We start from the raw sequence: 57,671 nt of genomic DNA on the forward strand, positions 1-57,671 counted from the left end.
TCCCATCCGGCCACCAGCCGGCGCGGCAATCTCTACGGCATGATCGGCATGGGCATTGCCATCGCAACCACGCTGGTGCTGGCGACGCCGTCCTTCGGCGGCCTGGTGCTGATCATTCTCGGCCTTGCCATCGGCGGCGGGGCGGGCGCCTATATCGCCCGCGTCATTCCGATGACGTCGATGCCGCAGCTCGTTGCAGGTTTCCATTCGCTGGTCGGTCTGGCAGCCGTCCTCGTGGCCGCTTCGGCGCTCTATACGCCATCTTCCTTCGGTATCGGCGAGATCGGCCGCATCCACACGGAAGCGCGCATCGAAATGGCGATCGGTGTCGCGATCGGCGCGCTGACTTTCACCGGCTCGATCATCGCCTTCCTGAAGCTTGACGGGCGCATGTCCGGCAAGCCGATCCTGCTGCCGAACCGGCATGTCATCAATGCTGCCCTGCTTGTGCTGATCGTGTTCTTCATTATCAGCCTTGCGGCAAGCGAGAGCCATTTCGCTTTCTGGGCCGTTGTGCTGTTGTCGCTGGCGCTCGGCGTGCTGCTGATCGTGCCGATCGGCGGCGCCGACATGCCCGTCGTCGTGTCGATGCTGAATTCCTATTCCGGCTGGGCAGCCGCCGGTATCGGCTTCACGCTCGGCAATCTGGCGCTTATCATCACCGGCGCGCTTGTCGGATCTTCGGGTGCGATCCTGTCCTACATCATGTGCAAGGGCATGAACCGCTCCTTCATCTCCGTCATTCTCGGCGGTTTCGGTGGCGAAACGGCATCGGGCGGTGCCGATAATTCCGACAAGACCGTCAAGCTTGGTTCGGCGGAAGATGCCGCCTATCTGATGGCGAACGCCTCCAAGGTCATCATCGTTCCGGGTTACGGCATGGCTGTGGCGCAGGCCCAGCACGCGCTGCGTGAGATGGCGGACAGGCTGAAGGCCCATGGCGTCGAGGTGAAATATGCCATCCATCCCGTCGCCGGCCGCATGCCCGGTCATATGAACGTGCTGCTGGCGGAAGCCAATGTGCCCTATGACGAGGTCTTCGAACTCGAGGACATCAATTCGGAATTTGCCCAGGCCGATGTCGCCTATGTCATCGGCGCGAACGACGTCACCAATCCGGCAGCGCGCGACGACAAGACCTCGTCGATCTACGGCATGCCGATCCTCGATGTCGACAAGGCCAAGACCTGCCTCTTCGTCAAGCGTTCGCTCGGCTCCGGCTATGCAGGCATCGACAACACGCTGTTCTACAAGGACGGCACGATGATGCTCTTGGGCGACGCCAAGAAGGTCACGGAGGAGATCGTCAAGGCGATGAACGAGTAGGCTTTGGAAAACGGCATACGGGAAAGACTGATGATCGCGGGAGGTGCTTCAGCTCCGCTCGCGTTCCATCGTGCTGCGCAGGGCGGTCAATCTCCAGACGAGGCCGGTTGGGCGAAAATCGATCTCGACGCTGCCGCTGAAGGATGCAGCGGCGTGCGTTTTCGTCACCGTGGTGCCGAAGCCGGTGTCCTTTGGCGGCTTGACCGGAGGGCCATCCCTTTCCGTCCACACGAAGCGGATCATCGGCCCGTTTTCGCCGGCCTCCGTCGTCCATTCGATGGTGATCTTGCCTTCGGGAGCCGAAAGCGCCCCGTATTTCACTGAATTGGTCGCGAGCTCATGCAGGACGAGGCCGAGATTCTGCACGGCCTCGGGCTTCAGCAGGAAATCGTTGCCGAGAACATCGAGCTGCTGCGGCCCCTGCAGGAAGGTCGCAAGATGAATGTCGATCACGCGGCGCAGCGAAACGCCGGACCATTGTTCGCTGGTCAGGACCTCGATCGAACGCGCCAATCCTTCCAGCCGGTCGGCGACGGCGCGCTGGAAGCTGTCGACGCTGTCCGTCTGCCGTGCGAGCTGCCTTGTCATCGCCTGAGCGAGCGCCAGCAGATTCTTGGTACGGTGGACGAGTTCGTGCATGACGAAATGCAGCCGGTCTTCCGTGACGCTGCGATCGAAGGATGCGTTGGAAAGCGCTATGGCCACCTGGTTCGCCTCGATGACACTGGTGTCGATCGGCGATACGATCTCGCCACGGCCCATGCGGTCGGCCATGTCGGCAATGCTCTGAATGGTGATGCGCACCTGCCGCGCCAGGGCATAGACAGCAATCAAGGCGATCAACAGCAGCGTGACGCCGCCGTAGATCAGAAAGCGCCAGGTGCTCATCAGCGACGCCTGCGCCGATGCGATCGGTCCCCAGACGACCGCCTTCCAGGACCAGCCGGAAATTTGCGCATAGCCGAGCACTGCGTTCGGCAGGACCTTCTCATCCTGATAAACACCGCTGGATGCGATCAGCTTCGGCAGGATGTTCTTATTGAATGCGTCGCCCGGGGCGAGGGTCGTCGGGCCACCGGCGGCAACGACATGTCCGGATTTGTCCAGAACGGCGGCAGACCAGCCGGGTGGCAGGGCTTCCGTGGTCACGAGCTTGGCGAGTTCGTCCGCATCCTGGGTTACCGCGAGGGCAGCTCCGGCCGGGGAGTGCTCGAGAGGCAGGGTGACGTTGTAGACCCAGCGGCGGGCGTTCGTGCCGATGAAGACATCGGACGCCTCGATTCGTCCGGATTTCAGTGCCGATTGCAGCGCGGCTATATTGCCGGTCTTGCCGAGCGGCTTGCCGAGTGGCCAGCGCGTATTCAACCTCAGCTGGCCATCCTTTTCCATGAGCAGGACGAAGAGGGAATCTGTGCGCAGGACCGTTTCCGTGCGGGCAAAGAAAGTGGCGATATCGTTGCGCTCGAGTTCAGGCGAAGAGGACAGCAGCCGCAACGTCGTCGCCATGTCCTGCAGCTGGCGGTCGATGACTCGCGCCAAAGCCTGAGCGTCCTGAACCGTATCGCCTTTCAGCGCATCGCGTTCATTGTTTTCCAGCTGGACGAGAAGGAGAGCGACGAAGGCCAGAATAGGCAAGGCAATCGCCAAGGCTATGGCGATCAGATAGGCTCCAATCGACGCTTTCGGGAAATGCGATTTCCTCATGAGGCGATCAACCGATCGTGCCTCCACGACGGTCCAAAGCGCCGGCAAACGCGAAAAGAATGGTTTTGGTCATCATGCCCAGCGCCCCCATGCCCTGTCCCGAGCTACATGCTCTCGAAGCGTCCATGTTAGGGCTCGGTAAATTGCCTTGCAACATATGAAAAGTCATTGCTTCGAAATCATAAACGATCTCGGGTATTTACGACTGCGGCAATGCATCCCCTGAGTTGCGGTGCCCCTGCCTTTTACGAGGGTCAGGCAAAGCGCGAGAGGCGGAAAGAGGCAAGCTGATCGTCGTTCTTGCCGTCGACGATTGCCTCGGCCGCAAGCAGGCCGACCAGCGGCGCCAGCGTGACACCCGAATGCAGCACAGCGACATAGAGGCCGGGCGCGTCATCGACGCCTCCCAGAATGGGTAGGCCATCCTTTGGGGTCGGGCGATGACCGACGGTGTGGAAATCGAGCTGCAGCGCCTCTCCGCCCTTCAAGGTTGCCTTGGCCTTGGCGAAGAGCTCGCGGGCGGCCGCCTGTGGATCATCGCCGGGATCGGTGCCGCCGAAGTCGCCGCCGGCAATGATCCGCCCTTCAGCCGTCTGGCGCAAATGCAGTTCCGGCGCCATCACCAGGCCATTCAGCAGCTTTTGTGCGGGCTGGGAATGAACGATAAGCCCTGGCGGCGTTTCCAGCGGCACTTGGATATCGACAGATGCCGCAAGCGGTGCGGTGCCCGCACCGGCGGCAAGAACGACATGGTCGGCGCGCATCTCGCCTTCGCTCGTCTCAATACCGGTGATTCGCCCGCCTTGCATCAGCAGACGTTCGACTTCGACGCCGGACAAAAAGATCGCGCCGCGGCGTGTGGCATCTTGCAAGAGCTGCTCTGCCGCGGCAACGGGTTCGACGGCGCCCTCTTCGGCGACATGCAGCGCATAGTCCGGCGGATTGGCGAGATTGGGTTCGATCATCGCGCTGGTAGCTCGATCGACCGGCTGTATGCCGTAGCCCCAACCGTGATGCCGGGCTGCATAGGCGTCCAGCTCCGCCTCCGGGAGATCCCAGCACAGGCCGCCGCACCAGGATAGCGGCAGGCCGGGAAGCTCGGCGGCAAGCCTCGACCATTCGCGCATCGAGCGGTGGCGGAAATGGAAGTAGAATTCCGGATTGCCCCAGCTCGCATTGATCCAGGCGAAGGAATTCGGTGTCGCCACGCCGCCGGCCCGCTCCGCGATCACCGTGACGGACGCACCCTTGCGGCTCAGATGCCAGGCGATGGACGCGCCGATGATGCCGGCGCCGATAACGATGATCTTCTGGGGGGAGGGCATGTCTCTGTCTCGTTCGGATGGGAATGGACCGAGACTAGGCGTTCGCCGAGGCAAAGAAAAGCCGCCGGGCAAAGGATCGCCGGCGGCTTGGATGTCCTATCGCGATGCAACCTTCGTATCAGGCGCCGGCGCCGACACGCGCCAGGCCGTCCCTGGCCGGCTGGTAGTTCGGATCGAGATTGACCGCGTGCTGATAGGAGCGGCGCGCTTTCGCCTTGTCGCCCCGGCGCTCATAGACGAAGGCCTGGTTTGCCCAGGATTCGGCAACCTTGTTGTTGAGCTCGATGGCGTGGTTGAAATCGGCGAAGGCGTTGTCGTCGTCGTTCTGCGCGAGATAGGAGATGCCGCGACTGTTGTATGGCTCCGGCGAGTTCGGAGACAATGAGATCGCCTTCGAGAAATCGTCGATCGCCTTGTCCTGCTGATTGCGCTTCTGAAAGATCACGCCGCGGCCGTTATAGGCGCGACCGTCGGTGGTGCCGAGGCTGATTGCCTTCGAATAGTCATTGAAGGCGTCGTTATCGCGGCCGGCCTGGCGGTAGAGGTTACCACGGCCGATATAGGCGACGTCGTAGTTCGAATTGATCTGCAGCGCTGCGTTATAGTCCGCGATGGCTTCCGGCAGCTTGCCCATGTTGCGATAGATGAGCGCGCGGTTGGCGTAGGCCTGATAGAACTTCGGATTGAGCTGGATCGCCTGATTGAAGTCGCCGAGGGCGCGGTTGAAATCGCCGCCGCGGCCATAGGCCGTGCCCCGAACGTTATAGCCCTCAGGATCCTGCGGGTTGGCATTGATGACCGACGTCAGCGACGCGATATTTTCCGAGGAGCCTTGCGCCTTGTCGATCTGAATCACGTTATCGGTGGAGGCGGTTTGGCAGCCGGAAAGGCTGATTGCGGCAAGTATCGCCAAAGCAGGCAGCACCGCGGCGCGCTTCGAAACGGGTAAGGAGAGGTTCGAAGTGCGGAACTTTACGGAAGTCGTCATTGCCATTATCGGGTCGCTTTCCCCATGCGTCATATCAGGCTGTTCTGATTTAATCCGATTTGCCCAGAGAATAAATCAAAAAGGCGGCGGCGAACGACTCGCCCCCGCCACACATGCATCTGAAAACGTCGAAAAACGGCGATTACTTGGCAACCAGGCCTTCGCGCTGAGCGCGCTTGCGAGCAAGCTTGCGAACGCGACGAACAGCTTCAGCCTTCTCGCGAGCACGCTTCTGCGACGGCTTTTCATAGTAGTCGCGCATCTTCATTTCGCGGAAAATACCTTCGCGCTGCATCTTCTTCTTGAGAGCGCGGAGAGCCTGGTCGACATTGTTATCGCGGACAAGTACCTGCACGAGAATCACGTTCCTTTGGTTTGGTTGATGCCAGCGGCGACTGCAGCGCCAGGAGGCAAAAATATAACGTTCGCGCAGCCGCAGCCTTGCGATTGGTAGGCGAGATAGCAGATCGGTTTGTCAAAGTCTAGCCAGATCGTGAGTTTGCAGAGGAAAAAGCGGTTTGTCGAGTACCGAATTCAGCCAGAAATGCCTGTGGCACTTCGCGGAAGCTGTTGAATAAGCGATCGGCGATCCCCCGGTCTTTGCGACATTGACATGCTTGTGTGAGTATCTCGGATCACGCTCCATTTAGGCCATCGCCGGATGTCAGAGAGAATCGCCTTATGAAATCGCGTCGCTTTGTTGCCGTTGGAAGATTGCTTGCAGCGCCAGCGCTTGTCCTCGTCGTTCTCGCTGCGGCGCTTGCGCCTGCCGCGGCCGGCGAGGTGCGGCTCGGCAAGAATGTCCGCGTCGGCGGCCACGACTTTTCCAATCAGACCTTCGACAGTAAGCACCGTGCGAGGATCTATCTTTACAATGGGAAGCCGCAGAGGGAGGGATGCGCCTGGCGTAAGGACGGTCGTGGCGGGCGGGTGAAGGTCTGCCATCTGCAGCGCAAATAAAGTTGCTAAGAGGTCTTAAGCGCGGCAGCCGGGAACGCGGCAATTTTAACCGTGTCGAAAGACGGTCCCTAATGCGTCGCAAAAGAGCCGTTGTGTCGGTTTTCGATTTGCGATTTGTATGACCCACAAGAAGGGCGTCTTGCCTGAAGGAGTTGAGGGCGAATGCGTAAATACTCGGTTTTTGCCGTGGCACGGGAAGCGATGCGGGCTCACAAGGGTTGGGAGGCTCAGTGGACCTCGCCGGAGCCGCGCAAGGAGTATGACGTCATCATCGTCGGCGCCGGCGGTCATGGCCTTGGTGCCGCCTACTATCTCGCCAAGGAGCACGGCATCACCAATGTCGCGGTCATCGAGAAGGGCTGGCTCGGCGGCGGCAATACCGGCCGCAACACGACCATCATCCGCTCGAACTATCTCTATGAAGAGAGCATGCACATCTACGAGCATTCGATGAAGCTCTGGGAGGGGCTGTCTCAGGATCTCAATTATAATGTCATGTATTCGCCGCGCGGCGTGATGATGCTGTCGCACAATGTGCACGACCAGCAGTCCTTCAAGCGCCATATCCACGCCAACCGTCTCTATGGCATCGACAATGAATGGCTGACGCCGGAACAGGCCAAGGCTTACTGTCCGCCACTCGATATTTCGAAGACGGCGCGCTATCCGATCAACGGCGCCGCCCTGCAGCGCCGTGGCGGCACGGCGCGTCACGATGCCGTTGCCTGGGGCTTTGCCCGCGCCGCTTCCGATCGCGGCGTGCACATCATCCAGAATTGCGAAGTCACCGGCATTCGCCGTGGGCCGGATGGCCGCGTGACGGGCGTCGAAACGAGCAAGGGCTTTATCGGCGCCAAGAAGGTCGGCGTTTCGGCCGCCGGCCACACCACGGTCGTCATGCAGATGGCCGGGGTGCGGGTGCCGCTGCAATCGAGCCCGCTGCAGGCGCTGGTCTCCGAGCCGCTGAAGCCGATCTTCCCCTGCGTCGTCATGTCGAACACGGTGCATGCCTATATCTCGCAGTCCGACAAGGGCGAACTCGTCATCGGCGCCGGCACGGACCAGTACAACTCCTATAGCCAGACCGGCGGTTTGCAGATCATCACCCATACGCTGGATGCGATCTGCGAGCTGTTCCCGATGTTCCGCCGCGTGAAGATGATGCGCTCCTGGGGCGGCATCGTCGACAATACGCCCGACCGTTCGGCGATCCAGTCGAAGACGCCGGTGCCCGGTCTCTACGTCAATTGCGGCTGGGGCACGGGCGGCTTCAAGGCGACGCCGGGTTCGGCCAATCTCTTTGCCCATCTGATTGCCCGCGACGAGCCGCATAAGTTCAATGCCGGCCTGACGCTGGATCGCTTCCGCACCGGCCGCCTGATCGATGAGGCGGCCGCCGCCGCCGTAGCGCACTGATGCCGGCGGCGGTCGGGATCGTTCTTGCGGCGGGGCTTTCCTTGCCGGCCGGAACGATCGCGGCCGAAGTCAGCAATCTTATTCCGGGGGCCGGGGATTTTCGCATGCAGGTGATTCACAAGGCGAAGGATGAGGCCGAATGGCCCTTCGTGGCCGAAAGCGGCGTGCTTGCCTGCGCCAGGGTGCTGAACAAGCCGGCCGTTTACTTCGTGCCGGAGCAGAAACCCGAGGCAAAGCGCGCTTTCGCGCTCGATACGGATCTGCTTGGCATGAGCCTGGTCAATCTGGGGATGACCGACGTGCTGAAACCCTATGGATCGCTGGAAGCGCTGCTGAAGCGCATAACACCTTTCGTCATCATGGGACGGCGGCTTTGCGCCCAGCCTCCCGGCACAAGCCTTACGGGCTCCGAGCTTTAACACAGGTAGAAAACGATGCTGCTGATTTACTGCCCCTATTGCGAGGAAGAGCGTTCGGAACTCGAATTCCGCAACGCCGGCGATGCGCATATCGTGCGGCCGGCCAATATTGCCGGAATCTCGGATGAGGAGTTCGAGGAATATTTCTTCCTGCGCGACAATCCGAAGGGCCTGATCTTCGAGCGCTGGCGGCATATCCATGGCTGCGGCCGCTTCTTCAATGCCGCGCGTGACACGGTAAGCGATCATTTCTATCGCACGTATAAGGCCGGCGAGCCGAAGCCGGATGCCGCGACGCTGCTGCCAGGCGCGTCCGAGCCGGTTGCGCAGCATAAGAACGAACAAGAACAGACGGCACAAGCAGAGGGATTTGTTGAATGAGCGGCGCCAATCGTATCGCGGGCAAGGGACGTCTGACGCCGGCCAGAACCGCTCGCTTCACTTTTGACGGCAAGAGCTATACCGCGCTCGAAGGCGACACCGTCGCCTCGGCGCTGCTTGCCAACGGCGTCCATCTTGTCGGCCGGTCCTTCAAATATCACCGTCCGCGCGGCATTCTTTCGGCCGGAGCCGAAGAGCCGAACGCGCTGCTCGATATCTCGCGCGATGCGGCGCGGCGTCAGCCGAACGTACGCGCCAGCGTGCAGGAAGTCTTCGACGGCATGAAGGCACAGTCGCAGAACCGCTGGCCCTCGCTCGCTTTCGATGTCGGCGGCGTCAACAATCTGATGTCACCCTTCTTTGCCGCCGGCTTCTACTACAAGACCTTCATGTGGCCGAAGGCGGCCTGGAAGCATCTCTACGAACCCTTCATCCGCCGTGCAGCCGGCCTCGGCGTCGCGCCGACGGAAGAAGATCCGGATCATTATGCCAGCCGCTATGCGCATTGCGATGTGCTTGTCGTCGGTGCCGGTATTGCCGGCCTTTCCGCAGCACTCGCCGCCGCCGAAACCGGCGCCAAAGTCATCCTCTGTGACGAGCAGCCTGATGTCGGCGGCGCGCTCCGCTTCGATACCGGCATCAAGATCGACGGCGTCGAGGGCTATGACTGGGCGCAGGCTACCGTCGCCAAGCTCAAGGCGATGCCGAATGTCCAGGTCCTGACACGGACGACCGCCTTCGGCTACTACAACCATAATTTCTTCGGTCTTGCCGAACGGGTGACCGACCATCTTGCAAGGCCAGGCCGCGACCTGCCGCGCGAACGCCTGTGGCAAGTGCGCGCCAAGCGCGCCATCCTGGCGACCGGCGCCATCGAACGCCACATGGTATTCCCAAACAACGACCGGCCGGGCATCATGCTGGCGTCTGCCGCGCGTGCCTATCTCAACCACTATGGCGTCGCCGTCGGCGCGAAGATCGGCGTCTATACGGCGCATGATTCGGCCTATGAAGCCGCCTTCGATCTCAAGCGCGCAGGCGTTTCCGTCGTCGCGATCGTTGACAGCCGCGCGCGGCCCGGCGAGGCAGTTCTGGCCGAGGCAAAGCGGCTGGGCATCGAGGTGATGACCGACTATGCCGTCATCGACACGGCCGGCAAGCTGCGCGTTTCCTCGATGACGGTCGCGCGCAACGGCAGCTCCGCTACCCGCAAGATCGCCATCGACGCCGTGCTGGTTTCGGCTGGCTGGACGCCTTCCGTTCATCTCTTCTCGCAGTCGCGCGGCAAGCTGAAATTCGATACCGAGAAGCAGCGTTTCCTGCCAGGCACCTATGTTCAGGATTGCCTTTCTGTCGGCGCCTGCAACGGCACGGATGGCCTGCAGGCGGCTATCGAGGAATCGCTGGCCGCCGGCGAGCTGATGGCGCGCGCCACGGGCAGCACCAATGGCGGTGAAAAGATCCAGCTCCACGCCGAGCAGGCCTTCGAATGGACCGGCGGCATGATCGGCGCGGCCGAAGGCGCCGGGCCGGACACGAATGCAAAGGCTTTCGTCGATTTCCAGCACGACGTCTGCGCCAAGGATATCCGCCTTGCCGTGCGCGAAGGCATGCATTCCATCGAGCACATCAAGCGCTTCACCACCAACGGCATGGCCTCCGACCAGGGCAAGCTTTCCAACATGCACGGGCTGGCGATCGCCGCCGAAATGCTCGGCAAGGATATTCCGCAGGTCGGTCTCACCACCTTCCGCGCGCCCTATACGCCCGTCACCTACGGCACGCTGATCAGCCATTCGCGTGGGGCCCTCTTCGATCCCGCCCGCAAGACGCCGATGCATGCCTGGGAAGAGGCGCATGGCGCCATCTTCGAAGATGTCGGCAACTGGAAGCGCGCCTGGTTCTATCCGCGCGCCGGCGAGACCATGCACCAGGCCGTCAATCGCGAGTGCCGCACGGCGCGCGAAGTGGCCGGTGTGTTCGATGCCTCGACGCTCGGTAAGATCGAAGTGGTCGGGCCGGATGCGGCGGAATTCCTGAACCTGATCTACACCAATGCCTGGGACACGCTGAAGCCCGGCCGCTGCCGCTACGGCATCATGACCCGCGAGGATGGCTTCGTCTACGACGATGGCGTCGTCGGGCGTCTGGCCGAGGATCGCTTCCACGTGACCACCACGACCGGCGGTGCGCCGCGCGTGCTGCATCACATGGAAGACTATCTGCAGACCGAGTTCCCGCATCTGAAAGTGTGGCTGACGTCCACCACAGAGCAGTGGGCCGTCATCGCGGTGCAGGGGCCGAAGGCGCGCGAGATCATCGAGCCGCTCGTCGAGGGCCAGGATCTGTCCAACGAGGCCTTCCCGCATATGAGCGTGGCCGAGTGCAAGGTCTGCGGCGTACCGGCGCGGCTGTTCCGTGTCTCCTTCACCGGTGAAACCGGCTATGAAATCAATGTACCGGCCGATTACGGCCAATCCGTATGGGAAGCCGTCTGGGCTCGCGCCGAACCGCTGGGCGCCTGCGCCTACGGCACCGAGACCATGCACGTGCTGCGCGCCGAAAAGGGCTACATCATCGTCGGCCAGGATACCGATGGTACGGTGACGCCTGACGATGCCGGCCTTGCCTGGGCTGTTTCCAAGAAGAAGACCGATTTCGTCGGCATTCGCGGCCTGAAGCGGCCGGATCTCGTCAAGGAAGGGCGCAAGCAGCTCGTCGGTCTCGTCACCCGCGATCCGAAGGTGGTGCTGGAGGAGGGCGCACAGATCGTTGCAGATCCGAATGAGCCGAAACCGATGACCATGCTCGGCCATGTCACTTCTTCCTACTGGTCCGAGAATCTCGGCCGCTCCATCGCCTTCGCGCTGGTGGCGGGCGGGCGCGAGCGCATGGGCAAGACGCTCTATGTGCCGATGCCCGACAAGACCATATCAGTCGAGGTGACGGATCTGGTGTTCTTTGACAAGGAAGGAGGCCGGATCAATGGCTGATCTCGCTACCCGCAAACTGCCGCTCGCCGGCCGCCACGGCGGCTCCTCCACCGTTCGGTTGACGCCAGCCGCTCCCGCAAGCCGCATTTCGCTGCGCGCGCCTGCCGATTCCGTCGGCGCTCTTTCGCAGGCGCTTGGCCTGCAGCTGCCGACCCGGCCGAAGACTTCAGTCAGCGGCAATGGGCGTCATGCTCTATGGCTCGGCCCGGACGAATGGCTCGTTATCGACGAAAACGGTGCCGAGCTGGTCGGGGTGGCTGCATCGGCTGGCGTGCTGCATTCGGCGACCGATGTCTCGCATCGCAATACAGCCATTGTCGTGTCCGGCCCCGGCGCGGAAGCGACGCTTGCCGCCGGCTGCCCGCAGGATGTTTCGTTGAGCGCATTCCCCGTCGGCGCCTGCTCGCGCACGCTGCTTGGTAAGGCGGAAGTCGTGATCCTGCGGCTCGATGATGAGACATTCCGCGTCGAAGTCTGGCGCTCCTTCTCCGACTATGCCTTCGGTCTTCTGGCCGAGGGTGCGGAGGATGCGGGCCTTTAACCCTCTTCCGGACGATCCTTCGGATCGAACTGCGATATGGTCGTCCATGTCGCAGTCAGTGCCGGCTTGCGTTCGTTTTCGATCTCGACCGTCACGTCATAGGTCAGCATCAGCATATTGGCGCCGCGCAGTCGGGTTTCGGCGAGCGTGAAACGGCCACGCACCTGCGCGCCGCATTTGACCGGCGACATGAAACGGATCTTCTCGAAGCCGTAGTTGATGCCCAGGGTTTGTTCGCGGATTTTCGGCAGGGCGCTGTAGTTCATCGCCGAGAGAAGCGAGAGTGTCAGGAAGCCGTGGGCAATGGTGCCGCCATAGGGCGTTTCCGCCCTGGCACGTTCGGGATCGACGTGGATGAACTGGTGGTCGAGCGTCGCATCGGCAAAGGTGTCGATCATCGTCTGGTCCACGATGATCCAGTCGGAAACGCCGATCTCCGTTCCCGCAAGTTTCATGATCTCTACAAGCGAGATATCGCCGGGCATTCCATCCTCGTCAGTCTAAATGGCCGCTGACTCCTTTCTGGCGAATCGAAACGGAAAGTGCAACCGCGATCAGTTTTCGAGAAGGAAGGCGACGGAACGTGCGGGTACGGTGATTTGGGCGCCTGCCGCATTCTCGCCTGTTGCGGTCAGCAGAGACCAGCCGCCGCTCTCGGCAGCAGGCAATGTGACGGCGCGTTCGTCTGAGGCGCGATTGAAGACTATGGCGAGCCGCGTCGCCCGATTCGTGGCGTGATCCTGTGTTTTGAGCGCCATGCCGAGCACGGCCGCCTTCGGCGCCTCCCAATCGGGCACCGCCATTGGCGTTCCTGCGCCTGAGAACCAGAGCACATCGCCATCGCCGTGAAAGAAATCCATGTCGCCAAAGGCGGTGAAGCGGCGGCGCAGGCCGGCAAGCCATGCGGTATGGCCGATGAGTTCCTCGTCCAGCACCTTCCAGTCCATCCAGGTGATGGCATTGTCCTGGCAATAGGCGTTGTTGTTGCCCTGCTGGCTGCGTCCGCCTTCATCGCCTGCGGTCAGCATGATCGAGCCGCGCGTGGCAAAGAGCGTCGAGAGCATGGCTTCGATATCGGCGCGGCGCTTGCGCTGGATCGACGGATCATCCGTCTTGCCTTCGACACCGTTGTTCCAGGAGAAGTTCTCGTTGTGGCCGTCGCGGTTGTTCTCGCCATTGGCCTCATTGTGCTTGTTCTCGCAGGAAACAAGGTCCATCAGCGTGAAGCCGTCATGGGCGGCGAGGAAATTGACCGTGCGCGTCTGTGCGCGCCCGTCGCGGCCGAAGATGGAGGAGGAGCCGGCAAGCACGGTCGCGAGATCGCCGATGCCGGCATCACAGCGCCAGAAGCGTCGCAGGTCGTCACGGGCGCGGTCGTTCCATTCGAGAAAAGGTGTGGGGAAATTTCCCAGCTGGTAGCCGCCCGGGCCGATGTCCCAAGGCTCGGCGATCATGACGCGATCCTGCAGCACCTCGTCCGCCAGCATGGTGCGCAGCGTCATGCTTTCCGGATCGAAGCCTTTGCCGTTGCGGCCGAGCACGGTGGCGAGGTCGAAACGGAAGCCGTCGATGCCGGCATTCCGAACGAAATGGCGCAGGCTGTCGATGATGAGCTTGCGCGTTGCCGGCTGGTCGCAGGCGACGGTATTGCCCGTGCCGGTATCGTTGACCAGCGTGCCGGGCTGGTCAGGCAAATGGCGGAAATAGGTGGGGTTGTCGAGGCCGCGCAATGACAAGGTCGGCCCCTGGCGATCGCTCTCGCCCGTATGATTGAAGACGAGATCGAGAATGACGGCGATGCCTTCGGCGTGAAGGGCTTCGACCGTCTCGCGCAACTCCTTCATGCCGCCGGGCGCGAGGCGTGGATCGAGCGCCATGAAGGCGACCGGGTTGTAGCCCCAGCCATTGGTGAGGCCGAGCGGCGGTAGGTGCCGTTCGTCGATCCATGCGGTGATCGGCATCAGCTCGACAGCGTCGACCTGAAGGCACCTGAGATGCGCAATGATGGACGGGTGGGCGAGGGCGCCGAGCGTGCCGCGTTGTTTCGCCGGCACATCGGGATGCAGCATGGTGAAGGACTTCACGGCGATTTCATAGATCAGGCCGCCGGGCTGAAACAAAGGCTTGGCCGGCTTGACGGCGACATCGCGCGAGACGATCGCCTTGGGCATCAGATCCTGCGTATCGGCACCGAAGACACCCAGTCGTGGATCGTAACGAAACGGCCGATCGAGCTCCCTGGCGTAGGGATCGACCAACAGCTTGGATGGGTCGAACCACAGGCCGTGATCAGGATCATAGGCGCCATGGGCGCGCAGGCCATAGCGCGCGCCTTCCCTTGCGTCCTTGACGAAAAGGCGATGCTCATCGCCGTCGCGGGTGAGCGGAAGCCGCGCGATTTCCTTGTGGCCCTCGGCGTCGAACAGACAGAGGTCTATCTGCTCGGCGTGTCTGGAGTAGACAGCAAATTCGACACCCGAGTCGGTGAGGGTGGCGCCAAGGCAGCGGGTTGTCGGTTCGGACATGTCTCGCGGGCTTTCCATTTTCGGACGTTGGAACGAAGGGGATGCAATTTGCCGTCGTTCCCGGATACACCCCTCATCCGCCTTTCGGCGATTTCGCTCTGCTCAATCACCGAAATCCACCTTCTCCCCGAGGGGAGAAGGTCCTTATGGCACAATCTCCTCTCCCCTCGGGGAGAGGGCACAGTGAGGGGGCTCTGCAAAAATTGCCGTCAGGTAATCACCGTCGGCGCGTCACGGCCGGTGCGGCCCTTGATATCGGCGATTTCCTGGGCGGCGACGATGAGATCGGCCAGCGCTTCCTGGGTTTCGATATTGTGACGGGTCGGATCGGGCTCGTAGCGCTCGATGTAGACGCGCAGCGTCGCGCCCGTCGTGCCGGTGCCTGAGAGACGGAAGACCACGCGGGAGCCGCCCTCGAAGAGGATTCGGATGCCCTGATGCTGGCTGACCGACTTGTCGACCGGGTCGTGATAGGCGAAGTCGTCGGCGGCGGAAACGGTGAGATCGCCGAACTTCGTACCCGGCAGGGTCGGCAGCTTTTCGCGCAGTGCTGCGATCAGGCCGTTGGCAGCATCGGTGTCGACGCCTTCATAATCGTGGCGGGAATAATAGTTGCGGCCATAGGTGGCCCAATGCTGCGTCACGATATCGATGACGCTCTCGCCCCGAACGGCCAGGATGTTCAGCCAGAGCAGCACGGCCCAGAGGCCATCCTTTTCGCGAACGTGGTTGGAGCCGGTGCCGGAGCTTTCCTCGCCACAGATGGTCGCCATGCCGGCATCGAGCAGGTTGCCGAAGAATTTCCAGCCGGTCGGCGTCTCATAAATGCCGACGCCACGCTTTTCGGCAACGCGATCGGCGGCGCCGCTGGTGGGCATCGAGCGGGCAATGCCGGCAATACCGTGCGAATAGCCTGGAGCGAGATTGGCGTTGGCCGCGAGAATCGCCAGGCTGTCGGACGGAGTGACGTAGATGCCTTTGCCGATGATGAGGTTGCGGTCGCCGTCGCCGTCCGATGCGGCGCCGAAATCGGGCGCATCGTCGCTCATCATGTCGTCGTAAAGCTCCTTGCAGTAGACGAGGTTCGGATCCGGGTGGTGACCGCCGAAATCCGGCAGCGGCAGGAAGTTGCGGACCGATCCGTCCGGCGCGCCGAGGCGGATCTCGAAGATTTCCTTGGCGTAGGGGCCGGTGACGGCGCTCATCGCGTCGAAGTTCAGGCGGAAGCCGAGGCTGATCAGATTGCGGATCGCGCCGAAATCGAACAGCTCCTCCATCAGAGCCGCATAGTCTTCGACGGGATCGATGACGGAAACGATCATGCCGCCCACATCTTCGCGGGCAATGCGATCGAGGTTGATGTCCGGGAAATCGGATATCTTGTAGCTGTCGATGACCTTCGAGCGCTCATAGATGGCGTCGGTGATCTTCTCCGGCGCGGGGCCGCCATTGCTGATATTGTATTTGATGCCGAAGTCTTCGGTCGGGCCGCCGGGATTGTGGCTTGCAGACAGGATGATGCCGCCGAAAGCCTTGTATTTGCGGATGATGTTGGAGGCTGCGGGCGTCGAGAGGATGCCGCCCTTGCCGACCATGACCTTGCCGAAGCCGTTCGCGGCGGCCATCTTGATGGCCTTCTGGATGACTTCGCGATTGTAGTAGCGGCCGTCGCCGCCGATGACCAGGCACTTGCCCTGATAGCCTTCGAGCGAATCGAAAATCGACTGGATGAAGTTTTCCGCGTAGTTCGGCTGCTGGAATACGGGAACCTTCTTTCGCAGGCCCGAGGTGCCGGGCTTCTGATCCGCGTAGGGGGTGGTGGGTACGGTTTTAATCATCGGGTTAAGCGCCTCTCGAGACTAGACTGGAGTAGAGAGCGGCGTAGCGTTCTGCGCTCCTGCCCCAGGATACGTCGGATTTCATGCCCTGCTTTTGCATCTGCGTCCAGACCTTTCGATCCTGGAAGAGGTGCATGGCACGGCGTATGGCCTGCAGCAGCCCTTCGGCGGTGACGGGCGAAAATTGGATGCCGGTCGCGACTTTTGCCTGCAGCGCGGCATGGTTGGCGTCGATAATCGTATCGTTGAGCCCACCCGTCCGTGCAACGATCGGCAGGCAGCCGTAGCGTAAGCCATAAAGCTGCGTGAGGCCACAGGGTTCGAAGCGCGAGGGGATGATAATCGCGTCACAACCGGCCTGTAACAGATGCGAGATCGGCTCGTTATAGCCGGCGGAAACGCCGACACGGCCGCGATGACGGCCTGCCGCGGCAAACAGCGCGCCCTCCAGCGCCGCATCGCCCGCGCCCAGAATGGCAAGCTTGCCGCCCATGTGGACAATCTCGCCGGCAACACTTGCCAGGAGATCCATGCCTTTCTGCCAGGTGAGCCGGCTGACGACACAGAAGATCGGACCATCATCGTCGTCGAGGCCGAAATGTTCTATGACCCTGTGGCGGTTGATGGCACGATCCTTCAGCGTCGCCGCGCTATAGGTCTGTGCGATCATCGGATCGGTCGCCGGGTTCCAGATGTCGTCGTCGATGCCGTTGACGATGCCGTAAAGATTATGGGCCTTGCTGGCGATGACGCCTTCGAGGCCCATGCCGAATTCCGGTGTCAGGATTTCTTCGGCATAGGAGGGGCTGACCGTGGTGAGGGCATGCGCGGTCTGCAGTCCGCCTTTGAGGAACCCGACATCGCCGTAATATTCCACACCCTCCATCGAAAAGGCATGCGCCGGCAGGCGCAGGCTCGGGAAGATATCGGAGCCGAACTGGCCCTGGAAAGCGATGTTGTGGATGGTGAGGACGCTCGGCAGCTCCGGCGTCGGATTATAGCGCATGTAGACCGGCACCATGGCCGACTGCCAGTCATGCGCATGCACGAGATCCGGCAGCCAGCCCGGCATAAGGCCGGCGGCTATTTCCGCGCCGGCCAGCGATAGCGCGGCGAAACGCCGCCAGTTGTCGGGATAATCCTTGCCTGTCGCATCGACATAGGGGCCGCCGGTGCGGCTGTAATAGGCCGGCGCATCGAGCACGAGGAAAGAAATGCCTGCATGCTCGACTTCCAGAACGGTGGCCGGCTCGCCGAGGAGATCCGGAAGCTCCAGGCGAGCAACCGGATCGCGGATGGCTTTCATGACGGCGGGATAGCCCGGAATAAGGGTCTTGGTTTCGACGCCGTAGGGCTTCAGCGCGATGGGCAGGGCGCCGGCCACGTCGGCCAGGCCCCCCGTCTTGATCAAGGGGAAGACTTCGGACGAAACCGAGAGAACCTTCATAGGTTACAAATCCAGCTTGTCGATCATCGATTGGGTGATCAGGCAAATGCCGCTTTCCGTGCGGCGCCAGCGCTTGGCATCGAGGTCCGGATCCTCACCGACTACCAGCCCTTCGGGAATAGTGACGCCATGGTCGATGACGACATTCTTCAGCTGCGCGCGGCGGCCGATCTTGACGCTCGGCAGTACGACGGCTCCTTCCAGCTTGGAGTAGGAATTGGCGCGCACACCGGTAAAGAGCAGGCTGTTGTAGAGGCTCGCGCCGGAAATAATGCAATCGCCCGCGACGACGGAGGAAACTGCCGAACCGCGGCGATCCTCGTCGTCATGGACGAACTTGGCGGGCGGGCTGATTTCCGCATAGGTCCAGATCGGCCAGGACTTGTCGTAGATGTCGAGCTCCGGCACCACGGCCGTCAGGTCGATGTTGGCCTGCCAATAGGCATCGATCGTGCCGACATCTCGCCAATAGGCTTCGCGCTCGAAATCGGAGCGAACGCAGGACTGCGTGAAGCGATGGGCGACGGCTTTGCCGTTCTTGACGATGTAGGGAATGATGTCCTTGCCGAAATCGCGACTGGAGTTCGGATCGGCCGCATCGCGCTTCAGGCATTCGATCAGGAACTTCGTGTGGAAGACGTAGATGCCCATGGAGGCGAGCGCGAAATCCGGATTGCCCGGAATGCCGGGCGGATCGGCCGGCTTTTCGACGAAATCGATAATCTCGTCCTTCTCGTTGACATGCATGACGCCGAAGCCGACGGCTTCCATGCGCGGCACTTCGAGGCAGCCGATAGTAACTTCCGCGCCGGAATCGACGTGCTGCTGCAGCATCCACTCATAGTCCATCTTGTAGATGTGGTCGCCGGCGAGGATGACCATGTATTCCGGGCCGTAGGGCTCGATGATGTCGATGTTCTGGTAGACGGCGTCGGCCGTGCCTTCGTACCATTGCGTCTCCGAGACGCGCTGCGACGCCGGCAGGATGTCGAAGCTCTCGTTTCGCTCCGGACGGAAGAAGTTCCAGCCGCGCTGCATATGGCGGATCAGCGAGTGCGCCTTGTATTGGGTGGCGACGCCGATGCGGCGGATGCCGGAATTGAGTGCATTGGATAGTGCGAAATCGATGATTCGCGTCTTGCCGCCGAAGTAGACGGCCGGCTTGGCACGGCGGTCGGTCAGTTCTTTCAGGCGGCTCCCACGCCCGCCGGCAAGAACGTAGGCCATGGCATCGCGCGCCAGCGGCTGGAAACGTTTTTCTACCATTTTATTCCTCCCTGTCCGTAATGATCTCAAAATTCCGGTTCGAGCATGATGGTCGCCAATGGAGGCAGCGTTATTATCGCTTGTACGCCTCCGCCTGCGCTGACGGCTTGTACTCGCCCGCCATTTCCTTTGCCGCTGCCGCCGTAGATATCGGCATCGGTATTCAATATCTCGCGCCACCGCCCCTCAGCCGGCAGGCGCAAGGTATAATTCTCGCGATAGACTGGCGTAAAATTGGTGATGACGGCAACCGGCTTTTCGCCCGGCGCCTTGCGCAGCCAGGCGAAGACCGAGTTTTCGAAATCATCGACGACAAGCCATTCGAAGCCATCGCCCTCGCAATCGCGGGCATGAAGGGCCGGCTTGCTGCGATAGGTGAAGTTGAGATCGCGCACGAGACGCCGCATGCCCTCATGCATGCGGTATTGCAAAAGGTTCCAGTCGAGCGCGCGCTCTTCGCTCCACTCGCTCCATTGCGCGAATTCCTGGCCCATGAAGAGCAGCTTCTTGCCGGGATAGCCCCACATGAAGGCATAATAGGCACGCAGGTTGGCGAATTTCTGCCAGTCGTCGCCGGACATCTTGGCGATCAGCGATCCTTTGCCGTGGACGACTTCATCGTGCGAGAGCGGCAGGACGAAATTTTCCGAGAAGGCGTAGATCAGCCCAAAGGTCAGCTCGTTGTGGTGATACTTGCGATGCACGGCCTCGCGGGAGAGATAGCTCAGCGTATCGTGCATGAAGCCCATGTTCCACTTGAAGCCGAAGCCGAGGCCGCCTTCATGGACAGGCTGCGATACCTTCGGCCAGGAGGTCGATTCCTCGGCGATCGTCATGACGCCGGGATGAGCCCCATAGATCCGGGTGTTCATCGACTGCAGGAAGCGGACGGCCTCGAGATTTTCGTTGCCGCCGTATTCGTTCGGTATCCATTCGCCATGCTTGCGGGAATAGTCGAGGTAAAGCATGGAGGCGACGGCATCCACGCGTAAGCCATCCAGGTGGAATTTTTCGGCCCAGTAGAGCGCGTTGTTCAAGAGATAGGCGAGCACCTCGGTGCGGCCGAAATTGTAGATCGCCGTGTTCCAGTCGGGATGGAAACCCTTTCGCGGGTCCTCATGCTCGTAGAGCGCCGTGCCGTCGAACCAGCGCAGGCCATGCTCGTCGGTGGGGAAATGCGCCGGCACCCAATCCAGGATGACGCCGATGCCGACCTTGTGGCAGCCGTTGACGAAACGGGCAAAGCCTTCCGGCTCGCCGAAGCGGGCGGTCGGCGCATAGAGGCCGGTGGTCTGATAGCCCCAGGACGGATCATAGGGGTGCTCGGTGATCGGCAGGAATTCGATATGGGTGAAGCCCATGTCGACGCAATAGGGGATGAGGCGCGAGGCAAGCTCGTCCCACGAGAGCATCGAGCCGTCGTCCCGGCGCTGCCAGGAGCCGGCATGGACCTCGTAGATGCTGATGGGCTGGCGGCGCTGGTCGACGCTTGCCCAATGCTCGAGGTGGGCCGAATCCTCCCATGCTTGGCTGAGTTCGGCGGCCGTGACCGAAGCGGTCTTGGGGCGCAGTTCGCTGCGGCGGGCGAAGGGATCGGCCTTCAGCGGCAACACCACGCCGTCATGGCCGCGGATCTCGAACTTGTAGGCCACGCCGGCCGGCACGTCGGGAGCGAAGATCTCCCAGATGCCGGAGTCGGAGCGGAAGCGCATGACGTGGCGGCGGCCATCCCAATTGTTGAAATCGCCGACGACCGAAACGCGCTGCGCATTCGGCGCCCAGACGGCGAAATGGAAGCCCTGGACACCTTCGTGCTTCATTGGGTGCGCGCCCATCTTGTCGAAGAGGCGCAGATGCGTGCCCTGACGGGCGAAATAATCATCCATCGGCCCAAGGATCGGGCCGAAACTATAGGGATCGGTCACTGCCCATTCGGCATCGCCGCGCCGGGCGCGATAACGCAGCGGCTGCTGCTTGCCGAGCTTCACGTCACCGGAAAAGAAGCCCGCCGCATCGAGGCAGTTCAGCTCGCCGATGACCGAGCCGTCCAGCGCCAAGGCGGTGACGGATTCCGCGCCGGGGATGAAACAACGCACCACATAGCCGTCATCCGTCTTGTGGGCACCGAGGACGGCGAACGGATTGGAATGGGTGCCTTTGAGAATCGCAGCGATCTCGTCTGCCGAAATATCCCTCAAGCTGTTGCCGTCACCGGGTTTTTTCGGCTTCTTCATCCGGCTCTCCAGATTTCCTTGGCATATTGGCGTATCGTACGGTCGGAAGAGAACCAGCCCATGCGAGCGGTATTGTTGATTGTCTTGGCATACCACTCCGACGGGTTGGCCCAGAGAATATCGACTTCGCGCTGTGCCGACGCGTAGGCGTCGAAATCGGCGGCGACCATGAACCAGTCGTGGCTGTAGATGCCGTCGATCAGGCTGGCATAACGGTTGCGGTCATCGGGCGAGAAGACACCGGAGGCAATGGCCGACAGAGCCTGCGAGAGTTCGCGCGAACGCTCGATGATGGCGCGGGGATCGTGACCGTCGCTGCGCAGGTTGGCAACCTCATCGGCCCGCAGACCGAAGATCACGATATTGTCCTCGCCGACATTGTCGCGCATTTCGACATTGGCGCCGTCGAGCGTGCCGATCGTCAATGCGCCGTTGAGGCCGAATTTCATGTTGCCGGTGCCTGATGCTTCCATGCCGGCGGTCGAGATCTGTTCGGAAAGGTCGGCGGCCGGAACCATGACCTCGGCAAGCGAGACATTGTAGTTCGGTACGAAGACGACCTTCAGCAGGCCGCGCACCGACGGATCGTTGTTGATGACGCGGGCGACGTCGTTGATCAGCTTGATGATGAGCTTGGCGTTGTGGTAGCTCGGCGCTGCCTTGCCGGCGAAGAGCTTGACGCGCGGCTGCCAATCGAGCTCCGGATGCGAGCGAATCTGATCGTAGAGCGCCACGGCTTCGATGACATTCAGAAGCTGGCGCTTGTATTCGTGAATGCGCTTGATCTGGATATCGAACATCGCGTTTGGATCGAGCTTGATGCCCATGCGGCTGGCGACGAGATTGGAAAGCTGCACCTTGTTGGCACGCTTGATGGCGGCGAATTTTTCCTGGAAGGCGCTGTCGCGGGCGAATTGATCCAGCGGCTTCAATTGCTCGGCATCGTCGAGGAAGGCATCGCCGATGGTTTCGCGCACGAGGCTGGTGAGGCCCGGATTGCACTGCATCAGCCAGCGGCGCGGCGTAATGCCGTTCGTCTTGTTGTTGATGCGGTCAGGGTAGAGCTTGTGCAGGTCGGCGAAGACCGTGACCTTCATCAGGTCGGTGTGGAGTGCCGAAACGCCGTTGATCGAATGCGAGCCGACAAAAGCGAGGTTGCCCATGCGCACGCGGCGGTCGCCGTTCTCGTCGATCAGCGAGATCGAGCGGATTTCCGTATCGCTGAAGTTGCGCAGCTTGCGTGCCTCGACAAGAATCTTGGCGTTGATGGCGTAGACGATCTGCATGTGGCGCGGCAGCAGCCGCTCGAACAGCGGAACGGGCCAGCTTTCCAATGCCTCCGGCAGCAGGGTATGGTTGGTGTAGCCGAAGGTGTTTTTGGTGATATCCCATGCCTTGTCGAAGTCGAAGCCGTGGACATCGACCAGCAGGCGCATCATCTCGGTGACGGAAACGGCCGGATGCGTATCGTTGAGCTGGATCGCAACCTTGTCGGCGAGATTGGTCAGATCGTCATATTGCTGCAGATGGCGGCGCAGAATGTCCTGCAGCGAGGCGGATGAGAAGAAGAATTCCTGGCGCAGGCGCAGTTCCTGGCCGGCTGGCGTCGCATCGGCCGGATAGAGAACGCGCGTCAGGCTCTCGGCCTTGTTGCTCTCGCGCAGCGCGCCGATATGATCACCGGCGTTGAAGGCGTCGAGCAGGATCGGATCGATCGGCTGTGCCGACCAGAGGCGCAACGTATTGACGCGCTTGCCGCGCCAGCCGACGACGGGCGTGTCGAACGCCGTGGCGATAACGCGCTCGGCCGGCTTCCAGACATAACGCGGCTGATCGTCATGGCCGCTGACGGTCTCGACAGCACCGCCGAAGCCGATTTCATAGGAGCTTTCCTGACGTTCGAATTCCCAGGGGTTGCCGTGCGCCAGCCAGGTTTCGGGCAGCTCCACCTGCCAGCCGTCGGCCATTTGCTGGCGGAACAGGCCGTGGACATAGCGAATGCCGTAGCCATAGGCCGGCACGTCGACGGTTGCCATGGATTCCATGAAACAGGCGGCGAGACGGCCGAGGCCGCCATTGCCGAGGGCCGCATCGGGCTCGATACCGGCGATGACGCGGATGTCGACGCCGAGCGAGGAAAGCGCGTTGGTGATCTCCTCCATCAGGCCGAGATTGGAGACCGCATCGCGCATCAGGCGGCCGATCAGGAATTCGAGCGATAGATAGTAGACACGTTTGGCGCCGGTCTCATAGGTCTTGCGGGTCGATTCAATCCACTTATCGATGACGCGGTCGCGAATGACGAGGATCGTTGCCGTCAGCCAGTCATGCGGTTTGGCGACCTTGGCGTCCTTGCCGATACGATAGGTCAGGCGCTCGATGATTTCTTCGGCAAGGATTTCCGGGCGGGAACTGCGCGGGGCTGGAACGGGGAGATCGGCCTTCGTCAAGTTATTCATATCATCAACTCTCGCCATTTGTGATTTATATTCAGCCCCTTACGGCCAATTAAATCGATTTGCCTTTCCGTTTCACTATCAGTTTACGCACTGATGTAAAGCAGTTGCAACAAGCGAGTTGCGCAGATGCGAAAATTGCGGCGAAAGGTTTGGCGTGAGCGGGAAAAGACTTGATTCCGATGATATTTCGAGCTTTTATTCGCGCATCGATCAAAAGAAAAGCCGCGCGATACTCGCATCGCGCGGCTTTTTCTTTGTTCTCTATCCTTGGTTGCTTTGTGCTGCTGCCGGCGGGGTCACTTGGTCAGGAGCGTCATCTGCTTGGCCGCCTGAGCACCGATGCTCTTGAAGGCGGCCACGAGATCGGACATTTGTTGCGCATCGAAATAATTGGAGGGGCTCGAAGCGCAGGCGGCGAGCAGGGTCTGTCCGCGTGTCGGAGCCATGAAGGCGACCGTATAGATCTGCACGCCGGCGTCCTTTGCGGCCTGGCATGTATTCAGCGTTTTTTGATCGGAACTTGTGTCGTTGTTTTCGCCGTCCGTCATCAAGACTATATATTTCTGAAAGGTCTTGTTGCCATTGTTACTTTGTGCAGTTGCCTCGGCAACGGCGGTAACGCTGTTATAAGCCTTTTTCATCGGAGCGTTCGATTCGGTGCCCCCTTGGGCATTCAGTCCGCTCACGACATTCGTACGGGTCGTTTTCGTTCCCCAATCGAGATTGCTGAAGCTGTCGACCTGACTGCTCCAGGCAATGGCCGCTGTGCGAACATATTGTGACTTGGGATCGGCGGCATCCAACTGGTCGAGAAGGCTACTTACTGCCGTCTTCAGCGCATCTATTTTCTTGATATAGCAGGGGCTTATCGGATTTGGATACTGATACAGATAGTTGCCGTTGGTATAATACTGTATGCAGCTGGCTTGTGTCTTGTCGATGGCGTTTGTGTTGAGCAGCATCGATCCAGACTTATCGAGTGCAATTTCCATCGACAGGGCGGTTTTTTGAACGGCCGTTCCACTCGTGCTTGAACTCGACGATGAAATTGTCATCGATGTCATGCCGAGCAGGCGGCTCATGCTGTTGACCTGCATGCCGTAGGAAGCGTCGACCTTAACAGTATAGCTCGTGCCGCCGGATGAATTGCTGCTCGATGTTACCGTGGTCGATGTTCCTGCCTTCAACGCGTTCGTTGTCGTGGTGTCTCCCGGCAGGTAGTTCGACATCTGGCCGAGGACGAAGTTGTTGGCGAGATCCTTAGCGGTCGTCGTCGTTGCCGTCCCGTTAGCGAGCGAAGTCGCTGCCGCAAGTGCGGCTGCATCGGTTGCTTCCTGAAGCTCGCTGTGCGACAGCGACATGTTGGTGACGTCTACCGCCATGCCGCCCGCTGCTACCAATACGGGTACGGCAATCGCCGTCAGGATGCCAAAATTTCCAGCTCTATCACGTAGAAGTTGTTTTAATGCGCAAAGTAGATCAGAGCCGGCAAGCATCATGTCCGCCTATTCGAAAGAGTTAAGTTCCCAAGAACGGCGAGACTATCAATTACAAATCTTAGTTGAGCGTTTAAGCGGAAGGTTGATTTTTAACGAATGACGCAATCTGGCACGATTTGCTTCAGATTTTTACTACTTTAAGTATATTCTATTTTAGTGGAACAACATCTACTGCCTGAACGGCCTTCTGGCTGCCATAGCTTTTAAGCACGCCGATGACGGGTGCGACATCGGAGTAATCGCGACCATAAGCGACGACGATATGGTCCGTGCCGGCGGGAATATTGTTGGTCGGATCGAGCTCGATCCAGCCGGCCGTCTCGCCGCACCAGACGCGCACCCAGGCGTGCATGGCGTCGGCGCCCTCGAGCCGTTCCTTGCCGGGCGGCGGGATGGTACGCAGGAAGCCGCTGACATAGCCGGCGGGGATGCCGAGACTGCGCAGCGCAATGATCATCACATGCGAGAAATCCTGACAGACGCCGCGCTTGAGGCGGAAGGCCTCTTTCGGCGTGGTGTCGACCGTCGTCGCCTTGGGGTCGTAGGTGAAATCCTTGTGTATCTGCGCGCAGAGCGCATGGGCGATCTGCAGGGTCGTCAGGCTGGTCGATCGCCACTGCCTGCTGTAATCGGTGATTTCACTCGTCTCAGGCAGGCGCGGGCTGCTACCGAGGAAATGGTGGGGCGAAGAGGGGTCGACCGACCAGCAATCATCGATCTCTTCGGGCAATTTGGCGAGCAAGGGCGAAAAATCCGCTGCGACGGGCTGGCTTTCCACCTGGACACGCGCCTGCATGCGGATATCGAGCCTCTCGTGCGGATCGCGCACGAGGATCGAAGTTGCCGGATGCTGGAAGAAATCCGTGAAGTTCGATTGCTCGTCCGGGCCTGGGGTTATTTTCACCGAGCCGGCGATCAGCCTCTGGCGATTGGGCAGGGAGAGCGGCATGACACGCAATATATGCCGTGCGCCGCTGGCCGGCACGTCGTATATGTAGCCCATGTGAAGCGAGAGATCATAGAGCATCACGTCATCCGAGATAGGTGCGTGCCAGCAGATCGGAAAGCCGCTCCAATTCGCGTGCCAGCTGCTGGTAGACTTCGACGGTCATCGCTTCGGGCGTCATCACGGCAAGACCCGAATGCAGCCGCATGGCCTCGCGGTAAAAGGGCGACATCTGGCCGTTGACGAAGGCATTCGGCAGCTGTTCCACTTCGCGGTGAATCTCGTTCATCTGAAAGAGGATCGAACGCGGATTGAGGGGATCGAGCGCCAGGAGATCGGTCACCGTCAGGCGGGCCGTATTGACGTTGTAGCGGCGGCGATGAGTCATGACGCTGTCGCCGATCTCAAGCAGCATGTCGAGCGCCCCATCGGGCGCATCCGGACCGGACATATGGCCGAGCAGCCGCGTCATATGCAGGCCGCGCTCGATGTATCGCCCGAGCGACAGGAAACGCCAGCCGGTGAAGCGATACATGTTTTCGTGCACGAGGCCTGCGAAGCCAGCAAGCTTGCGCAACAGGATCGTCATGGCATGACTGGCGTCGTCGCCATGCTTTACCCGCTCCTTGAAACGGCGCGCGGTCTTGGCAAGATCGTTCAGCGCGAGCCAGCCGTCCGGGGAAAACCGGTCGCGGATGTTGCTGGCCGAATAAACCGCGCTGTTTATGTTGCTCAGCAGGCTTTCAGGAACCGCCTCCTCGGTGTCGATATCGATGGCGGCGAGATAGGCGCTGACGTCGGCAAGCAGCGGCTGCTTCGGATCCGCCGCCTCGGCAAAACGCCCATGCCAGGCGCGCAGGATGCGCAGGGCGCCTTCGGCCCGCTCGATATAGCGGCCAAGCCAGAAGAGGTTGTCGGCGGCTCGGCTCGGCAGGCTGCCTGGCATATTGCGGGTGAAGGTTTCTTCGGCCGGCAGCAGTGTATGGGCTTCGACGGGCTTGTCGGAGACGATCCAGACATCGGCGGCCGAGCCGCCGGCCTGCATGGCGATGGCGGCAACATCGTCACCGCTGCCGATGCGGGCGAAGCCGCCGGGCATGATCTGCCAGCCGTTTTCGGTGCGGGCCGCGAAGACGCGCAGGCTCATCGGCCGCGGCGTCAGCCTGCCGTTGACCCAGGCCGGCGTGGTTGAAAGCGTGACGACTTCCTGGCCGACCAGCTTGTGACCTTCGCTCGCCAGCCATTCCGCGATCGAATCGCGGGCGGTGCTGCGCAAGGTCGAGCCCAGCACGGACTGGCCGTTATCGTCGAAGAAGGGCATGCAGGAATAGGCCGGCCCGATCACCATCTTCTCGATATTGGCGGCGACATGCTCGCGCTCGGCCTTCTGGCCGCACCACCAGGTGGCGATCGACGGCAGCTTCAATTCCTCGCCGCGCAAATGCCGACAGATGGTCGGCATGAAGGCGAGCAGGGCACGCGTCTCGAGGATGCCGGAGCCAAGTGCATTGACGATCGTCACCGTCTGCGCCCGTAGCGCCTCGACCATGCCCGGTGTGCCGATATGGGAATGCTGGTTGAGCTCCAACGGATCGGCATAGGAAGCATCGAGGCGGCGCCACAGGACGCTGATCGGCCGCAGTCCAGCGACGGTACGCACCATCAGCTGGTCGTCGACGACGGTGATGTCTTCGCCCTCGAGCAGCATGAAGCCGAGATAGCGGGCGATATAGGCGTGCTCGTAATAGGTCTCGTTGGCGGGTCCCGGAGTCAGAACGGCAACCCGGCCCTCGCCGCTGCGCTTGCCACCCAGCAGGGCATCGCGAAACGCGCCGAAGAAGGAGGCGAGGCGATGAACCTTGGTTTCCGCATAGATATCGGAGAAGGCGCGAGTGGTAGCGACGCGCGTTTCCAGTGCAAAGCCGGCGCCTGATGGTGCTTGCGCGCGGTCGGCCAGCACCCACCAGTTTCCATCCGGGCCGCGGCCGACTTCGAAGGCCAGGAAATGCAGATAATGACCATTTGCGGGCTTGACGCCGACCAGCGGACGCAGGAATTCCGGATTGGCCGCGATCAAGGCCGGCGGCAGCAAGCCCTCGCTCACCAGCCGGCTGTCGCCATAGATATCGGCCATGACCGCTTCGAGCAGATCGGCGCGCTGGCGCAGCCCTTCCGAAAGCGATTGCCATTCGCGCTCATCGATCAGCACGGGAATATGCGAGATCGGCCAGCCGCGTTCGCTGGCGCCAGTCGTCCCATAGGCCCGATAGAAAACGCCGGCATCGCGCAGATAGCGGTCGGCTCGGGCGAAGCGCTCCGTCAGCTCCAGTTCCGACATGCGCGACAGCGCCGACAGCAGATTTTGCCAGACCGGGCGAACGGCGCCTTTATTGTCGACCATTTCGTCGGCGACGCCGGGCAACGGACGATAGGCGAAGGCCGGTTCCTTACCGGTTCCGGTCTTCACTTCGTCCCGCCGTTCCGTCGCCGGTTTTCTAGCCATTCACAGTTCCGTCTCAAATTCCTGCCGGCCGCCTGAGGTCGAGCGTCAGAGGAAATTCCACCGACGCAGTCTCCGGTCGCAAGGCGTAGCCACCCGCTGTATGCCCCCAAGGTTCGAAACGCGCAAGTCGTCGCGCTTCCGCCTCGTTGCCGTTGACGGGGAATGTGTCGTAGTTGCGGCCGCCAGGGTGAGCAACATGGTAGATGCAGCCGCCGATCGAGCGCCGCGACCATGTGTCGTAGATATCGAAAGTCAGCGGCGTGTCGATGGGCAGAACGGGATGGAGGCCTGAGGCCGGATGCCATGCCTTGTAGCGCACGCCGGCGACCGAAACGCCGGACGCTCCCGTCGGCGTCAGCGGCACGGGGCGGCCATTGCAGGTCACCGTATAGCGCGATGGATTGGAGGTTTCGAATCGAACCTGCAGGCGTTCCACCGACGAATCGACATAGCGGACAGTGCCGCCGATCGCGCCTTCTTCGCCCAGCACATGCCAGGGCTCCAGCGCCTGGCGCAATTCCAGTTTGCTGCCTTCATATTCGACTTCCCCGCAGAAGGGAAAACGGAATTCAAGCTGCGCCTGGAACCATTCCGGCCGCAGGTCGAAACCGTTTTCGTGGAGATCGGCGAGAACGTCGAGGAAATCCTGCCAGATATAATGCGGCAGCATGAAGCGATCATGCAGTGTCGTGCCCCAGCGCACGAACTTGCCGTCGATGGGATTGCGCCAGAAACGGGCGATCAGCGCGCGCACCAGCAATTGCTGGGCAAGGCTCATGCGGGCATTCGGCGGCATTTCGAAACCGCGGAATTCGACGAGACCGAGGCGTCCCGTCGGGCCGTCAGGCGAAAACAGCTTGTCGATGCAGATTTCCGAGCGGTGGGTGTTGCCGGTGACGTCAGTCAGGAGATTGCGGAAGAGGCGATCCACCAGCCATGGAAGCGGCTGCAATCCGCGGCCGGGTGCCGGGACCTGGGCCAGTGCGATTTCCAGCTCGTAGAGGCTGTCATGGCGGGCCTCGTCGATGCGCGGCGCCTGACTGGTCGGGCCGATGAACATGCCGGAGAAGAGGTAGGAGAGCGAGGGATGGCGCTGCCAGTGCAGCACCAGGCTCTTCAAAAGGTCGGGACGGCGCAGGAAGGGGCTGTCCATGGTGCTGCGGCCGCCGACGACCACATGGTTGCCGCCGCCGGTGCCGGTGTGGCGGCCGTCGATCATGAACTTGTCGGTGCCGAGCCGGCTGGCGCGCGCCTCCTCGTAAACCGCCGTGGTGATATCGACGGCTTCCTTCCAGTTCGATGCCGGATGGATGTTGACCTCGATGACGCCGGGATCGGGGGCGACGCGGATGACATTGATGCGCTCATCCTGCGGCGGCGGATAGCCCTCGATGTGAACCGGCAGGTTCAGGGCCGCAGCGGCCCGTTCGGCTGACGCAACGAGATCGAGGTAATCCTCGACGCTGACCGTCGGTGGCATGAAGATGCAGAGGCGTCCATCGCGCGGCTCGACGCTGATGGCCGTGCGCACATAGCCGCCGATCTCATCGAGGGATTGCGGCATGATCGGCTGCTGGCCGGTGTAGGGCTGGAAATGGGCAGCCTGCAGCGGCCGGCCCTTGTCCTCACCATAGTCAGGCAGCGCTTCACGCGGGATCGTCGGGTCCATGGGGTTGATGTAGGGATATTGCGATGCCGGTATCCAGCCGAGCGAGTTCAGCGGCAGGCGGTAGCCGACCGGGCTGTCACCAGGCGTCAGGAAGATGCGGCCGCGGCGCGTGCGCCATTTCTCGCTCGTCCAGCGACGGCCGCTGGCGCGCGCATTCCATGCCTGGATGGGGAGGATATAGCCCGTGGGCCGCGTCAGTCCACGTTCGAAGACGCGGGCCATTCGCGAACGCTCTTCCGGATCCTTCAGCTTCGAATTGGATGGATCGACATTGTCGGGCAGGTTCGCTTCCTTCACCAGCCATTCGGCTGGATCTTCGAAGGCGGGCGCCACATAGCCCGGCTCGATATCGAGTTCGCCGGCGATCGCCGTCAGCAGGCGGCCGGCATCGTCCTCGGTGACGCTGTAGTCGCGGTCTTCATTGGCGATCAGATCCGGATTCGACCAGATCGGCAGGCCGTCGCGCCGCCAGTAGAGCGAAAAGGTCCAGCGCGGCAGGCTTTCGCCGGGATACCACTTGCCCTGGCCGTAGTGCAGGAAGCCATTCGGCGCGAAGCGTTCGCGCAGGCGGCGGATCAACGTATCCGCTTTTTCACGCTTGGTCGGACCGACGGCTGCAGTATTCCATTCGTCCGACTCGAAGTCGTCGATCGAAACGAAGGTCGGCTCGCCGCCCATGGTCAGGCGCACGTCTCCTTCCTTCAGGATCGCGTCGACCTTTTCGCCGAGTTCGTTCAGCGCATCCCAGCTTTCGTCCGAGAAGGGCTTGGTGATGCGCGGATGCTCGGCGACGCGGGTGACCTTCATGTCGAAATCGAATTCGGTCTTGGCTTCGCCGAAATAGCCGCCCGAGATCGGCGCGGCATTGCGGTAATGCGGCGTGGCGGCAAGCGGAATATGGCTCTCGCCCGTCAGAAGGCCCGACGTCGGGTCGAGGCCGACCCAGCCGGCGCCGGGGAGGTAGACTTCCGCCCAGGCATGCAGGTCGGTGAAGTCGACCTCGGTGCCGGAAGGGCCGTCGAGCGCCTTCAGGTCAGGTGTCAGCTGAATGAGGTAGCCGGAGACGAAACGGGCGGCGAGGCCGAGATGGCGCAGGACCTGAACAAGCAGCCAACTCGTATCGCGACAGGAGCCTTTCGCCTTTTCCAAGGTCTCCTCAGGCGTCTGGACGCCGGCTTCCATGCGGATGACATAGCCGATTTCCTGCTGCAGGCGCGTATTGAGGCCGACGATCATATCGACGGTCTTTTGCGCGGAGCGGTCGAGCGTGGCGAGGAAGGCTTTCAGTCTGGGACCGGGTTCTTCCGGCTTCATATAGATCGACAGATCCTCGCGGATGGTCTCGGGATAATCGAAGGGCCATTTCGTCGCTTCCTCTTCGACGAAGAAGTCAAAGGGATTGTAGACCGTCATGTCGGCGACGAGATCGACTTCGATCTTCAGCTCGGTTACCGGATCGGGAAAGACGAAGCGGGCGAGATAGTTGCCGTAGGGGTCCTGCTGCAGGTTCACGAAATGATTTGACGGCGTGACTTTCAGCGAATGGCTCAGCACGCGCGTCTTGGAATGCGAGGCGGGTTTCAGGCGGATGATCTGGGGGCCGAGGCGAACCGGATTGTCGTATTTATAATGGGTGAGATGATAGATGCTTGCCTTGATCGCCATATGTCTCTTCGCCTAGCCCGCATCGTTGTGCGGTGATTGCTGTTCCCACTAACAGTGTGTGCAATGCAGCGAAAGAAAGCAAGGCGTCTCCCGGCGCTTCGGAAGCTCCTGCCGTGTAATGCCAAGAAAAAAACGGCGAGCTTTTGCCCGCCGTTCTGAAATCCGGATCCGTTTGCTTGCGATCAGCTTCTGCCGAACTCGTCGACCAGGCGGATGATGTCGTCCTCGCCGAGATAGGAGCCGGTCTGCACTTCGATCAGCTCCAGCAGGATCTTGCCGGGGTTCGACAGGCGATGCACTTCGCCGAGCGGGATATAGATCGATTCGTTTTCGCGCAGCATCTGCACGTTTTCGCCGACTGTCACTTCGGCCGTGCCCTTGACGACGATCCAGTGCTCGGAGCGGTGGTGATGCTTCTGCAGCGACAGCTTCTTGCCCGGAAGCACGAAGATGCGCTTGACCTGGAAGCGCTCGCCGTTCAGCACCGAGGTATAGCCGCCCCAAGGGCGATAGGAGGTCGGGTGCGTCTCAGTGAGCTTGGCGGTCTTCTTCTCGCTTGCGAGCAGCTTGACGAGCTTGCCGACTTCCTGGCTGTCCTTGAGGTGGCCGACATAGACGGCGTCCTCGCTGGCGATGACGGCGACGTCCTCAAGCCCCTGTACGGCGACGTGCAGGCTGTGCGTCATCACGAGCGAATTCTTCGTGTTGACCAGTGTCGTGGCGCCGGCCGATACGTTGCCGCTTTCGTCACGATTACCGACTTTCCAGACCGCGTCCCAGCTGCCGAGATCGGACCATGTGAAGGGCGAGGGAACGACGGCGGCGTTCGCCGTCTTTTCCATCAGCGCGTAGTCGATGGAAATGTCGGGGCTCTTGGAGAAGGCATCGGCATCCAGACGGGTGAAATCGAGGTCGCGGGTTGCCTTGGAAACGGCCTTGCTGGCCGCCTTCTCGACGTCGGACGCATATTCCTTCATTTCGTCCAGAAGCTGCGCCGCCGAGAACATGAACATGCCGGAGTTCCAGTAGAAGCTGCCGCTTGCCACCATTTCCTGAGCCTTGTCCAGCGCCGGCTTCTCGACGAAGCGCTTGACGGCATGGGCGCCGGTCGAAAGCGCCTTGCCGCTTTCGATATAGCCATAGCCGGTGGCCGGTTCCGTCGGCTTGATGCCGAAGGTGACGAGCTTGCCCTGAAGGGCGGTGTCGCGCGCCTGGCGCACGCAATCGTAATAGGTCGCGTTGGCATCGATCTCATAGTCCGAGCCGAGGACGTGCATGATCGCGTCCTTGCCGAAAAGCTCGGTGACGAGCGCGGCGGCAGCTGCGACGGCGGCAGCGGTATTGCGGGCGACCGGCTCCAGCAGAACGGCGGCCAGTTTCAGGTCGAGCTCGCGAGCCTGTTCCGCAACGAGGAAGCGGAATTCCTCGTTGGTCAGGACGATCGGCGCTTCGTAAAGTTCAGGATCGGCAACGCGCTCTAGCGTGTTCTGAAACAGCGTCTTGTCGCCGATGAACTGGATGAATTGCTTCGGAGCGGATGCGCGCGATAGCGGCCATAGCCGTGTACCCTTGCCGCCTGCCATAATCACCGGAACGATCTTTGCTGCCATACTCTGCCTCTCCTAGACACTTCATTCGAGAGCCGACCGCCAGGAAGCGCAACCGCTGCGCCTTCCGCCATGCTCCTTCGACAACGTCAATCGCCATTGCGATATTTTTCGGCAAAACGCTAGCGCTAATATGTCGGCAGCGTAAACATTCGGCGATCTCGGAGCGGAAATCCCAATGAAAATCCATTCACGGCGCTGTCCTGCATGAAAAGGCGGAGGCCGTCGGGAAACGGTCTCCGCCATAGATTCTGGATTGCTCGTTCGCAAACAGCAGCCTTCAGCGGCTGGGCGTCTACGCTTCCGCCCTGTCGTGCTGTTCGCCATGTGCCGGCAAATGGTCGAGGGCGTTGCGCCTGTTGTAGCGGATCGACGACCAGAGTGAGATGCCGATCAGGGCCGCGCCGCCGAGGCCGGTGATGACTTCAGGAATGTGGAACAGCGTCTGCACATACATGATCACCGAGAGGATCAGGATGGCGTAAAAGGCACCGTGCTCGAGGTAGCGGTAATGGGCAAGCGTGCCCTTTTCCACCAGCATGATCGTCATGGAGCGGACATACATGGCGCCGATGCCAAGGCCGATGGCGATGATGAACAGGTTCTGCGTCAGGGCAAATGCGCCGATGACGCCGTCGAAGGAGAAGCTGGCGTCGAGGATTTCGAGATAGAGAAATGCGCCGAAGCCGCCCCTTGCGGCTGCGCTCATCGTCTTTTGCGAGGCATCCAGGAAACCTGCCAGGACTTCCACCAGGAGGAAGGTCAGGAGGCCATAGATGGAGGCATGCAGAAAGGTCGTCGAATCGTCGCCGTCGAGCAGAGAGCTGAAGATCAGAACAAGAACCAGCACGAAGGCGATTTCAACGCCCTTGACGGTGGCGAAATGCGCCATGCGCTTCTCGATGAAGCCGATCCAGTGCACATCCTTTTCGTGATTGAAGAAATAGGTCAGGCCGACCATCATCAGGAACGTGCCCCCGAAGGCGGCGATCGGCAGATGTGCATTCTGCATGATCTCGGCATATTGCTCCGGCTTGGTGGCGGCCAGCTTCAGCGCCTCCCACGGGTCGATCCAGGCGGCGATCGCGACGATTGCCAGCGGAAAGACGATCCTCATGCCGAAGACGGCGATGATGATGCCCCATGTCAGGAAGCGATGCTGCCAGACCGGCGTCATCTCCTTCAGCTTGTTGGCATTGACGATGGCATTGTCGAAGGAGAGAGAAATCTCCAATACGGCGAGAACCGCGCAGATGAAGAAGGCCGTGGCGAGGCCACCCATCGTGCCGGTGGTGTTCCAGCCCAGAAAGGCGCCGAGTGCAAGGCCACCGATGGTGACGGCAAAGGCCCAGCCGAAATAGCCGAGTACGGATTTGGAGGCGGCGGGCGGCGTCATGGGCGCACCTCGCCACAAAGGAACTGATGATTTTCGGATGGAACGGGCAGCCATATGCCGAAGACGGCATGCGGGCGAGGCATGGTCAAGCTGTTCATGAAAGAAATCCGCCGGCTCATCTGCAGGCGGTACCGACATCGCGAGAGCGCCGTGAAAACTCTCGCCAGAGGGGCCCGGCACCAAAGTTCAATCCGTCGCCGATGTCAGGAAGGCGCGGAGATAGTCAATAGTTAGTGAAGTCGCGACGCAGGTCAAGAGTTGAAATAGGGCCTGCTGACCTTGCTCCCAATAATTGCGAATTTGGGGAACCAAACGGAAAAGGCCGCGTTTGCCCCTCACGCATGTTTGCGCCGTCCGCTACGCGGATCCCTCGAGCGGATCCGTTACCTTCAATACAGCGATCGACAGGAGAAGCTCCCATGAGCCCTTATTCCATTCACCGCAACGAACCATCGCAGAAGCCGGAATTGACGGAGCGGCAGAAGAAGGCTCGGCCGAACACGCTTCGCCAGGCCCAGGTCCTGCCGCCACATCAGGTGGATCTGACGCTGCATCCCGTGACCCATGAGGATGTGCATGTCCCCGCCCATGTCAACGGCGCGGATCTCTCGCGCGAAGCGCCGGCAGACGCCAATCATAACCACAAGCAAAAGAGCGGCCCGCAGCATTAAACGGACCGCGCCTTGTGCGACGGCAATGCCTGCTTATTTGTGCCGCGGCGTTTTGCCGTCGGACGTGAAGCTGCCGTTGAAGCTCATTTCCGTCGATTTCGCCGAGCATTGGATGGCAATCGGCTTGCCTGCGTAGGGATTGGCAAAGGTGCACGTGCCCTTTGCCTCGACTTGACCGGATATCTTGCTGCCGGCCCCTGTCGAGATGACATCGATCGGCAGCTGCGCGGTTCCCTTCTCACTGCCGGGCTTGATACCCTTGCCGTTGCCCTGGAAGCCGAGCATCTTGCCGCCTGATGTGAAGATGAAGGTCACCGAGCCGTCCGGACCCGTCACGCTGGCGATTTCGGCCTTGCATCCTTTGGAGGCGTCGAGCTTGCCGACCACGAGTTTGGAACATTTTCCACTGACGACGGTGACGCCTTGCGACGGGAAATTTTCCACTGCGCCGGCCGAGGTCGCGGCCAAGACGGTCAATCCAAAAGCAATGCCTGCGAATCGCATAAGAAGGGCTCCTTTCAAGCCCACGCAGTTTGCCGATCAAAATGTGGCAGTCAACCCAAAGCAGGGCGCGAGCCTGAACCGGCCGCCGATCGGTCCGATCGCCCGTTGTGCTTCACGCTCGTAACCGGAGCAGGCCGCTATCGCAAAACGACCGCTCAGGGTTGTGCGGATTTCAGTGAGGGGCCGATTCCGGGACGAGCGAGCCGATCAACTGCAGCAGGGCGTTCTGGCGGTTGCCGCCGCCGGCCAGGAATTCGTAGAGGGTCATGGTTTTCTCGCTGCCGCCGTCGACGACATAGTCCGCCTGGCGGATGACGTAGACCTCGCCGCTCTCGGTGTCGCGGGCGAGATGGAACATGTATTCATCGCCATTCGGCTTGTGGTTCTTGTAGAACTGCCGCTTCATCACCGTCATCTCGTCCTCCCGTATGATCGATGCGCTGATATGACAGTAGGATGACGGCGCGCCCGGAAGTCAAGCGGCTTCTGGCGAGAACTTGTGTCGCAGGCGGCGTGCAACTCGCAATCGCCGCGAACATCAGCATGTGATTGGCTATCTTCCAAAAGACGATTATTCTCGACCTGCGCTCGAATTTTCGGGCGCGGGAGGAGCGGTTCAGCTTTTCATAAAACCTCTGACCCGCTCTATCTTTTGCTTTTACGCAGTTCCGGACGGAAAGGCGCTTCGCACTTTTTCCGGAATTGCTCTAGTTGGAGATCGAAGCACATGAGAATGATGTTAGCGCTGGGAGCGATTTTGAGCCTGGCATGCGTCTCAGCAGGTGAGGCGCCTTCAAACTATCAGACCTATCACGGCATTCGCGCCGACAGCGATCCGGTGGTGCTTGCGACATACGAGAGGGTTCTCGATCGCTGCGAGCCTGAGGCTTATTCCTGGCACCGTGGCTCTCCGGATCCAAACAGCACGCTTTACTGGCTGGCTCTGCGGGATTGCCTCTACCGCCACGGTTTTGTCGATCGCGGTGCCTACGCCTATCCCACGACGGCGGTGTTCCGGCATTTCCTGGATCGCTGATCGTCTGCAATTCGTTTTGGCTCCCGATCGGCTCATTGGCCAATCTGCTCCAAGGCAAACTTAGGTTCAGCAAGTCGATGACGAAACTAAAAAGGCCTTTCGATTTCTCGAAAGGCCTTTGCTTTTCAGCGAATTAGGATGGTGGGCGTGACAGGGATTGAACCTGTGACCCCTACGATGTCAACGTAGTGCTCTCCCGCTGAGCTACACGCCCATCCGATGGCGGCGCATAGATCACAAAACCTTGGTGGCCGTCAATAGGCTTTTTTTCGGTTTTGTGACGTGGCCGCCGAAAGCCTTACGCGGCAAGGAGTTTGTTGACTTCGTCGACGAGTTCCCGAAGGTGGAAAGGCTTGGAAAGAACCTTGGCATCCTTCGGCGCCTTCGAATCGGGATTCAGCGCGACGGCGGCAAAGCCGGTGATGAACATCACTTTCAGGTCCGGATCGAGTTCGGTAGCGCGGCGCGCCAGCTCGATACCGTCCATCTCGGGCATGACTATGTCGGTCAAAAGCAGCGAGAACGGCTCTTCGCGCAGCCGGTCGTAAGCGCTGGCTCCATTGTCAAAGGACAAGACCTTGTAGCCGGCTTTTTCGAGTGCCTTCACGAGAAAGCGACGCATGTCGTTGTCGTCTTCGGCAAGAAGTATCTTCTGGGTCATCATCTCTATCGCTAATCAACTTTGTCTGTTGGACTTGTCCAGCTTTTAGGTTAGCGCAGCGCCGTAAACAAGCCGTGAATAGTCGGCCAAAACGCGCCAATCCTGCTTTTGTTCAAAGCATGACTTCGTTCTGCGAAAACGCCCTGCGTTTCCGCCGAGCGGACATCGGGAGATTTCGAATACGGCGCTTTGGATTAAGGCCATTTCGGTCAAGTTACTATGGACTTGCGGTCATGCAACTGGCAACATGATTACTGCGACAAGTTGTTGACATGGTAAAGACGTTGATGTCCGCGGAAATGCGTAGTTTCGAGATTTTCGAGGTATCGGAGCCCGCCTCCCAGACCATACCGTTTGTCTACAGCTCGCCCCATAGCGGTCGCATTTATCCCCCCGATTTCATCGCCCAGTCCCGCCTGCAGGGCATCGCCATCCGCCGCTCGGAAGACCATTATGTCGACGAGCTTTTTTCGGCGGCAAGTTCCCTCGGCGCACCGTTGCTGCTTGCCAATTTTCCGCGCGCCTATATCGACGTCAATCGCGAGCCCTATGAGCTCGATCCGCGCATGTTCGACGGCGCCTTGCCGCCTTACGCGAACATCAATTCGCTGCGGGTCGCCGGCGGGCTCGGGACGATCCCGCGAATCGTCGCCGAGAATATGGAAATCTATGCGCGGCGCGTGCCGGTCGAGGATGCGTTGAAGCGCATCGACACGATCTACAAGCCCTATCATGCAACGCTTCGGCGGCTGATTGCGCGCACCCATGTCAAGTTCGGCTTCGGCGTGCTGGTCGATTGTCATTCCATGCCTGGCAATATCCGCATCGCCGGCAGCAATATGCGGCCCGATTTCATCCTCGGCGATCGCTATGGCACCAGCGCCTCGGCAGAGCTTTCGCGTGCCGCCATGCAGATCCTCGAGGAACTCGGCTTCAACGCCGTGCGCAACAAGCCCTATGCCGGCGGCTTCATCACCGAGCATTACGGCCGTCCCTCGCGCGGGCTGCATGCGCTGCAGATCGAGGTCAACCGGTCGCTCTATGTCGACGAGACGACGCTGGAGAAACGGCCGGATTTCAACGAGGTCGCGGCTGCCATTACGCTTTTCATGAAGCGCATGGCCGAGCATGTGGAATCCTATACGGGCGATCCGGCGTTGGCTGCCGAGTAGGGATATCTTGCCCTTGGCGGGCGAGAAAGCAAAATTAGCATGTAGCTTCAGCCAAGTGCTGGATTTTGCAAGAGAGAGGGTAGGCGGGAGCGCTCGCAATCTCCGAATTGGGCGAGCAAGAAACGGACCCTCGCTCTTGCAATTTCAATGGCTTAGAAATTGCGTCAGACTTTTGAAGGCGACACGTCCGGTATCGCAATTCCTACACCAGTGAAATTGCTTTCTCGCCCGCCAAGGGCGAGATGCCCCTGCGCTTGCCGCTCCATCCCACAAAACAAATATAGCCTTAGCAAAAAAGAACCGCGCTCGTGGCGCGGCTAAGTCTAGGGAGGAAACACCCAAGGAGGGTATTTACAGTCAGAAGACTGTAGCTGGATACTGATATCGCATTGCACAAATGTCAAGCACTTTATTGCACTGCAAAATATTTGGGCAGATTCAAAAATCCTGCCTGATTGGCGGGCAGGGCGCCTGTTGCATCATCATCCGGTTTGCTTCAGGGCCTATATGGGATATGACATCGCCCATCCTGTCATTTACGTGGATTGACCATGCTTCCCGATCGCTCGTTCTTCTATCGTCTGGCCGAGGCGGCCAAGGCCGAAACCCTGCCGCGCTTTCGTACCGGTGTCGATGTGGTCAACAAGGAAGCCAAGGGCTTCGATCCGGTGACGGAAGGGGACCGCGCCGCCGAAGAGGCGATTCGCGCATTGATCGAGGCCGAATTTCCCGACCATGGCATTCTGGGCGAGGAGCACGGCAGCGTCGGGCTCGATCGCGAGCATATATGGGTCATCGATCCGATCGACGGCACGCGCGCTTTCATCTCTGGCGTTCCGGTATGGGGAACGCTGATCGGCCTGCAGAAGAACGGCCGCGCCCTCATGGGGATGATCGACCAACCTTTTACGGGCGAGCGCTATTTTGCCGATGGCAATGGTTCCACCTATTCGGGGCCGGATGGCGAAAAGCGGCTGCAGGTCCGCGATTGCGGCAGCCTTTCGAACGCCATCCTCTTCACCACCTCGCCGCATCTGTTCGTCGGCGAGGAGCTTGCCAAATATCGCGAGATCGAAAGCCAGGTCCGGCTTTTCCGTTATGGCACGGATTGCTATGCCTATGCGCTGCTGGCCGCAGGCCATATCGATCTCGTCATCGAGAATTCGCTGAAACCCTATGATGTCGGCGGCATCATTCCTGTCGTTGAGCAGGCCGGCGGCATCATGACCACCTGGGATGGCGGTCGGCCGGAAATGGGTGGAACGATCATCGCCGCAGGCAGCCGCGCTGTTTATGAACAGGCTTTGGCTGTGCTGTCTCGCTAGAGCAGCTCAACTTTCACGGAGTTTCTAAGCCGCTCAGGCTTCCGCTTCGATCTCATAGGCATTGGTTTCGGCGTCGCTGCCGGGGATGAAGGCGTGGATCGCGGCGAGTGCCTGATTGCGATAGATGTCCCGTTCCTGCAGGATTTCATGCTTGGCGCCGTGAATGGGAACGAGCTGGGCGGCACGGAAATAGCGTGACAGCCGTTCCTGATCGGCATAGGGCACGACGCCGTCGCGCGTCGGCGCGATCAGGACGGTGGGGACGTGGATCGAAAACAGGTGTTCGGGCTTATTGACCCGTTCGATCGCCCGCAAAGCCTGCGATAGCCAGCGCGCCGTCGGCGGACCCAGGCAAAGCTGCGGATAAGCCGCGCCGATGCCGATGTTGCGGCGGTAGCGCTGCTCGTCTGTCGTCAACGGGTTGTCGGCGAAGGGTCTTTCCTTGAATTTCTTGCTGAACTGCATGCGGCCCAGGCCGATGCCGCTGACCGCACCGGAGAGGAAGCGGATAAAGCCGGGTGAGGCGCCGTGCCCGGTCAAGCCGATGAAGGGGGCAGACAGCACCATGCGCTCAATTCGGCTCGCAAGCCTCGGCGCGGCAGACAGGGCAATCAGCCCGCCCGTCGAATGAGCAAGGAGAAAAAAGGGCAGACGTGTATCCGGCAGGACGATCTTGTCGAGGAAGGCGGTCAGATCCCGCTCGTAATCGGAAAAATGGCGGATATGGCCGCGCAACGGGTCTTTCAGCAGTCGCTCGGATCCGCCCTGGCCGCGCAGATCGAAGGTCGCAACCCACAGGCCCTTGGCCGTGAGGTTACGGATCGTCTCGAAATATTTCTCGATGAATTCGTTGCGGCCCTGTAGCAGGACAACGGTTCCCTTCGCGACCGGCTGCTCGCAGCGGAAGACGGCGTAGCGCAGCTTGCGTCCGTCGAAACTTTCGAAGAAGCCTTCGGTGCGGTTTTCCGGTACCGGATTGTCTGCCGTGGAATAGAGGATCGAATCCATGACGGTGTCGCGCCTCGCTGACCAATGTTTCATCTCAAGGGGATAGCGCAGGCTGGGGGAATTGCAACAGGTTTGTTGGCGGCTCCGGCAATCGATTCCGTGCTCCTAAAGACGATAATCCTCAATCGGCGATTCCGATGGCACTATCGTTTTTCTCCGTTTCATCTTCTTGCGCAGCTTTGCGAATGTTCGGCCGTTGATATCACCTGCGGGAATGGAAGACATGGCAATCACCGAAATTGCGGATTCAAGAATTCTTATTGTCGGCGGCAGCTCCGGAATGGGGTTGGCGTTGGCGAAACGCGCGCTCGCAGCCGGGGCGGAGGTCATCGTCGCTGGACGGAACGCGGATAAGCTCAAGCGCGTTTCAACGGAACTTCAAAGCCCATCGCTTTTCGTCGAGACGGTCGATATCACGCAAGAAAGCCAAGTCGCCGGTCTGTTTGAGCGCATCGGCCGGCTCGACCATATCGTAAGCACCGCCGCCGATATCGAAGGCGCTTATGAGCTGCTGCCTTCGCTGGACCTCAGGGCTGCGCAGAGGGTCGTGGAAAGTAAATTCTACGGCCCGTTGCTGCTTGCGAAATATGGGTCGCCCTTACTCTCTGCCACTGGCTCCATTACGTTCACGTCAGGCATTGCCGCTTATCGTCCGGCCACCCGGGGGTCGGTGGTCGCTGCGGTCAATGCTGGCCTGGAAGGGCTGGTTCGCGCGCTTGCAGTCGAGTTGGCGCCCATTCGGGTGAATGCCGTTTCACCGGGGTGGGTCGATACGCCCATCTGGACGTTCGTTGCCGGCGACCAAAAAGAAGAAACCTTAGGTGCCATGGCAAAACGGCTGTTGGTCGGACGGGTGGGCCAACCGGAAGACATCGCCGACGCTATCAGCTTCCTGATGGGCAACGCCTTTACAACGGGGACGGTACTGCATGTCGAGGGCGGGCATCGGCTGATTTAGCGGACGCAAAGCCGGTGCTTGCGAACGCCAGGAACAGCTTCAAAGCTGGCGGCTGAACACGCCTGCGCCGCCAGATCATCACAAGCGAAGCTGTCCGCATCGGCCCCGGCCAGGGCATTTCGTCGAGTTCGCCACGATGGAGTGCGTCCGCGACGGCAAACCACGGAACCAAGCTCGATCCTGTACCGGCAGCCACGAGGCGAGCAATGGTACCGATGCTGCCGACTTCGGCGGCGAGCTTTGGTGCTGCCATCCCTGCCGCCTCGAATGCCTTGTCGAACAGGTGCCGGTAGACGCAGCCGGCTTCGGTTGCCACGAAGTTCATCGAAGCAAGTGCTGCCAGATCGCTTGTCTTCGATGATGCCTCCTGTGCGGGAGGGGTGATGAGGATCAACGGCTCCGTCGATATCACCCGCTTTGCGAGGCGTTCATCAACCTCGCCCCTGTCAAAACAGAAGGCGACGTCGATCTCACCGGTTTCGAGCTTGCGCAACAGGTCGCCACTGCCCGCTACCTTCACCCGCAGATCGATATCGGGATGATCGCGCTGAAGGGCCGGCAGCCATTGCGGAAGCTTCATGGAAGCAATGGTCTCAAGCGCGCCGATCGTCACCGTGCCAGCCGCAGCCGCCGAGGCTGCTTCAACGGTAGCGCGCGCCTCGTTGGCGATTGCCAATAATTCCTCGGCATAGGGTTTCAGTGCCTCGCCAGCCGCCGTCAGCTCCAGGCCCGATCTCGACCGGATAAAAAGCGCAGTGCCCAATTCGGCTTCAAGCGACTGGATCTGGTCGCTCACGCTCGATTGCGCGAGATGGACCTCTTCGGCTGCGCGGGTGAAATTCCGGTTCCGCGCGACCGCCAGAAATGTCTTGAGTAATCGGGGGTGCATCGAGCCGTGCCGAACCAAAATGACAAGCGCCATTTAAAGCTGGACGGCGCTCAATATTCGTCAGGCTGCCACATCCCTTGTATCGACGTCAATGCACGACGGGATGGCCGTCGGAAGATCAGAAAAAGCGGGCCAGCGGTGTCGGCAATTCGTGGTGCCCTTGAAGGCGCCTGCGGTATGACGTCGATCGCGATGCCTTTCCGTCAAGCCTTCGGTGTCGCTCCGCGCCGCTCCAGCGCGGTTTTGCGAATGATGTCTGCGATCTCCGGGCTGCTGCTCGATAGCATCTGGAAATCCGACGCATAGAGCGACAGCAGGGAGACTTCGGTCGCGGCGCTGACGGTTGCCGAGCGGGGCTCGCCGGTGATCAGCGCCATCTCACCGAAGAAACTGCCGGAGCCGAGTTCCACCGGGTTCGGCGTCGCGACGCTGACGCGGCCCTCGACGATGAAGTACATCTGGTCGCCGGCCTCGCCCTTGCGGCAGATGACGCCGCCTGCCGGCACGACACGCGGTCTCAGCGCTCTGACAATCTCAATAAGCGCGGCCGAACCAAGTTTCTGGAAGAGCGGCACCGCGGCAACCAGTTGCCAGTTGCGCACGAAATCCTGGCGGCGAACCTCTTCGTAGAAGCCGGTGGCGAGGATGCCGGCCCAGAGCGCGAAAATGCCGATTCCGCTCATCATGACCAGGCCTGCGAGGACGCGGCCGGCGAAACTTTGCGGAATCTCGTCGCCATACCCTGTCGTCGACAGCGTCACCACCGCCCACCACATCGCCAGCGGGATGCTGCCGAACTTGTCGGGCTGAACGTCGCGTTCGATGATATAAGCTACGAGCGCCGCGCCGAACAGAACGATGCCGAAGATCGAGGTGACGCCGATCAGGTTGCGCGCTTCCTTGGTCAGGACCCTGCCGAGCAGCCGGAAGAAGATCGAGCCGCGCAGTGGCTTCAAAAGCCAGATGGCGCAATAGAGGCTTTGGTCGCGGCCGCGGACGAGAAGGAAGGCGGCCAGAGGGACCAGAACAGCCAATATGTCGACGGCGATTTCCGGTGCGCTGCCGCGAACGCCTTTCGTCCGCTGCACGATCAGCGTCTCGATCAGTTGCAGACCGTAGGCAGCCCAGATGCCGGCGAGCAGAACTTGCAGGATGAGCCTGGTCTGTCCAGTTATATCAGGCGTCGTGAGTGCCGCCACGGTCAACAGGCCGATTGCAGCGAGCACCGCGTTCAGCGATGCGGAAATCTTCGAAAAAGGGAGCGCCGACATTCAATACCCCGGGGTGGGTCGCCACTTACCTGCAACAGGATGAACTAGAATAGGATGGCTTCAATCCAAACGTAAAGGGCTCGCAGGATATGCGTGGCCGCCAAGTGTCGTCGGCTATCGCTGCCCGACCTCAAGCGGAAGGCCCTTGAAAGGCTTGATTTCCTTGAGTACGAAGGTCGTCTGCATTTCCTTGATGCGTGGCAGCCGGCGAACGACCGCCATGGCGAAATCCGCATAGCTGTCGAGATCGGTCGCCACCACTTGCAGCAGGAAATCCGCGTCGCCGGCGATGCTGTAGCAGGCTACGACTTCGTTGAGCTTCAAGACGTCGCGTGAGAATTCCTCGGCCTCCGCTTCGCTGTGGCTGTCGATCTTCACTCTGATGAAGGCGAGAACGCCGAGACCGATCCGGCGTCTGTCCAATGTTGCCGCATAACCCTGGATCACACCTGTTTCCTCCAGCTCGCGCACGCGCCGCCAGCATGGCGACGTCGAGAGCCCGACTTTCGAGGAAAGCGCCTGATTCGTCAGGCGTCCGTCCTTCTGAAGCGCTTCGAGGATACGCAGATCGACGGGCTCAAGGGGCTTAGGCATATCCGACCTCAAATTCAACGGAATTTGGTACTCTCTACCATATTCACGTTATTATTTGCAACGAAAGGTAAGAATTCCCCTGATCTCGGAGATATCCTGTACGCCCATAACTCAATAGCAGCAGGTCGCCATGCTTCCCGATATTCGTGTTGCCATCATCATCAATCCGGCATTGCCGCTCGGTCTGATCGCCAATACCACCGGTGCCATCTCGATCGGGTTGGGTGCAAAGTTTCCCGCGCTCGCGGCCAGGCAATTGACCGACAAGGAGGAGCGTACGATCGACATCAGCTCGAACATGCCCGTTCCGATACTGCAGGCGGATGCGGAGACCATACGATCTCTTGTGTTGAAGACCTTGCCGGTGGAAAACGACCGCGCGATCGTTCCGTTTCCTGCCTTTGCCCGAGCGCTGCACGATTATAGGGACTATGAGGCGACGTTTCCGGATCGCGATCTCGCCGGCGAGGCGATCGACGGCCTGGGGCTGGCGGGGCCTTCGAAATGGGTGAAGTCGTTGACCGGTTCGCTGAAGCTTTTGCGGTAGGGTCGTCGCTAGGTCGCTGCGTAGCGAGGCATGGTTTTCGGCATCGGCGAGCTTGTCGTCCTCGTCCCATGCTGGTAACGGCTATAGGATGAAACTCCCTCAACCACCCCGTGCAGTCGTGTTCGACATGGATGGACTGCTCTTTGACACCGAGTCGCTCTACATACGTTCGCTGATCACGGCGACTGCGGAGTATGGCTATGAAATGACATGGGATTTGTACCGTCCCATGATTGGTTCGCCTTGGCATGTGAACCGCCATTCGCTGCTTCTTCTCTATGGCTCCTCTTTTCCGGTCGACGATGTGCGATCTCTCTGGCTCAAGCATTTCAGCGTCTTGGGCGAAACGGAGCTTGCTCTGAAAGCAGGGGTTTCGGAATTGCTGGATCTTCTGGACGAACTCGATATTCCACGAGCGATAGCGACGTCCTCATTCCGTCATAGCGTCGATCATCATCTCGAAGCCCACGGCTTGACGCATCGTTTCCATCAGATTGTCGCGTATGGCGACTATGCGGAAAGTAAGCCCGCTCCCGATCCATTTCTGGCGGCTGCCGCCCGGCTAGGTATCGAGCCATCTTCCTGTCTCGCTCTGGAAGATTCACATAACGGAATAAGATCTGCCTCCGGAGCCGGCATGATGACAATCATGGTGCCGGATCAGATGGAACCCAATGAGGAAATCCTGAAACTTTGCTTGGGCTCGGCTTCCAGCCTGCATGAAGTACATCGGCTCATAGCCGCGGCGAACGGACGACTTTCGATCTAAGCAATCAGTCTCGGTGGATTTCCATTCAAGACGGGCTGCTATCGCTCTCGTTCTGCGAAAAAAGGCCGGCTTGCGGAGATAGAGAGATCCGCTTCGCCGGCCGAGCAAGGACTGAAGAAGAAGGGACGATACACTTCAGTCATCGGACGATGGTTGTTCCGATGATTTGAAGATATGGCCGCCAGCCTGAACGGGTTCCGAACCATGCGTTCATCTGCGGTTCACGCAGGGTTTTCTTGGAATTTCCTCAACCGCGCGGGGTCTTGAACTCCGCAAAAGCGATCACCATCTCTTTTTCGCGGGTGCCAAACGGGCTCGCAGAACCGTCCCGAGGCTGCCCGGAGTGGGGCCGTGGGGCAAAACTTGAAATCGCAATCGTCGCTCACAGGAGGACTCCATGCGTCACGTAGACTTCTCTCCCCTTTATCGTTCCACCGTCGGTTTCGACCGTCTGTTCACCATGCTCGACAGCCTTGCCCAGCCGGATCAGGCACAGACCTATCCGCCCTACAACATCGAGCGCACCGGTGAAAATACTTATCGCATCACCATGGCCGTTGCCGGTTTCGATGAAAAGGAACTGAGCATCGAGGCTCACGCCCATGTCCTTCACGTCAAGGGCGAAAAGAGTGAAGAGCCGGCTGAAACCAGCGAATATCTCTATCGCGGTATCGCCAAGCGCGCCTTCGAGCGCCGCTTCCAGCTCGCCGACCATGTCGAGGTTCAGGCTGCTTCGCTAAAGAATGGTTTGCTGCACATCGATCTGCTGCGCAACATTCCGGAAGCCATGAAGCCCCGCCGCATCTCCATCGCGGCCGAACAGGTGGATGCTCCGAAGTCCATCGAGGCTCACATCAACTAAGGCGGGCCGGCGGTCCCCGACCGCCATGTCCGGGCCGGCGGATTTAAGCCGTCAGGTCCGGGCTGACGGACTAAAGTTCGTCATGCCCTTGATCCTCCCAAGATCAAAAAAGAAGCGGCGCTCCATCCGGGCGCCGCTTTTGTTTTGTCGCGATGTCGAAAGCTTCAGGCAGCGTTGGTGGCTTCGCCGGACTTTGCACCTGCTTGTGCCTTTTCAGCCTCGCGCCGCTTGGCTGCATCGGCATATTTCTGGGCAAGCACGGCGCAGGTCATCAGCTGGATCTGATGGAACAGCATGAGCGGCAGCACGATGGCGCCGATACCCTGGCCGGCGAAGATGACGTTTGCCATCGGTACGCCGCTTGCCAGCGACTTCTTCGAGCCGCAGAAGGTAATGGTGATCTCGTCAGCCTTCGAGAAACCGAGCGCGCGGCTGCCGAACATGGTGATGCAGATGACCATGGCAAGCAGAACCATGTTGGCGACGATCACGGTGGCGATGTCGACCACCGAAAACGTGTGCCACAGCCCCTCGACGACGGCTTCGCTGAAGGCGGAATAGACGACCATCAGGATCGAGCCGCGATCGACCGGCATCAGGATCTTCTTCTTCGAGCGGATCCAGTCTCCGATCCAGGGCTGCAGCAGCTGGCCGGCGATGAAGGGAGCGAGCAGCTGCAGCATGATCTGCCACAAAACATCCCAGGAAAAGCCGCCCTGACCGCCTACGGAAAACAGGATGCCGACGAGCAGCGGCGTCAGAAACATGCCGAAGATGTTGGAGGCGGAGGCGGCGCAGATCGCGGCGGGCACGTTGCCGCCGGCAATGGAGGTGAAGGCGATGGAGGATTGCACGGTCGAGGGCAGCACGCTCAGGAACAGCATGCCGGTATAGAGCGACACGGGCAGGATGCTGTTCGGGACGATATGCCCCATGGCCAGCACCAGCAGCGGGAAGATGCCGAAGGTCGTCAGCAGGATGACGAGGTGCAGCCGCCAGTGGAGCATGCCGGCGATGACGACATCGCGCGACAGGCGCGCGCCATGCAGGAAGAACAAGAGCCCGATGGCGAAATTGGTGGCGATGCCGAAATAGTGAGCGCTTGCCCCCTGTACCGGAAAGAAGGACGCCGTCAGAACGGTGAGCACCAGCAGCATGGTGAAGGTGTCAGGAAGAAAGCGGCGCATCGTGCCTACCCCAATCGCATTGCAAGTGATGATGACTCCTTGCAGATAGACCTATTGTGATCCACGATGCAAGGAATAACAGTTATCGCAATACAGGATAAGCCATGCTTGATCTCACGCAGTTGCGCAGCTTCGTCGCCGTCGAGCAGATGGGCAGCTTCACACTGGCCGCGGAGCGGCTCGGTCTCGGGCAATCGACCGTCAGCCAGCATATACAGCGGTTGGAAACGGAGATCGGACGCAAATTGCTGGCGCGGGACACACATCGCGTCGTTTTGACCGATGACGGTGAGGCGCTGCTCGGACATGCGCGCCAGATGCTGTCGATCGAAGGGGAGGTGCGGCAGCTTTTTGCCGGCAACAGCCTGCGCGGCAATCTTCGGCTCGGCGTTTCCGAGGATTTCGTCACCAGCCAGCTCCCCGACGTGCTGGAGGAATTCGTGCGTTCGCATCCCTCCGTCGATCTGGAGTTGACGGTCGCGCTCAGCGGCACGCTCTATGAAATGCAGGACAATGGCGATCTCGATCTGGTGCTTGCCAAGCGCCGGCTCGGCGATGCGAGAGGCAAGCTCGTCTATCGCGAGCCGCTGGTCTGGCTGGCGCGCGATCCGGAGCGCATTCGCAGGCTTGCGGCACCTCTGCCGTTGATTGCCTTTCCCGCGCCCAGCGTCACCCGCGCGGTGGCGCTGGAGGCACTACGCCGGCAGCAGGTGCCATGGCGGATCGTCTGTACCTGTGGCAGCCTTAGCGGGCTGACGGCTGCCGCCCGCGCCGGCATGGGCGTTCTCGTCCAGCCGCAGAGCATGGCGCCCGCCGGCCTGAGCGAAATTGCGCCGGGCTGGCTGCCGGCGCTGGAGGATGTCGAATTCGTGCTTGTGCCACGCAAGGGTGCCAATCAACTTCTGATCGACGCGCTGTCGGAAGACATTCTGACAAAGGTCCGCGGGCCGAGATCGAACTGAGAGCGATACCGCTCGCAGCCTCGCGACAAAAGCAATACGGATCATGCGGATAGCGCTGGGAATTTTCCGGGATTTCCTTTGCCGGCTGTCGTTTTCCTTCACGCTCTGCGCCTTGCGACACCTGAGATTCAGTTCAAAGTCAGCTTCCGCTGCTATCTTGGGTGGCGATAGGTGAACTGCTGGAGGATATTCGTCTCGATGATATATGGTGCCATCTTCATTTCCGGACTTGTAGCTTGCGTCGTGGCAATGACGATGATCGTTCATCATAAGCCTGCGTCCGATCGCGATGATTTATCGAACTTTGCAATGTTCGCCCATCGGAATCAAAACTAACCCTCGTTGTCGCCATTATGAGCGCCGTCCGGTTGAATCCGGCTCCGGCGCTTTTTTCATGCGGGTCACGCAAGGCAGGCGAGGAAGTTCGCCACATCGGTCTCGGTCGTGGCGAAGCTGGTAACAAGGCGGATCAGCGTTTCATCATTGCCGATCAGGTCCGGTTGGGATTCCGGGATAGGCCATTCGTAGAATTTTGCTCCCTTGTCTTCGGCCGTCTTGGCGGAGGATTTCGATATGATCGCAAAAACCTCGTTGGAAGCCGTCGGCCAGGCGAGACGGGCGTCCCGCACCCTTTCGATGCCGGCGCGCAGACGATCGGCCATGCCATTGGAATGGCGGGCCAAATCGAGCCAGAGGCCGTCCTGGAAATAACCGTCGAACTGGGCGGCAATGAAGCGCGACTTGGAGAAGAGCTGGGCGGCGCGCTTGCGGATGAAATGCATCTCCTTTGCCTTCTCCGGATCGAAGAAGACGATCGCCTCGGCGCACCAGCAGCCGTTCTTGGTGGCGCCGAAGGAAAGAATGTCGACACCGCGCTTCCATGTCATTTCGGCAGGCGTGGTGCCGAGCGCGACGAGGGCGTTGGCGAAACGCGCGCCATCCATATGCAGCGGCAGGCCGTTCGCCTTGGCGACGGCAGCGATGGCATCGATCTCCGCAAGCGAATAGACGGTGCCGATTTCCGTCGCCTGCGTGATCGTCACGGCGGCGGCGCGGCCGTGATGGACGGCATCCTGCGGGAAACGGGCGATCTTGGCGGCGAGCGCCTTGGGATCGATCTTGCCGAGAGCGCCATCGACCGTTGCAAGACGTGCGCCGCTGAAGAAATCGGGTGCGCCGCATTCGTCTTCGGCGACATGCGCCTCGCTGTGACAGAAGCTGATGCCGCCTGGCTTCTGGACGCTGGCGAGCGACAGGGAATTGGCGGCCGTACCCGTTGCGACGAAGAAGATGGCAACCTCGCGCTCGAAAATGTCAGCGAATTTGGCTTCGACATGCTGGTCGAGCTCGCTCGTGCCGTAAGCGGAGGCAAAACCGCTGGACTCAGCGAGCAGACGCTCGGCGACTTTAGGATGGGCGCCGGCCCAGTTATCGGAAGCAAAGAACATGAAGGTGCACCAGATGAAGGAGGACATTGCGGTGAGATTAGATAGAGTCAGCCGGACATTACGCCAATGCTAAAACCTATCAAGAGGATGAGTTTGAGGAATGCATCACAGAAATTGATCTACGCAATCAACAAATAAAATGATGCGCCGCAGCGAAACTTTATTGCTCTATTTATGCAGCAAAGGCAATCTTACGTCTTTCGTTGACGAATTTTTGCCGTTTTGCTCTTGCGAAGACCTGAGCTTTCTGGCATAGAGCTGATGAATTAGGACAGGGTTGCTGTCCTATTTTGGCCGCCGAGGCCGAAGATGTGCCCGAGGGTCCTGACGATGTCGGGATTTCGAGCTATAGTTATCCGGAGCGTGCCCTTTCAAGCCTTTCAGGCGGCGGGCAATGCGGCGGTGGAATAGCAAGGCGCGGAACGCTGACGACGGGCTCCATTTAAGGGGGCGCGGTTCGCGGCCGGGATCTTCACAATGCAACAGCGCAGTCGCGCGTCGGCCCCGGAAACGGACCGCGCGGGACGAAGGAGCGCCCGCGATGCGGGCCTTATCGGAGGGAAGACGATGACGAACAGGACGACGTCCACGAGTTTTGACCAGACCGCTGCAGTGAACGCTGCCGCTACGGCCAAGACGTCGAAACGCGCTGTTGGCATCCCGCCGAAACAGGGCCTCTACGATCCGCGTAACGAACATGACGCCTGCGGCGTCGGCTTCGTCGCGCATATGAAGGGCCAGAAGTCGCACCAGATCGTGCGCGACGGCCTGTTCATTCTCGAAAACCTGACGCATCGCGGTGCTGTCGGCGCCGATCCGCTCATGGGCGACGGCGCGGGCATCCTCGTGCAGATCCCCGACCGCTTCTTCCGCGAGGAGATGGCCAAGCAGGGCGTGATCCTGCCGAAGGCCGGTGAGTATGGCGTCGGCCATTTCTTCCTGCCGCGCGACGAGGCGCTGATCGAGCATTTCAAGACCGCCATCACGCAGGTCGTTGCCGAGGAAGGCCAGGTTCTGCTCGGCTTCCGCGACGTGCCTGTCGACAACTCCTCGCTGTCGAAGGCGCCTGATATCGCCGCCACCGAGCCGCACCATGTGCAGGTCTTCATTGGCGCCGGCCGCGATGCCGGCACGAACGAGGAGTTCGAGCGCCGCCTCTTCACCCTGCGTAAGGTGATCTCCAACCGCATCTATGCGGAATATGAGGGCGAGGAGAGCAGCTTCTACCCCGTGTCGCTGTCGAGCTCGACCATCGTCTACAAGGGTATGTTCCTCGCCTATCAGGTGGGCGCCTATTATAAGGACCTCTCCGATCCGCGTTTCGAGACGGCGGTTGCCCTTGTGCACCAGCGTTTCTCGACCAACACCTTCCCGTCGTGGAAGCTTGCGCATCCCTACCGCATGGTCGCGCATAACGGCGAAATCAACACGCTGCGCGGCAACGTCAACTGGATGGCCGCCCGCCAGGCTTCGGTCTCTTCGCCGCTGTTCGGCGAGGATATCTCCAAGCTCTGGCCGATCTCCTATGAGGGACAGTCGGATACGGCGTGTTTCGACAACGCGCTCGAATTCCTCGTACGCGGCGGATACTCCCTGGCGCATGCCATGATGATGCTCATCCCCGAGGCGTGGGCCGGCAACCAGCTGATGGCGCCGGAACGCAAGGCGTTCTACGAGTATCATGCCGCCCTGATGGAGCCTTGGGATGGCCCTGCCGCCGTCGCCTTCACAGATGGCAAGCAGATCGGCGCGACGCTCGATCGTAACGGCCTGCGGCCGGCCCGCTATCTCGTCACCAGCGACGACCGCATCATCATGGCGTCCGAAGCCGGCGTTCTGCCCGTCGAGGAAGAGAAGATCATCCAGAAGTGGCGCCTGCAACCGGGCAAGATGCTGCTGATCGATATGGAAAAGGGCCGCATCATCTCCGACGACGAGGTGAAGTCGGAACTGTCGACCAAGCATCCCTATCGCAGCTGGCTGAACCGCACGCAGCTGATCCTGGAAGATCTGAAGCCGGTGGAGCCGCGGGCGCTGCGCCGCGACGTGTCGCTGCTCGACCGCCAGCAGGCGTTCGGCTACACGGCTGAAGACACCAAGCTCCTGATGTCGCCGATGGCGACGACAGGGCAGGAAGCCGTCGGCTCCATGGGCACGGATACGCCGATCTCGGCCATGTCCGACAAGCCGAAGCTGCTCTACACCTACTTCAAGCAGAACTTCGCGCAGGTGACGAACCCGCCGATCGATCCGATCCGCGAGGAGCTCGTCATGAGCCTTGTCTCCTTCATCGGCCCGCGTCCGAACCTGCTCGATCACACTGGCATGGCCAATGCCAAGCGCCTGGAAGTGCGCCAGCCGATCCTGACCAACGGCGATCTCGAAAAGATCCGCTCGATCGGTCACACCGAGGATCGCTTCGACACCAAGACGCTCGACTTCACCTATGATGTCGAACGTGGCGCCGAAGGCATGCCCGAGATGCTCGACCGTCTCTGCGAGCGGGCGGAAGCGGCCGTTCGCGGCGGCTACAACATCATCGTGCTTTCCGACCGCCAGATCGGACCGGACCGCATCGCGATCCCGGCGCTGCTGGCGACCGCCGCCGTGCATCACCACCTGATCCGCAAGGGCCTGCGCACCTCGGTCGGTATCGTCGTCGAAACCGGCGAGCCGCGCGAAGTACATCACTTCTGCCTGCTGGCCGGCTACGGCGCGGAAGCGATCAACCCCTATCTGGCCTTCGACACGCTGCTCGACATGCATCAGCGCGGCGAATTCCCGAAGGAAGTGGATGCGACCGAAGTCGTCTACCGCTACATCAAGGCTGTTGGTAAGGGCATCCTCAAGGTCATGTCGAAGATGGGTATCTCGACCTATCAGTCCTATTGCGGCGCGCAGATCTTCGATGCCGTTGGCTTGCAGCAGGAGCTGGTCGACAAGTATTTCTTCGGCACGGCGACCATGATCGAAGGCATCGGCCTTGAGACGATCGCCGAGGAAACCGTCTCCCGTCACAAGGCTGCTTTCGGCCGCGATCCGCTGCTGGCAAGCACGCTCGACATCGGCGGCGAATATGCCTACCGCATGCGCGGCGAAAGCCACGCCTGGACGCCGGATGCGGTGGCTGCCCTGCAGCATGCCGTGCGCGGCAATGCCGAGGATCGCTATCGCGAATTCTCCGAAATGGTCAACGAGTCGGCGCTTCGGATGAACACGATCCGCGGTCTCTTCAAGATCAAGGGTGCGGAAGCGCTCGGCCGTAAGCCGATCTCGGTCGACGAGGTCGAGCCAGCTGCCGATATCGTCAAGCGTTTCTCCACGGGCGCCATGTCCTTCGGCTCTATCAGCCGCGAGGCGCATACGACGCTGGCCATCGCCATGAACCGCATCGGCGGCAAGTCGAACACCGGCGAAGGCGGCGAGGAAGCCGACCGCTACATGCCGCTCTTCGACGGCTCGCCGAACCCGGAACGTTCCGCCATCAAGCAGATCGCCTCCGGCCGCTTCGGCGTGACGACCGAATATCTGGTCAATGCCGACGTGCTGCAGATCAAGGTGGCGCAGGGCGCCAAGCCCGGCGAAGGCGGCCAGCTGCCCGGCCACAAGGTCGATGCTACGGTTGCCAAGACCCGGCACTCGACGCCGGGCGTCGGCCTGATCTCGCCGCCACCGCATCATGACATCTATTCGATCGAAGATCTGGCGCAGCTGATTTACGACCTGAAGAACGTCAACCCGACCTCGGATGTCTCAGTCAAGCTCGTCTCGGAAGTCGGCGTCGGCACGGTTGCCGCCGGCGTTGCCAAGGCGCGCGCCGACCACATCACCGTCTCGGGCTATGATGGCGGCACCGGCGCTTCGCCGCTGACTTCGCTGAAGCATGCCGGTTCGCCCTGGGAAATCGGCCTTGCCGAAACCCAGCAGACGCTGGTGCTGAACGGGCTGCGCTCGCGCATCGCCCTGCAGGTGGATGGCGGTCTGAAGACCGGCCGCGACGTCATCATCGGCGCGCTGCTGGGTGCCGACGAATTCGGCTTTGCGACCGCGCCGCTGATCGCGGCCGGCTGCATCATGATGCGCAAGTGCCATCTCAACACCTGTCCGGTTGGTGTCGCCACCCAGGACCCGGTTCTGCGCAAGCGCTTCAAGGGCGCGCCAGAGCATGTCATCAACTACTTCTTCTTCGTGGCCGAAGAAGTGCGCGAGATCCTCGCCTCGCTCGGCGTTGCCAAGCTGGACGATATCATCGGCGCTTCCGAGCTTCTCGAAAAGGATGAGATGCTTGCCCACTGGAAGGCTGAAGGCCTCGATTTCAGCCGTATCTTCCACAAGGTCGATGCGCCGAAGGAAGAGACCTACTGGACGACGGTGCAGAAGCACCCGATCGACGATATTCTCGACCGCAAGCTGATCGAGAAGGCGGAGCCGGCGCTCGCTTCCAAGACGCCGGTCGCCTTCGAAGTCGACATCAAGAACGTCGACCGTTCGGCCGGCGCCATGCTGTCGGGTGCGGTTGCCAAGCGCTATGGCCATCGCGGCCTGAAGGACGACACGATCAACGTCACCCTGAGGGGCACCGCCGGTCAGTCCTTCGGTGCGTTCCTGGCGCGGGGCGTGACCTTCAACCTCGTCGGCGACGGCAATGACTATGTCGGCAAGGGCCTTTCGGGCGGCCGCATCATCATCCGTCCGCCGGAGAATTCGAAGATCGTCGCCGAAAACTCGATCATCGTCGGCAACACCGTGCTCTACGGTGCAACCGAGGGCGAGTGCTACTTCCGCGGTGTCGCGGGTGAGCGCTTTGCGGTCAGAAACTCCGGCGCGATCGCCGTCGTCGAGGGCGTGGGCGACCATGGCTGCGAATATATGACCGGCGGCGTCGTCGTGGTGCTCGGTGAAACCGGGCGCAACTTCGCGGCCGGCATGTCGGGCGGCGTGGCCTATGTGCTCGACGAGAAGGGCGATTTCGCCCGCCGCTGCAACATGGCGATGGTCGAGCTGGAGCCGGTTCCTGAAGAAGACGAGCTGCTGGAGAAGCTGCATCATCACGGCGGCGACATCATGCATAAGGGACGCGTCGACGTCTCGGATGACATGACGCGCCATGACGAAGAGCGTCTCTTCCAGCTGATTTCGAACCACGTCCACTATACGGGCTCGACCCGAGCCAAGGAAATCCTCGATCACTGGGCCGACTACCGCCCGAAATTCCGCAAGGTCATGCCGGTCGAATACCGCCGCGCCCTTGAGGAAATGGAGCGCAGCCGGATGAGCGTGGCGGCAGAGTAATCCGCCCCGGTTCTGAAACCAGCCGAGGGTTTCGCCTCGCATTGCGATCGCCGTCATGGCGATCGCGACTGTCGAATAGCGGAATCGGATTTGAATTAAAGTGCCGGACAGGGAAACCGAGATGACCCTCAGGCACGGGAGCCATGAGCTCCTCTTTTAGAGTGAGGAAACGAAAGCATGGGCAAGGTAACAGGCTTCTTGGAAATCGACCGGCAGGTGGCGAAGTATCAGCCGGCGTCGGATCGCATCCGGCATTTCCGTGAATTCACGATCCCCATGTCGGACCAGGAAGTGCAGAAACAGGCAGCCCGCTGCATGGACTGTGGCATTCCCTATTGCCACGGCCCGACCGGCTGCCCGGTGCACAACCAGATCCCCGATTGGAACGACCTCGTCTACAACAACAATTGGGAACAGGCGATCCACAACCTGCATTCGACCAACAACTTCCCGGAATTCACCGGTCGTGTCTGCCCCGCGCCTTGCGAGGAAGCCTGCACGCTGAACCTGGAAGATGCGCCGGTCGCGATCAAGACCGTTGAGCAGGCGATTGCCGACAAGGCCTATGAGCTCGGCTTCATCCGGCCGCAGCCGGCAACCGTGCATACGGGCAAGAAGGTCGCGATCATCGGCTCGGGTCCTGCCGGCATGGCAGCCGCCCAGCAGCTCGGCCGCGCCGGTCACGACGTCCATGTCTACGAGCGCGAAAGCAAGCCGGGCGGCCTGCTGCGTTACGGCATTCCGGACTTCAAGATGGAGAAGAACTTCATCGATCGCCGCGTCGAGCAGATGAAGGGCGAAGGCGTCACCTTCCATTGCGGCGTCAATGTCGGTGTCGATGTCAAGGTCGAGCAGCTTCTGGCCGACCATGATGCCGTGCTCTACTGCGGCGGCTCGGAAACCCCGCGCGAAGCCGGCATTCCAGGCACGACGCTGGCCGGCGTCCATGACGCCATGCCCTATCTCGTGCAGCAGAATCGCCGCGTCGGCCGCGAAAACATCGACAGCGTCGGCTGGCCTGCCGATCCGATCCTGGCCGGCGGCAAGCACATCGTCGTCGTCGGCGGTGGCGATACGGCATCCGACTGCGTCGGCACGGCGTTCCGTCAGGGCGCAGTGAAGGTGACCCAGCTCGACATTCGTCCGCAGCCGCCCGAAAAGGAAGACAAGCTCGCCGTTTGGCCGTTCTGGGCAACGAAGATGCGCACCTCCTCCTCGCAGGCCGAAGGCGCGGTTCGCGAATTCCAGGTCGCGACGCTCGAATTCATCGGCGAAGACGGCGTTCTGACAGGCGTGAAGTGCTGCGAAGTGGACGATCGCCGCAAGCCGATCGCCGGCACGGAATTCGTCATCCGCGCCGACCTCGCCTTCATCGCCATCGGCTTCCGCGGCCCGTTCACCGACAGCG

At 60.7% G+C, this 57,671-nt stretch carries 44 protein-coding genes and 1 tRNA gene (2 of these 45 only partly in view); 18 read left to right on the forward strand and 27 right to left on the reverse strand.

The features are described 5' to 3' along the window. Positions 1 to 1,326: the 3' portion of an NAD(P)(+) transhydrogenase (Re/Si-specific) subunit beta gene (locus tag DQ393_RS18915; protein ID WP_112343420.1), read on the forward strand. It extends 69 nt beyond the left edge of the window; the window shows 1,326 of its 1,395 coding nt (coding positions 70-1,395); the start codon falls outside the window, past its left edge; the stop codon is at positions 1,324 to 1,326. 48 nt (positions 1,327 to 1,374) lie between these two features. Here DQ393_RS18915 and DQ393_RS18920 read toward each other — a convergent pair whose 3' ends face one another. From DQ393_RS18920 to rpsU, 4 genes are all read right to left on the reverse strand, one after another. Further along, on the reverse strand, positions 1,375 to 3,030 hold the full coding sequence (locus tag DQ393_RS18920; protein WP_112343283.1) for a sensor histidine kinase: 1,656 nt from the start codon (positions 3,028 to 3,030) through the stop codon (positions 1,375 to 1,377). Positions 3,031 to 3,284: 254 nt separating this feature from the next. Next, positions 3,285 to 4,355: an NAD(P)/FAD-dependent oxidoreductase gene (locus DQ393_RS18925; RefSeq protein ID WP_112343284.1), complete on the reverse strand. Its 1,071-nt coding sequence runs from the start codon at positions 4,353 to 4,355 to the stop codon at positions 3,285 to 3,287. 118 nt (positions 4,356 to 4,473) lie between these two features. Beyond that, positions 4,474 to 5,349 (reverse strand): tetratricopeptide repeat protein, encoded by an 876-nt coding sequence (locus DQ393_RS18930; RefSeq protein ID WP_112343285.1) that lies wholly within the window; start codon positions 5,347 to 5,349, stop codon positions 4,474 to 4,476. 136 nt (positions 5,350 to 5,485) lie between these two features. Continuing rightward, entirely contained in the window at positions 5,486 to 5,698 is a 213-nt protein-coding gene (gene rpsU / locus DQ393_RS18935; protein WP_004117638.1) for a 30S ribosomal protein S21, read from the reverse strand. Between the two features lie 326 nt (positions 5,699 to 6,024). Here rpsU and DQ393_RS18940 point away from each other — a divergent pair, with 326 nt between their 5' ends. The 6 genes from DQ393_RS18940 to DQ393_RS18965 all read left to right on the forward strand — a co-directional run bounded on the left by DQ393_RS18940 (position 6,025) and on the right by DQ393_RS18965 (position 12,053). Next, the gene (locus DQ393_RS18940; RefSeq protein WP_112343286.1) at positions 6,025 to 6,303 is read left to right on the forward strand and encodes a hypothetical protein; all 279 of its coding nucleotides are present in this window, start codon (positions 6,025 to 6,027) and stop codon (positions 6,301 to 6,303) included. A gap of 162 nt (positions 6,304 to 6,465) precedes the next feature. Beyond that, positions 6,466 to 7,719, forward strand: coding sequence for a sarcosine oxidase subunit beta family protein (locus DQ393_RS18945; RefSeq protein ID WP_112343287.1), 1,254 nt, complete (start codon positions 6,466 to 6,468; stop codon positions 7,717 to 7,719). Then, entirely contained in the window at positions 7,719 to 8,138 is a 420-nt protein-coding gene (locus tag DQ393_RS18950) for a hypothetical protein (protein WP_112343288.1), read from the forward strand. Before DQ393_RS18945 ends, DQ393_RS18950 begins: the two co-directional genes overlap by 1 nt. A 15-nt stretch (positions 8,139 to 8,153) precedes the next feature. After that, positions 8,154 to 8,519 (forward strand): sarcosine oxidase subunit delta, encoded by a 366-nt coding sequence (locus tag DQ393_RS18955; RefSeq protein ID WP_112343289.1) that lies wholly within the window; start codon positions 8,154 to 8,156, stop codon positions 8,517 to 8,519. Further along, complete coding sequence (locus DQ393_RS18960; RefSeq protein WP_112343290.1) at positions 8,516 to 11,512, forward strand: sarcosine oxidase subunit alpha; 2,997 nt, start codon at positions 8,516 to 8,518, stop codon at positions 11,510 to 11,512. Before DQ393_RS18955 ends, DQ393_RS18960 begins: the two co-directional genes overlap by 4 nt. Beyond that, complete coding sequence (locus tag DQ393_RS18965; protein ID WP_112343291.1) at positions 11,505 to 12,053, forward strand: sarcosine oxidase subunit gamma; 549 nt, start codon at positions 11,505 to 11,507, stop codon at positions 12,051 to 12,053. Before DQ393_RS18960 ends, DQ393_RS18965 begins: the two co-directional genes overlap by 8 nt. On the opposite strand, the gene DQ393_RS18970 is transcribed toward DQ393_RS18965, so the two are convergent. The 13 genes from DQ393_RS18970 to DQ393_RS19030 form a co-directional block, all read right to left on the reverse strand. Then, a complete protein-coding gene (locus DQ393_RS18970) occupies positions 12,050 to 12,538 on the reverse strand; it encodes a MaoC family dehydratase (protein WP_112343292.1) in 489 nt (162 codons plus the stop codon). The two genes, DQ393_RS18965 and DQ393_RS18970, sit on opposite strands and share 4 nt — an antisense overlap. A gap of 69 nt (positions 12,539 to 12,607) precedes the next feature. After that, positions 12,608 to 14,578, reverse strand: a complete 1,971-nt coding sequence (glgX, locus tag DQ393_RS18975) for a glycogen debranching protein GlgX (RefSeq protein WP_112343293.1) — start codon at positions 14,576 to 14,578, stop codon at positions 12,608 to 12,610. Between the two features lie 209 nt (positions 14,579 to 14,787). Further along, complete coding sequence (locus DQ393_RS18980; RefSeq protein ID WP_112343294.1) at positions 14,788 to 16,416, reverse strand: alpha-D-glucose phosphate-specific phosphoglucomutase; 1,629 nt, start codon at positions 16,414 to 16,416, stop codon at positions 14,788 to 14,790. 4 nt (positions 16,417 to 16,420) lie between these two features. Continuing rightward, complete coding sequence (gene glgA, locus DQ393_RS18985; protein ID WP_112343295.1) at positions 16,421 to 17,863, reverse strand: glycogen synthase GlgA; 1,443 nt, start codon at positions 17,861 to 17,863, stop codon at positions 16,421 to 16,423. A gap of 3 nt (positions 17,864 to 17,866) precedes the next feature. Next, on the reverse strand, positions 17,867 to 19,129 hold the full coding sequence (glgC, locus tag DQ393_RS18990) for a glucose-1-phosphate adenylyltransferase (protein ID WP_112343296.1): 1,263 nt from the start codon (positions 19,127 to 19,129) through the stop codon (positions 17,867 to 17,869). Between the two features lie 26 nt (positions 19,130 to 19,155). Then, positions 19,156 to 21,363, reverse strand: coding sequence for a 1,4-alpha-glucan branching protein GlgB (glgB, locus tag DQ393_RS18995; RefSeq protein WP_112343297.1), 2,208 nt, complete (start codon positions 21,361 to 21,363; stop codon positions 19,156 to 19,158). Continuing rightward, positions 21,360 to 23,822 carry a glycogen/starch/alpha-glucan phosphorylase gene (locus DQ393_RS19000; RefSeq protein WP_112343298.1) on the reverse strand — a complete coding sequence of 821 codons (2,463 nt, stop codon included), beginning with the start codon at positions 23,820 to 23,822 and terminating at the stop codon, positions 21,360 to 21,362. The genes glgB and DQ393_RS19000 overlap by 4 nt, the downstream gene beginning before the upstream one ends. Before the next feature lie 296 nt (positions 23,823 to 24,118). Continuing rightward, a complete protein-coding gene (locus DQ393_RS19005) occupies positions 24,119 to 25,321 on the reverse strand; it encodes a vWA domain-containing protein (protein WP_245430398.1) in 1,203 nt (400 codons plus the stop codon). A gap of 148 nt (positions 25,322 to 25,469) precedes the next feature. Beyond that, on the reverse strand, positions 25,470 to 26,348 hold the full coding sequence (locus DQ393_RS19010; protein ID WP_112343299.1) for a transglutaminase family protein: 879 nt from the start codon (positions 26,346 to 26,348) through the stop codon (positions 25,470 to 25,472). Between the two features lie 4 nt (positions 26,349 to 26,352). Further along, positions 26,353 to 28,770 carry a circularly permuted type 2 ATP-grasp protein gene (locus DQ393_RS19015; protein WP_112343300.1) on the reverse strand — a complete coding sequence of 806 codons (2,418 nt, stop codon included), beginning with the start codon at positions 28,768 to 28,770 and terminating at the stop codon, positions 26,353 to 26,355. A gap of 13 nt (positions 28,771 to 28,783) precedes the next feature. Beyond that, positions 28,784 to 32,104: a DUF2126 domain-containing protein gene (locus tag DQ393_RS19020; protein WP_112343301.1), complete on the reverse strand. Its 3,321-nt coding sequence runs from the start codon at positions 32,102 to 32,104 to the stop codon at positions 28,784 to 28,786. A gap of 182 nt (positions 32,105 to 32,286) precedes the next feature. Next, positions 32,287 to 33,714: a mannose-1-phosphate guanylyltransferase/mannose-6-phosphate isomerase gene (locus DQ393_RS19025; protein ID WP_112343302.1), complete on the reverse strand. Its 1,428-nt coding sequence runs from the start codon at positions 33,712 to 33,714 to the stop codon at positions 32,287 to 32,289. 292 nt (positions 33,715 to 34,006) lie between these two features. After that, positions 34,007 to 35,107, reverse strand: coding sequence for a DUF475 domain-containing protein (locus DQ393_RS19030; RefSeq protein WP_112343303.1), 1,101 nt, complete (start codon positions 35,105 to 35,107; stop codon positions 34,007 to 34,009). Positions 35,108 to 35,526: 419 nt separating this feature from the next. Here DQ393_RS19030 and DQ393_RS19035 point away from each other — a divergent pair, with 419 nt between their 5' ends. Next, the gene (locus DQ393_RS19035) at positions 35,527 to 35,778 is read left to right on the forward strand and encodes a hypothetical protein (protein ID WP_112343304.1); all 252 of its coding nucleotides are present in this window, start codon (positions 35,527 to 35,529) and stop codon (positions 35,776 to 35,778) included. Positions 35,779 to 35,811: 33 nt separating this feature from the next. On the opposite strand, the gene DQ393_RS19040 is transcribed toward DQ393_RS19035, so the two are convergent. Together DQ393_RS19040 and DQ393_RS19045 are read right to left on the reverse strand one after the other, a co-directional pair. After that, on the reverse strand, positions 35,812 to 36,282 hold the full coding sequence (locus DQ393_RS19040) for a hypothetical protein (RefSeq protein ID WP_112343305.1): 471 nt from the start codon (positions 36,280 to 36,282) through the stop codon (positions 35,812 to 35,814). A 172-nt stretch (positions 36,283 to 36,454) separates the two neighbouring features. Beyond that, positions 36,455 to 36,697 (reverse strand): hypothetical protein, encoded by a 243-nt coding sequence (locus tag DQ393_RS19045; RefSeq protein WP_112343306.1) that lies wholly within the window; start codon positions 36,695 to 36,697, stop codon positions 36,455 to 36,457. A 312-nt stretch (positions 36,698 to 37,009) separates the two neighbouring features. Here DQ393_RS19045 and DQ393_RS19050 point away from each other — a divergent pair, with 312 nt between their 5' ends. Further along, on the forward strand, positions 37,010 to 37,318 hold the full coding sequence (locus tag DQ393_RS19050; protein ID WP_112343307.1) for a hypothetical protein: 309 nt from the start codon (positions 37,010 to 37,012) through the stop codon (positions 37,316 to 37,318). 139 nt (positions 37,319 to 37,457) lie between these two features. Here DQ393_RS19050 and DQ393_RS19055 read toward each other — a convergent pair. Then, positions 37,458 to 37,532 (reverse strand) — tRNA-Val (locus tag DQ393_RS19055). Positions 37,533 to 37,616: 84 nt separating this feature from the next. Continuing rightward, entirely contained in the window at positions 37,617 to 37,979 is a 363-nt protein-coding gene (cpdR1, locus tag DQ393_RS19060; protein WP_004117561.1) for a response regulator CpdR1, read from the reverse strand. Between the two features lie 272 nt (positions 37,980 to 38,251). On the opposite strand from cpdR1, the gene DQ393_RS19065 reads away from it, so the two are divergent. Together DQ393_RS19065 and hisN are read left to right on the forward strand one after the other, a co-directional pair. Continuing rightward, a complete protein-coding gene (locus tag DQ393_RS19065) occupies positions 38,252 to 39,151 on the forward strand; it encodes an N-formylglutamate amidohydrolase (RefSeq protein ID WP_245430399.1) in 900 nt (299 codons plus the stop codon). 551 nt (positions 39,152 to 39,702) lie between these two features. Next, entirely contained in the window at positions 39,703 to 40,476 is a 774-nt protein-coding gene (gene hisN / locus DQ393_RS19070; RefSeq protein ID WP_112343308.1) for a histidinol-phosphatase, read from the forward strand. A gap of 33 nt (positions 40,477 to 40,509) precedes the next feature. On the opposite strand, the gene DQ393_RS19075 is transcribed toward hisN, so the two are convergent. After that, on the reverse strand, positions 40,510 to 41,484 hold the full coding sequence (locus DQ393_RS19075; RefSeq protein ID WP_112343309.1) for an alpha/beta fold hydrolase: 975 nt from the start codon (positions 41,482 to 41,484) through the stop codon (positions 40,510 to 40,512). Between the two features lie 223 nt (positions 41,485 to 41,707). Between DQ393_RS19075 and DQ393_RS19080 the strand changes: the two genes are divergently transcribed. Continuing rightward, the gene (locus DQ393_RS19080; RefSeq protein ID WP_112343423.1) at positions 41,708 to 42,442 is read left to right on the forward strand and encodes an SDR family oxidoreductase; all 735 of its coding nucleotides are present in this window, start codon (positions 41,708 to 41,710) and stop codon (positions 42,440 to 42,442) included. On the opposite strand, the gene DQ393_RS19085 is transcribed toward DQ393_RS19080, so the two are convergent. From DQ393_RS19085 to DQ393_RS19095, 3 genes are all read right to left on the reverse strand, one after another. Continuing rightward, positions 42,393 to 43,331: a LysR family transcriptional regulator gene (locus tag DQ393_RS19085; RefSeq protein WP_112343424.1), complete on the reverse strand. Its 939-nt coding sequence runs from the start codon at positions 43,329 to 43,331 to the stop codon at positions 42,393 to 42,395. The genes DQ393_RS19080 and DQ393_RS19085 overlap by 50 nt on opposite strands. Before the next feature lie 203 nt (positions 43,332 to 43,534). Then, positions 43,535 to 44,602 (reverse strand): cyclic nucleotide-gated ion channel, encoded by a 1,068-nt coding sequence (locus DQ393_RS19090; RefSeq protein ID WP_112343310.1) that lies wholly within the window; start codon positions 44,600 to 44,602, stop codon positions 43,535 to 43,537. 114 nt (positions 44,603 to 44,716) lie between these two features. Beyond that, positions 44,717 to 45,196: an Lrp/AsnC family transcriptional regulator gene (locus DQ393_RS19095; RefSeq protein WP_112343311.1), complete on the reverse strand. Its 480-nt coding sequence runs from the start codon at positions 45,194 to 45,196 to the stop codon at positions 44,717 to 44,719. 130 nt (positions 45,197 to 45,326) lie between these two features. On the opposite strand from DQ393_RS19095, the gene DQ393_RS19100 reads away from it, so the two are divergent. The 3 genes from DQ393_RS19100 (at position 45,327) to DQ393_RS19110 (ending at position 47,374) form a co-directional block, all read left to right on the forward strand. Next, the gene (locus tag DQ393_RS19100) at positions 45,327 to 45,743 is read left to right on the forward strand and encodes a DUF2000 domain-containing protein (RefSeq protein ID WP_112343312.1); all 417 of its coding nucleotides are present in this window, start codon (positions 45,327 to 45,329) and stop codon (positions 45,741 to 45,743) included. A gap of 118 nt (positions 45,744 to 45,861) precedes the next feature. Then, entirely contained in the window at positions 45,862 to 46,512 is a 651-nt protein-coding gene (locus DQ393_RS19105) for an HAD family hydrolase (protein WP_348628024.1), read from the forward strand. 397 nt (positions 46,513 to 46,909) lie between these two features. Beyond that, on the forward strand, positions 46,910 to 47,374 hold the full coding sequence (locus DQ393_RS19110) for an Hsp20 family protein (protein WP_112343314.1): 465 nt from the start codon (positions 46,910 to 46,912) through the stop codon (positions 47,372 to 47,374). 164 nt (positions 47,375 to 47,538) lie between these two features. Here the strand turns inward: DQ393_RS19110 and DQ393_RS19115 are convergent, their stop codons facing one another. Further along, entirely contained in the window at positions 47,539 to 48,561 is a 1,023-nt protein-coding gene (locus DQ393_RS19115) for a bile acid:sodium symporter family protein (protein WP_112343315.1), read from the reverse strand. 104 nt (positions 48,562 to 48,665) lie between these two features. Here DQ393_RS19115 and DQ393_RS19120 point away from each other — a divergent pair, with 104 nt between their 5' ends. Next, entirely contained in the window at positions 48,666 to 49,523 is an 858-nt protein-coding gene (locus tag DQ393_RS19120) for a LysR family transcriptional regulator (RefSeq protein WP_112343316.1), read from the forward strand. Positions 49,524 to 49,924: 401 nt separating this feature from the next. Here the strand turns inward: DQ393_RS19120 and DQ393_RS19125 are convergent, their stop codons facing one another. Further along, positions 49,925 to 50,971, reverse strand: a complete 1,047-nt coding sequence (locus DQ393_RS19125) for a threonine aldolase family protein (RefSeq protein WP_112343425.1) — start codon at positions 50,969 to 50,971, stop codon at positions 49,925 to 49,927. Positions 50,972 to 51,538: 567 nt separating this feature from the next. Here DQ393_RS19125 and gltB point away from each other — a divergent pair. Both gltB and DQ393_RS19135 read left to right on the forward strand, forming a co-directional pair. Beyond that, complete coding sequence (gene gltB, locus DQ393_RS19130) at positions 51,539 to 56,263, forward strand: glutamate synthase large subunit (RefSeq protein WP_112343317.1); 4,725 nt, start codon at positions 51,539 to 51,541, stop codon at positions 56,261 to 56,263. Positions 56,264 to 56,440: 177 nt separating this feature from the next. Beyond that, positions 56,441 to 57,671: the 5' portion of a glutamate synthase subunit beta gene (locus DQ393_RS19135; RefSeq protein ID WP_112343318.1), read on the forward strand. The gene runs 224 nt beyond the window's last position; only the first 1,231 of its 1,455 coding nucleotides appear in the window; the start codon lies at positions 56,441 to 56,443; its stop codon lies beyond the right edge, outside the window.

It is taken from the genome of Martinezella tropici, from assembly GCF_003287875.1.
In the GTDB taxonomy this organism is placed as follows: Bacteria; Pseudomonadota; Alphaproteobacteria; order Rhizobiales; family Rhizobiaceae; genus Rhizobium; species Rhizobium tropici_C.

Coding starts and splice junctions, on each gene's coding strand:
- DQ393_RS18920 (WP_112343283.1), bottom strand. CDS start 3,030: ATGAGGAAATCGCATTTCCCGAAAGCGTCGATTGGAGCCTATCTGATC.
- DQ393_RS18925 (WP_112343284.1), bottom strand. CDS start 4,355: ATGCCCTCCCCCCAGAAGATCATCGTTATCGGCGCCGGCATCATCGGC.
- DQ393_RS18930 (WP_112343285.1), bottom strand. CDS start 5,349: ATGGCAATGACGACTTCCGTAAAGTTCCGCACTTCGAACCTCTCCTTA.
- DQ393_RS18940 (WP_112343286.1), top strand. CDS start 6,025: ATGAAATCGCGTCGCTTTGTTGCCGTTGGAAGATTGCTTGCAGCGCCA.
- DQ393_RS18945 (WP_112343287.1), top strand. CDS start 6,466: ATGCGTAAATACTCGGTTTTTGCCGTGGCACGGGAAGCGATGCGGGCT.
- DQ393_RS18950 (WP_112343288.1), top strand. CDS start 7,719: ATGCCGGCGGCGGTCGGGATCGTTCTTGCGGCGGGGCTTTCCTTGCCG.
- DQ393_RS18955 (WP_112343289.1), top strand. CDS start 8,154: ATGCTGCTGATTTACTGCCCCTATTGCGAGGAAGAGCGTTCGGAACTC.
- DQ393_RS18960 (WP_112343290.1), top strand. CDS start 8,516: ATGAGCGGCGCCAATCGTATCGCGGGCAAGGGACGTCTGACGCCGGCC.
- DQ393_RS18965 (WP_112343291.1), top strand. CDS start 11,505: ATGGCTGATCTCGCTACCCGCAAACTGCCGCTCGCCGGCCGCCACGGC.
- DQ393_RS18970 (WP_112343292.1), bottom strand. CDS start 12,538: ATGCCCGGCGATATCTCGCTTGTAGAGATCATGAAACTTGCGGGAACG.
- glgX (WP_112343293.1), bottom strand. CDS start 14,578: ATGTCCGAACCGACAACCCGCTGCCTTGGCGCCACCCTCACCGACTCG.
- DQ393_RS18980 (WP_112343294.1), bottom strand. CDS start 16,416: ATGATTAAAACCGTACCCACCACCCCCTACGCGGATCAGAAGCCCGGC.
- glgA (WP_112343295.1), bottom strand. CDS start 17,863: ATGAAGGTTCTCTCGGTTTCGTCCGAAGTCTTCCCCTTGATCAAGACG.
- glgC (WP_112343296.1), bottom strand. CDS start 19,129: ATGGTAGAAAAACGTTTCCAGCCGCTGGCGCGCGATGCCATGGCCTAC.
- glgB (WP_112343297.1), bottom strand. CDS start 21,363: ATGAAGAAGCCGAAAAAACCCGGTGACGGCAACAGCTTGAGGGATATT.
- DQ393_RS19000 (WP_112343298.1), bottom strand. CDS start 23,822: ATGAATAACTTGACGAAGGCCGATCTCCCCGTTCCAGCCCCGCGCAGT.
- DQ393_RS19005 (WP_245430398.1), bottom strand. CDS start 25,321: ATGATGCTTGCCGGCTCTGATCTACTTTGCGCATTAAAACAACTTCTA.
- DQ393_RS19010 (WP_112343299.1), bottom strand. CDS start 26,348: ATGCTCTATGATCTCTCGCTTCACATGGGCTACATATACGACGTGCCG.
- DQ393_RS19015 (WP_112343300.1), bottom strand. CDS start 28,770: ATGGCTAGAAAACCGGCGACGGAACGGCGGGACGAAGTGAAGACCGGA.
- DQ393_RS19020 (WP_112343301.1), bottom strand. CDS start 32,104: ATGGCGATCAAGGCAAGCATCTATCATCTCACCCATTATAAATACGAC.
- DQ393_RS19025 (WP_112343302.1), bottom strand. CDS start 33,714: ATGGCAGCAAAGATCGTTCCGGTGATTATGGCAGGCGGCAAGGGTACA.
- DQ393_RS19030 (WP_112343303.1), bottom strand. CDS start 35,107: ATGACGCCGCCCGCCGCCTCCAAATCCGTACTCGGCTATTTCGGCTGG.
- DQ393_RS19035 (WP_112343304.1), top strand. CDS start 35,527: ATGAGCCCTTATTCCATTCACCGCAACGAACCATCGCAGAAGCCGGAA.
- DQ393_RS19040 (WP_112343305.1), bottom strand. CDS start 36,282: ATGCGATTCGCAGGCATTGCTTTTGGATTGACCGTCTTGGCCGCGACC.
- DQ393_RS19045 (WP_112343306.1), bottom strand. CDS start 36,697: ATGACGGTGATGAAGCGGCAGTTCTACAAGAACCACAAGCCGAATGGC.
- DQ393_RS19050 (WP_112343307.1), top strand. CDS start 37,010: ATGAGAATGATGTTAGCGCTGGGAGCGATTTTGAGCCTGGCATGCGTC.
- cpdR1 (WP_004117561.1), bottom strand. CDS start 37,979: ATGACCCAGAAGATACTTCTTGCCGAAGACGACAACGACATGCGTCGC.
- DQ393_RS19065 (WP_245430399.1), top strand. CDS start 38,252: ATGGTAAAGACGTTGATGTCCGCGGAAATGCGTAGTTTCGAGATTTTC.
- hisN (WP_112343308.1), top strand. CDS start 39,703: ATGCTTCCCGATCGCTCGTTCTTCTATCGTCTGGCCGAGGCGGCCAAG.
- DQ393_RS19075 (WP_112343309.1), bottom strand. CDS start 41,484: ATGGATTCGATCCTCTATTCCACGGCAGACAATCCGGTACCGGAAAAC.
- DQ393_RS19080 (WP_112343423.1), top strand. CDS start 41,708: ATGGCAATCACCGAAATTGCGGATTCAAGAATTCTTATTGTCGGCGGC.
- DQ393_RS19085 (WP_112343424.1), bottom strand. CDS start 43,331: ATGCACCCCCGATTACTCAAGACATTTCTGGCGGTCGCGCGGAACCGG.
- DQ393_RS19090 (WP_112343310.1), bottom strand. CDS start 44,602: ATGTCGGCGCTCCCTTTTTCGAAGATTTCCGCATCGCTGAACGCGGTG.
- DQ393_RS19095 (WP_112343311.1), bottom strand. CDS start 45,196: ATGCCTAAGCCCCTTGAGCCCGTCGATCTGCGTATCCTCGAAGCGCTT.
- DQ393_RS19100 (WP_112343312.1), top strand. CDS start 45,327: ATGCTTCCCGATATTCGTGTTGCCATCATCATCAATCCGGCATTGCCG.
- DQ393_RS19110 (WP_112343314.1), top strand. CDS start 46,910: ATGCGTCACGTAGACTTCTCTCCCCTTTATCGTTCCACCGTCGGTTTC.
- DQ393_RS19115 (WP_112343315.1), bottom strand. CDS start 48,561: ATGCGCCGCTTTCTTCCTGACACCTTCACCATGCTGCTGGTGCTCACC.
- DQ393_RS19120 (WP_112343316.1), top strand. CDS start 48,666: ATGCTTGATCTCACGCAGTTGCGCAGCTTCGTCGCCGTCGAGCAGATG.
- DQ393_RS19125 (WP_112343425.1), bottom strand. CDS start 50,971: ATGTTCTTTGCTTCCGATAACTGGGCCGGCGCCCATCCTAAAGTCGCC.
- gltB (WP_112343317.1), top strand. CDS start 51,539: ATGACGAACAGGACGACGTCCACGAGTTTTGACCAGACCGCTGCAGTG.